At 64.8% G+C, this 57671-nt stretch carries 45 protein-coding genes, 1 pseudogene and 1 riboswitch (2 of these 47 running past the window's edge); of the genes and pseudogenes, 25 read left to right on the plus strand and 21 right to left on the minus strand.

Going from position 1 to position 57671, the window contains the following annotated elements; translation table 11 throughout:
• The 4 genes from ACVC7O_RS04470 to ACVC7O_RS04485 all read right to left on the minus strand — a co-directional run.
• Positions 1 to 1507 carry the 5' portion of a PAS-domain containing protein gene (locus tag ACVC7O_RS04470; RefSeq protein WP_458324884.1) on the minus strand. The gene continues 692 nt to the left of window position 1, outside the view, so 1507 of the gene's 2199 nt are visible here — the first part of the coding sequence; the start codon lies at positions 1505 to 1507; its stop codon lies off the left edge, out of view.
• A gap of 3 nt (positions 1508 to 1510) precedes the next feature.
• Positions 1511 to 2686, minus strand: a complete 1176-nt coding sequence (locus tag ACVC7O_RS04475; protein ID WP_458324885.1) for an FIST N-terminal domain-containing protein — start codon at positions 2684 to 2686, stop codon at positions 1511 to 1513.
• Between the two features lie 37 nt (positions 2687 to 2723).
• Positions 2724 to 3419 (minus strand): response regulator, encoded by a 696-nt coding sequence (locus tag ACVC7O_RS04480; RefSeq protein ID WP_458324886.1) that lies wholly within the window; start codon positions 3417 to 3419, stop codon positions 2724 to 2726.
• Positions 3420 to 3524: 105 nt separating this feature from the next.
• Positions 3525 to 5288 (minus strand): PQQ-dependent methanol/ethanol family dehydrogenase, encoded by a 1764-nt coding sequence (locus tag ACVC7O_RS04485; RefSeq protein WP_458324887.1) that lies wholly within the window; start codon positions 5286 to 5288, stop codon positions 3525 to 3527.
• 193 nt (positions 5289 to 5481) lie between these two features.
• Here ACVC7O_RS04485 and ACVC7O_RS04490 point away from each other — a divergent pair, with 193 nt between their 5' ends.
• Complete coding sequence (locus ACVC7O_RS04490; RefSeq protein WP_458324888.1) at positions 5482 to 5994, plus strand: hypothetical protein; 513 nt, start codon at positions 5482 to 5484, stop codon at positions 5992 to 5994.
• A 127-nt stretch (positions 5995 to 6121) separates the two neighbouring features.
• Here ACVC7O_RS04490 and ACVC7O_RS04495 read toward each other — a convergent pair whose 3' ends face one another.
• The 3 genes from ACVC7O_RS04495 to ACVC7O_RS04505 all read right to left on the minus strand — a co-directional run bounded on the left by ACVC7O_RS04495 (position 6122) and on the right by ACVC7O_RS04505 (position 9112).
• Positions 6122 to 6658 (minus strand): tetratricopeptide repeat protein, encoded by a 537-nt coding sequence (locus ACVC7O_RS04495; RefSeq protein WP_458324889.1) that lies wholly within the window; start codon positions 6656 to 6658, stop codon positions 6122 to 6124.
• Between the two features lie 239 nt (positions 6659 to 6897).
• Positions 6898 to 7866 (minus strand): YVTN family beta-propeller repeat protein, encoded by a 969-nt coding sequence (locus ACVC7O_RS04500; RefSeq protein WP_458324890.1) that lies wholly within the window; start codon positions 7864 to 7866, stop codon positions 6898 to 6900.
• Positions 7867 to 7945: 79 nt separating this feature from the next.
• A complete protein-coding gene (locus ACVC7O_RS04505) occupies positions 7946 to 9112 on the minus strand; it encodes an ABC transporter substrate-binding protein (protein ID WP_458324891.1) in 1167 nt (388 codons plus the stop codon).
• 172 nt (positions 9113 to 9284) lie between these two features.
• On the opposite strand from ACVC7O_RS04505, the gene pedF reads away from it, so the two are divergent.
• From pedF to ACVC7O_RS04535, 6 genes are all read left to right on the plus strand, one after another.
• A complete protein-coding gene (pedF, locus tag ACVC7O_RS04510) occupies positions 9285 to 9971 on the plus strand; it encodes a cytochrome c-550 PedF (protein WP_458324892.1) in 687 nt (228 codons plus the stop codon).
• 18 nt (positions 9972 to 9989) lie between these two features.
• Entirely contained in the window at positions 9990 to 10898 is a 909-nt protein-coding gene (locus ACVC7O_RS04515) for a substrate-binding periplasmic protein (protein ID WP_458324893.1), read from the plus strand.
• Between the two features lie 75 nt (positions 10899 to 10973).
• Entirely contained in the window at positions 10974 to 11492 is a 519-nt protein-coding gene (locus tag ACVC7O_RS04520; RefSeq protein ID WP_458324894.1) for a CoxG family protein, read from the plus strand.
• 26 nt (positions 11493 to 11518) lie between these two features.
• Positions 11519 to 12004 carry a (2Fe-2S)-binding protein gene (locus tag ACVC7O_RS04525; RefSeq protein ID WP_458324895.1) on the plus strand — a complete coding sequence of 162 codons (486 nt, stop codon included), beginning with the start codon at positions 11519 to 11521 and terminating at the stop codon, positions 12002 to 12004.
• Positions 12005 to 12158: 154 nt separating this feature from the next.
• A complete protein-coding gene (locus tag ACVC7O_RS04530) occupies positions 12159 to 14531 on the plus strand; it encodes a xanthine dehydrogenase family protein molybdopterin-binding subunit (protein ID WP_458324896.1) in 2373 nt (790 codons plus the stop codon).
• Positions 14532 to 14715: 184 nt separating this feature from the next.
• Positions 14716 to 15507 (plus strand): FAD binding domain-containing protein, encoded by a 792-nt coding sequence (locus ACVC7O_RS04535; RefSeq protein WP_458324897.1) that lies wholly within the window; start codon positions 14716 to 14718, stop codon positions 15505 to 15507.
• A 53-nt stretch (positions 15508 to 15560) separates the two neighbouring features.
• Here the strand turns inward: ACVC7O_RS04535 and ACVC7O_RS04540 are convergent, their stop codons facing one another.
• The 6 genes and pseudogenes from ACVC7O_RS04540 to ACVC7O_RS04565 form a co-directional block, all read right to left on the minus strand.
• Positions 15561 to 16442, minus strand: coding sequence for an FAD:protein FMN transferase (locus tag ACVC7O_RS04540; RefSeq protein WP_458324898.1), 882 nt, complete (start codon positions 16440 to 16442; stop codon positions 15561 to 15563).
• Complete coding sequence (locus ACVC7O_RS04545; protein WP_458324899.1) at positions 16439 to 18538, minus strand: 4Fe-4S binding protein; 2100 nt, start codon at positions 18536 to 18538, stop codon at positions 16439 to 16441. Before ACVC7O_RS04545 ends, ACVC7O_RS04540 begins: the two co-directional genes overlap by 4 nt.
• A gap of 151 nt (positions 18539 to 18689) precedes the next feature.
• Entirely contained in the window at positions 18690 to 19166 is a 477-nt protein-coding gene (locus tag ACVC7O_RS04550) for a pseudoazurin (protein ID WP_458324900.1), read from the minus strand.
• Positions 19150 to 19836 (minus strand): annotated as a pseudogene (locus ACVC7O_RS04555) (ABC transporter ATP-binding protein); the annotation flags it as partial. The pseudogene ACVC7O_RS04555 and the gene ACVC7O_RS04550, both read right to left, overlap by 17 nt.
• Positions 19837 to 19919: 83 nt before the next feature.
• Positions 19920 to 20996, minus strand: a complete 1077-nt coding sequence (locus ACVC7O_RS04560; protein WP_458324901.1) for a FecCD family ABC transporter permease — start codon at positions 20994 to 20996, stop codon at positions 19920 to 19922.
• Between the two features lie 55 nt (positions 20997 to 21051).
• On the minus strand, positions 21052 to 22200 hold the full coding sequence (locus tag ACVC7O_RS04565) for an ABC transporter substrate-binding protein (protein ID WP_458324902.1): 1149 nt from the start codon (positions 22198 to 22200) through the stop codon (positions 21052 to 21054).
• A gap of 230 nt (positions 22201 to 22430) precedes the next feature.
• On the opposite strand from ACVC7O_RS04565, the gene ACVC7O_RS04570 reads away from it, so the two are divergent.
• Positions 22431 to 23114, plus strand: a complete 684-nt coding sequence (locus ACVC7O_RS04570; RefSeq protein WP_458326038.1) for an endonuclease/exonuclease/phosphatase family protein — start codon at positions 22431 to 22433, stop codon at positions 23112 to 23114.
• Positions 23111 to 24544: a cardiolipin synthase gene (gene cls / locus ACVC7O_RS04575; protein WP_458324903.1), complete on the plus strand. Its 1434-nt coding sequence runs from the start codon at positions 23111 to 23113 to the stop codon at positions 24542 to 24544. Before ACVC7O_RS04570 ends, cls begins: the two co-directional genes overlap by 4 nt.
• On the opposite strand, the gene ACVC7O_RS04580 is transcribed toward cls, so the two are convergent.
• Positions 24541 to 25425, minus strand: a complete 885-nt coding sequence (locus tag ACVC7O_RS04580; protein ID WP_458324904.1) for a DMT family transporter — start codon at positions 25423 to 25425, stop codon at positions 24541 to 24543. The two genes, cls and ACVC7O_RS04580, sit on opposite strands and share 4 nt — an antisense overlap.
• 94 nt (positions 25426 to 25519) lie before the next feature.
• Between ACVC7O_RS04580 and ACVC7O_RS04585 the strand changes: the two genes are divergently transcribed.
• The 3 genes from ACVC7O_RS04585 to ACVC7O_RS04595 all read left to right on the plus strand — a co-directional run bounded on the left by ACVC7O_RS04585 (position 25520) and on the right by ACVC7O_RS04595 (position 27864).
• On the plus strand, positions 25520 to 26431 hold the full coding sequence (locus ACVC7O_RS04585; protein ID WP_458324905.1) for a LysR substrate-binding domain-containing protein: 912 nt from the start codon (positions 25520 to 25522) through the stop codon (positions 26429 to 26431).
• Between the two features lie 93 nt (positions 26432 to 26524).
• Positions 26525 to 26995 carry a hypothetical protein gene (locus ACVC7O_RS04590; RefSeq protein ID WP_458324906.1) on the plus strand — a complete coding sequence of 157 codons (471 nt, stop codon included), beginning with the start codon at positions 26525 to 26527 and terminating at the stop codon, positions 26993 to 26995.
• Between the two features lie 260 nt (positions 26996 to 27255).
• Positions 27256 to 27864, plus strand: coding sequence for a hypothetical protein (locus ACVC7O_RS04595; protein ID WP_458324907.1), 609 nt, complete (start codon positions 27256 to 27258; stop codon positions 27862 to 27864).
• Between the two features lie 4 nt (positions 27865 to 27868).
• Here ACVC7O_RS04595 and ACVC7O_RS04600 read toward each other — a convergent pair whose 3' ends face one another.
• Positions 27869 to 29374 carry a winged helix-turn-helix domain-containing tetratricopeptide repeat protein gene (locus ACVC7O_RS04600; RefSeq protein ID WP_458324908.1) on the minus strand — a complete coding sequence of 502 codons (1506 nt, stop codon included), beginning with the start codon at positions 29372 to 29374 and terminating at the stop codon, positions 27869 to 27871.
• A gap of 334 nt (positions 29375 to 29708) precedes the next feature.
• Here ACVC7O_RS04600 and ACVC7O_RS04605 point away from each other — a divergent pair, with 334 nt between their 5' ends.
• Positions 29709 to 31910, plus strand: coding sequence for a DUF6851 domain-containing protein (locus tag ACVC7O_RS04605; protein WP_458324909.1), 2202 nt, complete (start codon positions 29709 to 29711; stop codon positions 31908 to 31910).
• A 54-nt stretch (positions 31911 to 31964) separates the two neighbouring features.
• On the opposite strand, the gene ACVC7O_RS04610 is transcribed toward ACVC7O_RS04605, so the two are convergent.
• The 6 genes from ACVC7O_RS04610 to ACVC7O_RS04635 all read right to left on the minus strand — a co-directional run bounded on the left by ACVC7O_RS04610 (position 31965) and on the right by ACVC7O_RS04635 (position 42198).
• Complete coding sequence (locus tag ACVC7O_RS04610) at positions 31965 to 34067, minus strand: HEAT repeat domain-containing protein (RefSeq protein ID WP_458324910.1); 2103 nt, start codon at positions 34065 to 34067, stop codon at positions 31965 to 31967.
• A 58-nt stretch (positions 34068 to 34125) separates the two neighbouring features.
• Positions 34126 to 36801 (minus strand): arsenate reductase (azurin) large subunit, encoded by a 2676-nt coding sequence (locus ACVC7O_RS04615; protein ID WP_458324911.1) that lies wholly within the window; start codon positions 36799 to 36801, stop codon positions 34126 to 34128.
• Positions 36802 to 36813: 12 nt separating this feature from the next.
• Positions 36814 to 37401, minus strand: a complete 588-nt coding sequence (locus tag ACVC7O_RS04620) for an arsenate reductase (azurin) small subunit (RefSeq protein ID WP_458324912.1) — start codon at positions 37399 to 37401, stop codon at positions 36814 to 36816.
• Between the two features lie 11 nt (positions 37402 to 37412).
• Entirely contained in the window at positions 37413 to 38540 is a 1128-nt protein-coding gene (locus ACVC7O_RS04625) for a cytochrome-c peroxidase (protein WP_458324913.1), read from the minus strand.
• 11 nt (positions 38541 to 38551) lie between these two features.
• A complete protein-coding gene (locus ACVC7O_RS04630; RefSeq protein ID WP_458324914.1) occupies positions 38552 to 39628 on the minus strand; it encodes a cytochrome-c peroxidase in 1077 nt (358 codons plus the stop codon).
• A 380-nt stretch (positions 39629 to 40008) separates the two neighbouring features.
• Entirely contained in the window at positions 40009 to 42198 is a 2190-nt protein-coding gene (locus tag ACVC7O_RS04635; RefSeq protein ID WP_458324915.1) for a hybrid sensor histidine kinase/response regulator, read from the minus strand.
• Between the two features lie 84 nt (positions 42199 to 42282).
• On the opposite strand from ACVC7O_RS04635, the gene ACVC7O_RS04640 reads away from it, so the two are divergent.
• From ACVC7O_RS04640 to thiM, 12 genes are all read left to right on the plus strand, one after another.
• Positions 42283 to 42987 (plus strand): response regulator transcription factor, encoded by a 705-nt coding sequence (locus ACVC7O_RS04640; protein ID WP_458324916.1) that lies wholly within the window; start codon positions 42283 to 42285, stop codon positions 42985 to 42987.
• Between the two features lie 142 nt (positions 42988 to 43129).
• On the plus strand, positions 43130 to 45058 hold the full coding sequence (locus ACVC7O_RS04645) for a serine hydrolase (protein WP_458324917.1): 1929 nt from the start codon (positions 43130 to 43132) through the stop codon (positions 45056 to 45058).
• Between the two features lie 84 nt (positions 45059 to 45142).
• Positions 45143 to 46375, plus strand: a complete 1233-nt coding sequence (locus ACVC7O_RS04650) for a helix-turn-helix transcriptional regulator (RefSeq protein ID WP_458324918.1) — start codon at positions 45143 to 45145, stop codon at positions 46373 to 46375.
• Positions 46376 to 46535: 160 nt separating this feature from the next.
• A complete protein-coding gene (locus ACVC7O_RS04655; protein ID WP_458324919.1) occupies positions 46536 to 47837 on the plus strand; it encodes an amidohydrolase family protein in 1302 nt (433 codons plus the stop codon).
• A gap of 37 nt (positions 47838 to 47874) precedes the next feature.
• Positions 47875 to 48858, plus strand: a complete 984-nt coding sequence (locus tag ACVC7O_RS04660; RefSeq protein ID WP_458324920.1) for a BMP family protein — start codon at positions 47875 to 47877, stop codon at positions 48856 to 48858.
• A gap of 15 nt (positions 48859 to 48873) precedes the next feature.
• Positions 48874 to 50232, plus strand: coding sequence for an amidase (locus ACVC7O_RS04665; protein ID WP_458324921.1), 1359 nt, complete (start codon positions 48874 to 48876; stop codon positions 50230 to 50232).
• Positions 50229 to 51749, plus strand: a complete 1521-nt coding sequence (locus tag ACVC7O_RS04670) for an ABC transporter ATP-binding protein (protein WP_458324922.1) — start codon at positions 50229 to 50231, stop codon at positions 51747 to 51749. The genes ACVC7O_RS04665 and ACVC7O_RS04670 overlap by 4 nt, the downstream gene beginning before the upstream one ends.
• Positions 51739 to 52782, plus strand: a complete 1044-nt coding sequence (locus tag ACVC7O_RS04675) for an ABC transporter permease (RefSeq protein ID WP_458324923.1) — start codon at positions 51739 to 51741, stop codon at positions 52780 to 52782. Before ACVC7O_RS04670 ends, ACVC7O_RS04675 begins: the two co-directional genes overlap by 11 nt.
• Positions 52779 to 53720: an ABC transporter permease gene (locus ACVC7O_RS04680; protein WP_458324924.1), complete on the plus strand. Its 942-nt coding sequence runs from the start codon at positions 52779 to 52781 to the stop codon at positions 53718 to 53720. The genes ACVC7O_RS04675 and ACVC7O_RS04680 overlap by 4 nt, the downstream gene beginning before the upstream one ends.
• Before the next feature lie 355 nt (positions 53721 to 54075).
• Positions 54076 to 56025 carry a hypothetical protein gene (locus ACVC7O_RS04685; protein ID WP_458324925.1) on the plus strand — a complete coding sequence of 650 codons (1950 nt, stop codon included), beginning with the start codon at positions 54076 to 54078 and terminating at the stop codon, positions 56023 to 56025.
• On the plus strand, positions 56025 to 57191 hold the full coding sequence (locus ACVC7O_RS04690; protein WP_458324926.1) for a hypothetical protein: 1167 nt from the start codon (positions 56025 to 56027) through the stop codon (positions 57189 to 57191). Before ACVC7O_RS04685 ends, ACVC7O_RS04690 begins: the two co-directional genes overlap by 1 nt.
• A 111-nt stretch (positions 57192 to 57302) precedes the next feature.
• A riboswitch (TPP riboswitch) is annotated at positions 57303 to 57391 on the plus strand.
• Positions 57392 to 57432: 41 nt separating this feature from the next.
• On the plus strand, positions 57433 to 57671 hold the 5' portion of the coding sequence (thiM, locus tag ACVC7O_RS04695; RefSeq protein WP_458324927.1) for a hydroxyethylthiazole kinase. 547 nt of this gene lie beyond the right edge of the window; 239 of the gene's 786 nt are visible here — the first part of the coding sequence; the start codon lies at positions 57433 to 57435; its stop codon lies beyond the right edge, outside the window.

Below are 57671 nucleotides of genomic sequence, written 5' to 3' on the forward strand. Positions count from 1 at the left end.
CGGTGGTGTAGCGGATCGCGTTGCTGATGATGTTCTGCAGGATGCGGTAAAGGTAGGATTGGTCGCTGCGCACCTTCACCGAGGTTGGTATGATACGCAGGTCGAGCCCGCGGGCGGTCGCGAGCGGCGCGAACTCGTTGTAAAGCGTGGTGAACACGCAGTTCAGGTCCACAGATGTCAGATCATAGGTGGCGAGCCCGAGGTCGAGCTTCGAGATGTCGAGAAGCGCGGTGATGATCGATTCGGCACTTTCCAAAGCGGAGGTGGTCTTGCGCACCAACTCGCGGTCGGAGCCGCTGTCGACCCGGTCCTCCAGCACGGAGGTATAGAGCTTCGCCGCCGACATCGGTTGCAGCAGATCATGCGAGGCGGCGGCGACGAAACGGGTTTTCGAGGCATTAGCGCGGCGCGCGGCATCGAGCGCCTTGCCGAGCTCGATGGTGCGGTCGGCCACGCGTTTTTCCAGGGTCTCGTTGAGCTCGCGCAGCGCGCTGGAGGTCTGGCGTTCCTGCGTGATGTCGGTGAAGCTGATCACGAAGCCCCGGTCGGGCATCTCCTGCATAAAGACGTCGAAGATCGCCGCATCGTCGCGCACCACCTCGAAGCTGAGCGCATCGCGGCCCGCGCTCTTGCGGGCCCAGTCACGCAGGTCGGATTTCTGCATCCGCCCGGTGTAGGTGAAGAGATCCTCCAGCCGGTCGAGCAGCTCATCGAAGTTGCCGCCGCGAAAGGTGGGGCCGATGCGGCGGCGCAAGAGGTCCTCCATGCGCCGGTTCCAGCCCACGAGACGGCGATGGTGGTCGAAGATGCAGATGCCCTGCTTGATGTGGTCGAGCGTGGCGCGCAGCATCAGCGCCTGCTGGTGAACGAGCTTGTCGCGCTCCTGCCGTTCGAGGCGCATGATCTCGGTCACGTCGGTCTGCAGGATCACGGTGCCGCGGGTGTCAGTGCGGTGCTCGCTCACCTGCATCCAGCGGTTGCCGCTGAGCCGGATGTTGAAGACCACGTGATCCTTGCGGTGAAACTCCATCCGGGTCTCGCGCCACCCCTCCGGGCTTTCCTCGGCGCCCCAGTCCAGATCGGCGCTGGTGCTGATCAGGTTGATGTAGTCCTTGAAGGCCAGACCGGTCTTGAGTTTGCCGCGCATGTCGCTGAGCGCTTCGCAGAAGCGGCTGTTGAAAAGCACGAGCCGGTCGCTTTGATCGAAGAGCGCAAAGCCTTCGTCGATGGTCTCGATCGCGTCGGCGAGGTTGGCGCGGGCGTCTTCCGCCTCTTGCCGGGCCAGCGCAAAGCGGGCGTTTGATTCGTGCAGAAGGTCGAGGGTGCGTTCCAGATCAACGGTGCGCTGGCGTACCTGCTCTTCCAGCATCGCGGCGCGCTCGAACTGGGCGTAGGCAAGGCCGGTCTGGTCGGGGCTCTGTTCGACCTTGCGCATCAGCGCCTCGGCGATCTGCATCAGCTTCTCGTTCTGCCGCTCGAGGCTGTCGGAGGGGTTGACGAGATCCATGGATCAGCCGTCGGGATTGACCAGCATCACCCCGGTCATCGTATGGTTCACATGCAAAGGCCCGATCTGTTCGCCATAGGTCGAGAAGCCCACGACGCGGTTGCGCGCCATGATCTCCGAGAGATCGCGGGTGGCCTGGGTCTGCTCGGCCTCGATCCGGCGCAGCACGCAGTCGCAGGCGAAGATGTCCACATCCTCGCGCCCCGCCTTGATCTTGGAGAGCTCTTGATCAAGGTGGCTGGCGATCTCCTGAGGTTCTGCCACATTGAGCACCATGCCCTCGTCAATGGCGGCGAAGAACACCAGCTCGCCCGCCTCGTTCACACGCTGGATCGCGCGCACGTGGTGGGTATCGCCCAGGCGCACGACCACCGGGTTGGCGGAGAAGGTGAACTCATCCAGCTGGTCCGGGTCCTTGTTGACGATGCGGGCGTATTCGCGCGCGGCAGGCTCGGCGTTGATCTCCTTGACGATGCGCTGTTCGGGGTCCGCCTTGGTCACGATCATGCGGCGTCCGGTAGGCTCCAGATGGTTGAGACTGAAGACGCGCGTTTCGCAATCGGTGCGCACGAAGGTCACCAGTGCGCTTCCGGTTGTCAGCTTATCACCGTGGGCGAGCCAGGTTTCCTCGAACCGCGTGCCATCCCCCGACGAGCCGCCGAAGACCGGCCAGGAGCCCATCGCAGGTGCAATGGTGGCGGCCAGCACATCCTCGCGCAGCGACAGCCCATCGACCAGCAGGAAGCCGAACCCGTTGGGCTTGTCGCCATGGTCTTCGGCCAGCGCCGTGCGGGCCTGCACCAGCTGGTCAATCAGGCTCTGCGCGTCGAGGGTTTCGAGATCGGCGATCTGCACCGTTTCGGTCGCGAAATGCCGGGCGGGCAGCCCGATCACCACCGAGATGTCATCCTCGGCATAGCCGGTCCAGCCGATCTGTCCCGCGGTGGTGCAGCCGGTCACGGCTGTCTCCGGGAACGCGGCGACGGCGGCCGCGCAGATCCGCTGCAAATCCGGCTGGTTCGGGCTGAACACGAAGAACTGTGCCCAGACATCATGCCCCAGCTGATCTTTCAGAATAGCAGCGGGGTTGGTGTCCGCTGCCGCGATATGCACGGTTGCCAATAGTCGTTTCGCAACCGCGTCGGACGCGGTTATGCGTTGCGCACCTTCCATTTTCATCGGGTCTTGCCTCCCCCCACGGAGGATAGGCGCAACCCTAGCCTTCAGGCAAGATGGAGTTGAATTGTGCTTTCTGCGAGACGAGAACAGCCTGCGTGCGGCTTTGCACGCCGAGCTTGCGCATGATCGCGGTCACATGCGCCTTGACCGTGGTCTCGGCGATGGAGAGGTCGAAGGCGATTTGCTTGTTGAGCTTGCCTTCGCAGATGAGCTGCAGGATGCGGGACTGCTGGGCCGTGAGGTCCGAGAGCCGCGAGACCGCGTCGCTGACCGCATCAGCCTCGGGGTCGTTGAAGCTCTCGGGCTTGTAGGTCTGGCCGTCGGCAATGGCGTTGATCGCCTCTTCCAGCTTGGCGCGCGGGCTGTGTTTCGGCACGAACCCGGAGGCGCCTGCTGCCAGCACCGAGGAGACCATGCGCGCATCATCCATCGAGGAGACGACCAGCACCGGTGCGGCGCCCGCGGCCCGGCTGATCTCGATCACCCCATCGACGCCCGCCACATCCGGCAGGTTCAGATCGAGTGCGACGAGCCTCGGTTGCGGCTCATCCGCAAGCAGGCTGAGCGCGCGCTCCATCGTGTCGGCGGTTTTCACATTGATGCCAGGCATGACGCTGCGCAGCGTGAGCTCGAGCGCGTCGCAAAAGAGCGGGTGGTCATCCACCACCAGGATCCAGCCTTGCGGCGCCGTTTGCGCCCAGTCACGGGATGTCTTGAGAATATCTGTCGTCATACTGGTACCCTAACACCTTCCTTGCATCCGGAAACTATCCAAAAGTCTCATGTAAAAAGGGCGCCCCGCAAGGGACGCCCGATGTCGTTTGCGCTCATCCGCGCATCAGTTGGCGCTGGCCAGTTGTTCGGGCAGCCGGAAGGTCCAGAGCATGCCGCCCTGGTTAAGGTAGTTCACCTTCTTGGCCACTTCGCCGCCCCAGAGCGGAACCGCACCGCCCCAGCCGGAGATCACCGTCACATACTGCTCGCCGTCCTGCTCCCAGGTGATCGGCTGGCCGACGATGCCGGAGCCGGTCTGGAAGGACCACAGTTCTTCGCCGGTCTCGTCGTCAAAGGCAATGAGCTTGCCTTCAGGCGTGCCGGTGAAGACCAGACCACCGCCGGTGGTCATCACGCCACCCCAGAGCGGGGCGTCGTTCTTCCACTCCCACTTGATCTCGCCTGTATCGGGGTCGATCGCTTTCAGAGAGCCAATGTGGTCTTCGTAGTTGGGCTTGATGGTGAAGCCCGCGCCGAGATAGGCGGCACCTTTCTTGTAGGTGATGGGCTCGTTCCAGATGTCCATGCCCCACTCATTCGAGGGCACATAGAAGTTGCCGGTGCGTTGGCTGAACGCCATCGGCATCCAGTTCTTGCCGCCGAGGAAGGACGGGGAGGCAAAGATCACTTCACCTTTCTTGCCGTCGGCCGCGGCCGCCGGGTCGCCGGGCCGATTCTCTTCCACGAAGATCGGGCGGCCGTTTTCATCGAGGCCCTCAGCCCAGCTGATGTCCTTCACGAAAGGCACACCGCGGACGAAATCGCCGTCTTCGCGGTTCAGCACATAGAAGTAGCCGTTGCGGTCGGCGGTGGCCCAGCGTTTCTCGCCCGCACGGTTGGTGTAGGCCACGACCTCGTTCACACCGTCATAGTCCCAGCCTTCGCGCGGCGTGGTCTGGAAGTGCCACTTGATCTCGCCGTCTGCCGGGTTGATGCCGATACGGCTGGCGGCATAGAGGTTGTCACCTGTGCCGTCGTTGTTCTGGCCCGCATCGCGCAGCCAGCTGTTCCAGGGGGCGGGGTTGCCGGCGCCGAAGACCAGCGTATCGGTCTCGATGTCATAGGAGCCGCCGAGCCAGGTGGCGCCACCGCCGGTCTTCCACATATCGCCCGGCCAGGTGGCGTTGAGCTCACCGGTCATGGTGCTTTCTTCGCCGTTGAGCGTGCCCATGTGGCCTTCGATCACGGGGCGGGTCCAGACAGTTTCGCCCGTCATGGCGTCGCGGGCCTGCACTTCGCCGACGATGCCGAACTCACCGCCCGAGTTGCCGGTGATCACCAGCCCGTTCACGATCAGCGGGGCTGCGGTATAGCTGTAACCTGCCTTGTAGTCAGCGATTTTCTTGCGCCAAACCACATCTCCGGTGTCCTTGTTGAGCGCCACGATGCGCGCATCGAGCGTGCCGAAGATGACCATGTCGCCGTAGATCGCGGCACCGCGGTTCACCACGTCACAGCAGGGCAGGATGCCTTCCGGCAGGCGCGCGTCATACTGCCAGATCTCCTGGCCGGTCTTGACGTCGATGGCATACATCCGGCTGTAGGAGCCGGTGATGTACATCACACCCTCATGCACCAGCGGCTGGGTCTCCTGCCCGCGCTGTTTTTCACCACCGAGGGAGAAAGCCCAGGCGGGCACGAGGTTCTTGACGTTGTCCTTGTTGAGGATGTCCAGCGGCGAATAGCGCTGGAGGTGACGCCCCATGCCATTGGTCAGCACGTCGCCCGTGGACGCCTGATCATTGGCGAGCATCTCTTCTGTGACTTCTGCATGTGCCGCGGTGCCTGCCAACAGGCAGATGACGGCGGCTTTGATAAACCTGTTCATCGGTTTCCTCCCAATCGTCGGTATGAGGCTGCGCACCTTTCCTCATGGCACGGGACAACCCGGGAGCAGTATCGGAGGAACGGCAGACAATCTAAATTGGCCAAAGGTCGTATGCGGATCGGCTTGCCTGAATTGGGGGATGTGGCCCAGCATGCGCAGACGCGAGGGAGGGTGTGCGATGCGGGTGTGGGGGATGTTGGTCTTGGCGCTTTGTCCGGGGCTCTGTGGCGCGGCGGAGCTGGACGGGGCGACGGTCTATCTGGAAGAGGCGGATGGCACCCGGATCGAGATCGCGCGGCTTGTGGGGCCACGGGATGGGTACAGCGTGGTGCTGAATGACGCGGTGTTCTCCGATCACTTCCTGTCGATGCGGCCGTTCCGCTGTATCGAAGGGGCGGAGAAAACCTGGTGTCATGTGCCTTATCCTTATGAAATCAAAAGAAATATATCGGATAAGCTGACCGATCTGGAATATGATTTCCTCTTCGTCTGGAAGGGCAAGACGGACTACGGGATCGATATGTGGAACGGGGTCTACTACCGGCTGGAGGAGGACGGCGCGGGGTGGATTGGGCGCATGCATGAGATGAACATGGACGTGCTGGCGGTGCCGCCGGAGGCGGGCGAGTTGCGGCCCATCGGGGAGGTCGATCTGGAGGAGGCGGATCCGGACAGCCATTGGCTGCCGAGGATGGTTATTCACTGATGGCAGCCTGTGCTGCGCAGTGCGGAAACTGCGTACCGCCCTCTCCTACGGGGCCGCACGGCGGGAACCGCCGGGCAGCGCCCGCGCCCCCCTCGATGGGGGGACGGGCGCTCGTTTCCTCAGCGGGTCAGAAGACCGGTGCGTATTTCCAGTTGTCGGCGTCGGGCGTGACCTCGTCGAGATCGTAGCCCGCACCTTGCAGCCGTTTGGCGACGGCGAGCCCGTCGCGGGCGGCGTCATCCACGAACTGCCGCCCCAGCGCCTCGTCCTGGGCGATGCCATGGCCGCGCATCAGGTTGAGGCCGTGGTTGAACTTGCCCACCGGATCGCCGAGCTCGGCCGCCTTGCGGTCCCACTCGGCAGCGGCATCGGGGTCGTAGTCGCCGCCCAATCCGTTGTTGTCGAGCTGGCTCATCCAGGTCATCGCACCGGTGTAACCCGCTGCGGCGCAGCGCTCGAACAGCCGCCGCGCGGCCTCATGCGCGCCCTTCTTGGTGATGGCGTAGCCGGTGGAGCAGAGCACCATGCCCGTTTCGCCGCGTTCGGCACGCTCCAGCATCGATTCCCACGTCAATTCAGACGGGTTGAGCGTGCCGCCGGGGTCGGTGTCGTCGGCGGCGAGCGGGGAGGCGATGAGCAAAAGCGGGATCAGGAGATGTTTCATGAGATACAGTTTAGCACAGTGGCGGGGGTGTTGCTGTTGGCCTAAAGTCGCAGGTCTCTCGCGATGCTTTACATATGAAAATCATATACTTGCGTGGAGTAACGGTGATCTGTTCCCCGGTGGTGCCGCGCTGGACCGCCGGAAGGCGGCCCGAAAGCGGCGTCGGTGGGGTGTCGGTATCGCGTCGGTTTTACGTCGGTATCACGTCGGTGCGCGGCGCGCGGGGCGGTAGGGCGGCGTTAACCCCCCGTAGGCCGGAAGGCGGCGCCCCAGGGGAAGCGACCAACCTTGATCGACTTGATCGCCTCGCGGCTGGCCACGTCGATCACCGTCACATCGCCGGAGACGCCATTGGTGGTGAAGGCGAGCGACCGGTCGGCGTTGAAGTCCAGATGCCAGACCCGGCGGCCGACGAGGATGTAGTCCTCGACCTCATAGGTCTCGGCATTGACCACGGCCACGTGGTTCGAGGGGCCGAGGGCCACGTAGGCGTGGGTGTCGCCCGCGGTCATCTCAAAGCCCACCGGCTGCACGCGGTCGGGGTGCACGCCATCGACGGCGAAGTCGATCTTGGTGATCTCTTCCTGCGTTGCCACATCGAAGACCGAGATGGTGCCGCCGATCTCGGCGCTGACCCAAAGCTCGGTGCCCTCCTTGATGAACTCGGCGTGGCGCGGGCGGCTGTCGACCAGGGTGTTGGCGAAGAGTTCTTGGGTTTCTGTGTCGATCCAATGGGCCATGTTGGTGGTCTCAGACGTGGTGATGGCGATTTTGCCATCGGGGCTCACCGCCATGCCCTCGGGCTCGATGCCGACGCTGATCTGGGCGACCACGGTGCGGCTCTCGGTGTCGACCACGGTTGTGATCGCGTCGTCCTCATTGGCGATATAGAGGTGGCGGTTGTCCGGGTGCAGCACGAATTGTTCGGGGTCTTCACCCGAGGGCAGCTCGTGCAGGACCTCGCCGCTGTCGGGGTCGATCACCTGCACCGTGTCGCTGTCGGAGGCGCAAACGTAGAGCACCGAGTAGTCCTTGGAGAAGGTGATGCCGCGCGGGCGTTCGCCCACGTCGATGGTGCGCACGACCTCCAGCGTTTCGATGTCGATCACGCTGAGGGTGTCGTCCTTTTCATTGGAGATCCACATTTCATCCGCGAGTGCGGGTGTGGCGAGCAGGGTCGTGGCGAGGAGGATCGGTTTGCAGGTCATGGCGCGTCTCCTTTTTTGCTGTGGTCCGTGAGGGGCCAGCCCCTCACACTCCCCGGAGTATTTGGGGAAGGGTGAAGGGCTATTGGAAGGCGGTGCAAGTGGTCTCTGGCTGGTCGATGCCGAGCGTATCGAGCTCGGTGCGCTGGTGCAGGAAGCCCTCGAGCGGGGCCTGGGCCACGAGGGCGGCACGCGTTACCAGCGGGATCGGTTGGCGCATCTGGCCGTTCCACGTGCGGAAGGACAGGGGGCGGCCTTTGAAGCCTGCGAGTTCGAAACTGTCCGACAGCAGGTAGTCGCGGATGGTGGTGGGGTCGGCGGATTTGGTGCGGGTGACGGCCTCGCCCACGGCGCGTACGGCGGCCCAGGACGCGTAGTCGCGCGGGGTCATATCGCGGCGTGCGAGATCCTGGAAGCGGCTGTGCAGTTGCGCCGCCCCCCATTGTTCGACCACCGGGGCCCAGGAGACGGGCCGCAGCCCTTCGGCGCCCGCGATGGGGCGGGGCGCCCAGGTGTTATAGGCGATGTAGCGGGCGAAGTCGTTGGCCACATCGGCGATGAGCAGGAGGTCGTGATCGGCCAGGTCTTGGGTGAAGAGCGGCACTTCCTGGGCGGCGTTGCGGCGCATGTCGGCGTCGAAGATCCAGGGTTTGGTTTCGGCGATGGTGAGCCCGAATTTGGCAGCACTTGCTGTGAGGGCGGCGGCGTAGTCGGCGTCCTCGGGCGCGTTGCCGGTGATCAGCACCAGGCCTTCCCAGCGTTTGGCGCGGGCGAATTGCATGAGCGCGTCGGTCTGCATCGCGTAGCTGGTTTTCGTATGGAGTAGGTTGGCGCGGCAGTTTTCGCCGCGCAGGGACATATCCGAAGACGAGGTGTTGAAGAGCACCGCGCCTTGTGCTTCCGGCAGATCGGCGATGGCGAGCAGCGTCTCGGCGGGGGCGTCGAGCACCATGTAGGGGGAGCGCGCGAGGGCCGCGCGGGCCTCGGGCAGGGGGTCATCCTCGGAGGCGATCTCGATCACTTCGAGGCTGTAGTCCTGGCCGAGGAATTGGCCGGTGGTGAGGTTGTCCGACAGGCCCAGTTCGGCGCCCGCCTGCCCGCGGTCTTCGGGGATCGGGTCGAGGTTGGAGAGCACCGGGCGTTCCGGCTCGGCATGGCGCAGCCAGATCAGCGGCACCTGCAGCGTTTCGGCCAGGGCCGCGGTGCAGACACCAAGAGACAGCGCGGACGCGAGTAGATGTTTCAGCATGACTCCTCCCAGTCGGCGACAGGATGACGGAGCGGGCGCGCAGGGGCTATGCGACCAATGTCCAATGCCGAGCGGGGCCGTGAAGTGCTGCGTCACGACCAAGGTCGCATTGTTGGCGCGCGCGGCCTTGCGATAGATCAAGGTCAACTTCGAAAGAGGGAGGATTTTCGCAATGCTGAAAGCGGCAATGACGACCGGTGCACTGGTCTGTGCGGCCACGATGGTGTGGGCCCATGGCGATGTGGCGCCGCAGCCCGTGAACACGGATGCCCTGCCTGATGTGGGCGAGGAGTGGCTGATCGAGAACCCCTATCGCGCCGAGGCGGCGGGGGAAGAGGTGTGGCAGGCGGCGTTGGAGATCGGCGCCTCGGGCTACAACCAGAACTGTGCGCGCTGCCACGGGCTCGAGGTGATTTCGGGCGGGCTGGCCCCGGACCTGCGGTTCCTTGAGGCCGAGGAGTACGGCGATGAATGGTATGTGGAGCGCTTTGTCGAGGGCTATACGCAGAATGGCATCACCAAGATGCCAGCCTTTGGCGAGCTTCTGGGGCAGAAGGCGGCCTGGGCCATTCGCACTTACATCGAGACGCGGCCCGATCAGGACATGGTGGATGAGCGCTCGGACGAGCTGAAAGAGATGCGGGATCAGTTTGCGGCCTGGGCGGAGGACCCGGCGGGGGCGGACCCCGATGCGGCGAAGGCGCGGCTGAGCGAGATTGCGGCGGAGATCGAGACGCTGTCGGGGGCGCCGTTGGCCGACAGCATCGCCTTCCGGGCGAGCAATGTGATCGACGGGACGCCGGTGGCCTACAAGCGCGCGGCGGAGATCCTCACGATTGGCTTGTCAGCGGCGCATTGAGCGAACAGACTGGCGGGCATGAAGCTTTTCTCCCTTGTGATGGCTGTCAGTCTTGGGGTCGGTCTTTTGGCCGACCCTGCGCCCGTTTGGGCCAATGACCCCTGTGCCGATCATGTGCCCCAGGCCAAGCCGCAGAATGCGAGCCGCGATATCGTCGGCCAAGAGCTCGACCAGATCATCGAGCAGGGGCATATGCTCTTTGCGGTCTATGAGGATTATCCGCCCTATTCCTGGGAAGAGGGCGGCGCGGCACGGGGTGTCGATGTGGAGATCGCGCGGCTGATTGCGGAGTACATCGGGGTCGAGCCCCGGTTCAACTTCATCGCGGCGGCGGAGAACCTGGATGCGGATCTGCGCAACAACCTGTGGCGCGGGGCGCTCATCGGCGGGCGGATCGCCAATGTGATGATGCGGGTGCCTTACGATTCGGCCTTCAAGTGTCGGGTCGAGCAGGTGGTGTTTACCGGCCAGTATCAGAGCGAAACGATTGCGATTGCCTACAGCGCGGCGGCCTATCCGGAGGACAAGCCGGTGCCCGCCTATTTCCGCTTCGACACCGTGGCGGTGGAGAATGATTCCATTGCGGATTTCTACCTCTCGGGGCTCGCGGGCGGGCAGTTGAGCGCCAACATCCGGCGCTATCCGGATATGCAGGCGGCGATGGCGGCCTTGGCGGCGGGTGAGGTCAAGGCCGCGATGGGTCCGCGCGCGCAGCTGGAGCATGGGCTGGTCGAGGGGCTTGGCCTGCATCAGCCGCCACTGCCCGGCTTTGCGGTGGGGACCTGGACGCTGGGGGTGGGGATCAACTTCCGCTATCGCCCGCTGGCTTACGATGTGGATGATGCGATCCGCGCCGCGCTTGAGGATGGGCGCATCGCGGGGATTTACGAAGCCTATGGTCTGAGCTTCCTGCCGCCCGAGCGCTGAGGACCTATCCATTGGTCTTATATCGCGCGGCGGGGGCAAGACGTAACGTCGGGACCAAGACAGGAGGAGACCGTCATGGAAATGTCCGGATCGATCACGATTGACGCTGACCGCGAGACGGTCTGGGCGGCGCTCTTGAGCCCCGAGGTGCTTAAGGAGTGTGTGCCCGGCTGTCAGGAGATGACAGGCTCGCCTGAGGAGGGCTTTGCCGCTACGGTGGTGCAGAAGGTGGGGCCGGTGAAGGCGACCTTCAAAGGCGAGGTGCAGTTGCTGGACCGCGTCGCGCCGGAAAGCCTGCGGCTTCAGGGCGAGGGCAAGGGCGGGGCTGCGGGCTTTGCCAAGGGCGGTGCGGATGTGCGGCTGGTCGATGCGGAGGGCGGCACGCGGCTTGAGTATGAGGTCGAGGCCAAGGTGGGCGGCAAGCTGGCACAGCTTGGCAGCCGGATCATCGATGGCTTTGCTCGCAAGATGGCGGATCAGTTCTTCGAGCGGTTCCGGGCCGCGGTCGAAGGGCCGTCCGAGCAAGAGGATACGGCACAGGGTGATGCGGAGGCGCCGAAGAAAGGCTGGTTCCGATCGATGGTGTCTGGTTAGGTGGGGTTCAATCCAGGGAGGTATGAATGACCAAGATTGAAATGAATGTGAATGGGCGCGCAGCGTCCGGCGAAGTCGAGGGCCGGACGCTGCTGTCGTCTTTCCTGCGCGATGAGCTGAAGCTGACGGGCACGCATGTGGGCTGTGATACGAGCCAGTGCGGCGCCTGCGTGGTGCATGTGGATGGCGAGGCGGTGAAGGCCTGCACGATGCTGGCCGTTGAGGCGGCGGGCTCCGAGGTGACGACCGTCGAGGGCATGGCCAATGCGGATGGCTCGCTGAGCGTGATCCAGCAGGCGTTCCAGGATCACCACGGGTTACAGTGCGGGTTTTGTACTCCGGGGATGGTGATGTCGGCGGCCGCACTTCTGAAGGAGAACCCCAAGCCCAGCGAGGCCGAGGTGCGGGATTACCTGGAAGGCAACATCTGCCGCTGCACCGGGTACCACAACATCGTCAAGGCGATCATGGCGGCATCTGGCCAGGACGTGGCGCCGGTGGCGGCCGAATAGCATTATGGCGCGCCGGGGGAGGGTGGCCTGAAAGCCCACCCCACCTGTCAGTTGCGCGCTTGGCAAGACGCACGGACGTCGGCCCTTGGGGCGACCCCCGTGCAACCAACAGGTAAGGTGGGCTTTAGGCCACCGTTTGACAGGGAGGAAAGACATGCCGAAAGATGGAGGCATTGGCGCCAGTTCCAAACGGCGCGAGGACGTACGGTTCCTGACGGGATCGGGGAATTACACCGATGATATCAATATCCACGGGCAGGCGCATGTCTTCTTCCTGCGCTCCGACATCGCCCATGGCACGATCACATCCATCGACACATCTGCGGCGGAGGGCATGGACGGGGTCGTGAAGATTTTCACCGGTGCCGACTTCGAGGCGGTGGGTGGGATGCCTTGCGGCTGGCAGGTGACGGACAAGCACGGCCAGCCGATGCAGGAGCCCAAGCACCCGATCCTCGCCCATGGCAAGGTGCGGCATGTGGGCGAGCCCATGGCCGCCGTGGTCGCCGACACGCTGGAGCAGGCGCGCGATGCCGCCGAGGCGATTGCGGTCGAGATCGATGAATTGCCGGCGGTGGTCGACATGAAGGCGGCCGTGGCCAGTGATGACGTGAAGGTGCACGACGATCTGACCTCGAACCTCTGCTATGACTGGGGCTTTGTCGAAGAGAACAAGGAGGCCACCGACGCGGCCTTTGAGGCGGCGGCGCATGTCACAACGCTTGAGTTGGTGAACAACCGGCTGGTGGCCAATCCGATGGAGCCGCGCGTTGCCGTAGGCGATTATGCTCGCGGGACGGACGAGTCGACGCTTTATACGACCTCGCAGAACCCGCATGTGATCCGTCTGTTGATGGGCGCTTTCGTGCTGGGCATTCCGGAGCACAAGCTGCGGGTTGTGGCGCCAGATGTGGGCGGCGGTTTTGGCACGAAGATCTTCCACTATCAGGAAGAGGCCTTCTGCACCTTTGCGGCCAAGGCCTGCAACCGCGCGGTCAAGTGGACGTCGAGCCGCTCGGAGGCCTTCATGTCCGACGCCCATGGCCGGGACCATGTGACCAAGATCGAGCTGGCCTTGGACGGCGACAACAACTTCACCGCGGTGCGGACCGAGACCTACGCCAATATGGGGGCTTATCTCAGCACCTTTGCGCCGTCGATCCCGACCTGGCTGCATGGCACGCTGATGGCGGGGAATTACAAGACGCCGCTGATCTATGTGAACGTGAAGGCGGTGTTTACGAATACTGTACCGGTCGATGCTTATCGCGGGGCCGGACGGCCCGAGGCGACGTTCCAGTTGGAGCGGGTGATCGACAAGGCGGCGCGGGAGTTGAACGTGGATCCGGTGGAGCTGCGGCGGCAGAACTTTATCACCGAGTTCCCTTATGCCACGCCCGTGGCTGTCGAGTATGACACCGGCGATTACCACGCGACCATGGACAAGGTGCTGGAGATCTCGGATCGCGACGGCTTTGCTGCCCGGCGGGCCGAGAGTGAGGCGAAAGGCAAGCTGCGTGGCTTTGGCATCAACTGCTTCATCGAGGCTTGCGGTATTGCGCCCTCAAACCTGGTGGGTCAGCTTGGCGCGCGCGCGGGGCTCTATGAGAGTGCCACGGTGCGGGTCAATGCCACGGGCGGTCTGGTTGTGATGACCGGGTCGCACAGCCATGGGCAGGGGCATGAGACCTCATTTGCCCAAGTTGTGGCCGATATGATCGGCGTCGATGAGAGCATGGTTGAGATCGTGCATGGCGACACCGCTAACGCGCCGATGGGCATGGGCACTTACGGCTCGCGCTCGATCGCAGTGGGCGGCTCGGCCATGGTGCGGGCGACCGAGAAGATCATCGCCAAGGCGAAGAAGATCGCGAGCCACCTGCTGGAAGCCTCCGAGAGCGACATCGAGCTCAAGGACGGCGCGTTCAGCGTGGCCGGTACGGACAAATCCGTGGCCTGGGGCGATGTGACGCTGGCGGCTTACGTGCCGCATAACTATCCGCTCGAGGACATCGAACCGGGGCTGGAGGAGACCGCGTTTTACGATCCGTCGAACTTCACCTATCCGGCGGGCGCTTACACCTGTGAGGTGGAGGTGGACCCGGCGACGGGTGAGGTGACTATCGAGCGCTTTGCCTCTGCCGATGACTTTGGCAATGTGGTCAACCCGATGATCGTGGAAGGCCAGGTGCATGGCGGGATCGCGCAGGGCATCGGTCAGGCGCTGCTGGAGAACTGTTCTTATGACGAGAACGGCCAGCTTTTGACCGCTTCCTACATGGATTACTGCATGCCGCGGGCGGACAACCTGCCGGAGATGGATCACTATGTGGTCGATCACTCCTGCCAGACGCCTTGCACGCATAATCCCCTGGGCGTGAAGGGCTGTGGCGAGGCCGGGGCCATCGGCTCGCCGCCCACGGTGATCAACGCGATCATCGATGCGCTGCAATCGGGTGGGCATCAGGTCGATCATCTGGACATGCCAGCCACACCCGCGCGTGTCTGGGCGGCGATGCATGGGTAAGGCCCGGTCCGCATATGCGGCGATCTGTCCGGGGGACAGACCGAGGGCCGAACGGGCGGAGCCCCGGTAAGGTGAGCGGGGCGGGGGGCCAGCCCCCCGGCGGCCCTTCCGGGCCGCTCCCCCCGGAGTATTTTTCGAAGGGTGAAGCAGGCAGGGTCCTGCGGAGGCCGGAAAGGACAACGAGATGTATAACTTCGATGTAGAAACCCCGGGCACGGTCGCGGATGCGGTTGCTGCCATGGGCCGGGATGAGGCGCAGGCGCTGGGCGGCGGTCAGACGCTGATCCCGACGCTGAAGCAGCGGCTGGCGAGCCCGTCGGTGCTGGTGTGCCTGAGCGGTGTGGCCGAGATGAAGGGGGTCTGCACCGGTGAGGATGGCCGGCTGTGCATTGGCGGGGCGACAACCCATGCCACGGTGGCGCAGGAGGCGGCCGGGTCCTTCCCGGGGCTTGCGGGGATGGCCAGCCATATTGGCGATCCGGCGGTGCGCAACCGTGGCACCATTGGTGGGTCACTGGCGAACAATGACCCGTCGGCCTGCTATCCGGCGGGGGTGCTGGGGTCGGGTGCGACCGTGGTGACCAACACGCGCGAGATCGCGGCAGATGACTATTTCCAGGGCATGTTCGACACCGCTTTGGAAGAAGGCGAGATCATCACCGAGGTGCGCTTCCCCGTGCCGGAGGCGTCGAACTATCAGAAGTTCGTGCAGCCTGCGTCGCGCTTTGCTCTGGTTGGTGTTTTCGTGGCGAAATTCGCTGATGGGGTGCGCGTGGCGGTGACCGGCGCGTCCGAGGAGGGCGTGTTCCGCTGGTCGGAGGCCGAGGCGGCCTTGTCGTCGGATTTCTCGGCGGGGGCGCTCGACGGGCTGTCGCTCTCGGGTGACGGCATGATCAACGACCTGCACGGCACCGGCGCTTACCGGGCGCATCTCGTGGGTGTCATGGCCAAGCGTGCTGTGGAGGCTGCCGCCTGATACAGCCTGATCAGGTCTGTGGAGCGCCGCCCCTTGGGGCGGCGTTTTCGTTTCTAGAGGGTGATCAGATCGCCGTTGTGGGCCACCGCGACGATGCGCTGAACACCCGGGAGGGCGCGCAGGTCTTCCATCAGGGACAGCGGCGCGAGGCAGAGCGCGGTGGAGAGCGCATCGGCCTGGGTGGCCCGCGCTGCGGTGACCGAGACGGTTGACCATCGCGGTGCGCCACCCATCGGCGCGAAGATATGTGGAGCGCCGTTGATTTGCGTCGCGCCGGGGCTGGAGGTGGCAACGGCGCCGTCCTGCAGGGTCAGATGACCCAGATGCCCATGGGTGGGATCGGAGAGGCCGAGGCGGCGCGCAGGTCCGAAGGCCGCGTGTTCGCCGATGTTCACGTGGATGTTGCTGAGCCCCGCGGCGCGCAGGGCGTCGCTGACCAGATCGGTGGCGTAGCCTTGGGCGATGCCATTGAAGCTGAGCTGTTGGCCGGGGGCGAGTTGGATGCGCTCGGGCCTGAAGAGGACGCGAGACCAGCCGATGTGGGCGCGCGCCTCTTCCAGTGAACTGCCGGTGCTCAGAGCCTGCCAGAGCGCCTGGACGGTGGGGTCGAAGAGACCATCCGTCGCGACATGTATCTCTGTGCTGGCGTCAAAGAGCGCGAGCATATCGGGGGGCGGGGCCGCGAGTTCTCCGGTTTGGTTAAGCATGACCAGCAGGCTTTGGTGGTCGTAAAGGCTGAACAGGGTCTCGACGCGCGCGATCAGGTGTCGCGCCTCGGCGAGGGCCGGCTCGGCCACCTCGGCGGGGCCCCGGATCGCGACGCTGACATCCGCGCCCAACGCCCGCCCGTGCCAGCGGGTTGTGAAACCCGCTGCCATGGCGGGTGCCCCGAGGGCGGCGCAGCTGATCGTGAGGAAGCGGCGACGGGAGATCATTCGGCGGCCACCCGTCCCCGCGTGCCTGCGCGGTCGGCGAGGATCAGCGGCACGCATTGGGCACGGTCGTCGTGGATCGTCACGCAGTCGAGGCAGTGGAAGCATTCGTCGTAACGGATTTCGCCGGTCTGCTTGATGGCGCCATAGCGGCATTTGACCTTGCAGAGCTGGCAAGGGCTGCCGCAGGCCTCGCGGCGTGGAATCCACGCCCGACCCCGGACCAGCCCACCGATGGCGAGAAAGGCGCCCAAGGGGCAGACGTAGCGGCAGAAGCCTTTGAAGAGCACCATGGAGAGCAAGAGCCAGAAAACCGCGTAGGCGACGTAGTACCATTCGCGCACGAAGAATGTGGTGATGGCGGTCTTGAAGGGTTCGACCTCAGCCGCTTTGTCGGTGTAGCCGGGGGCGAGGATGACGACGCCCACGAGGGCGGCGAGCACGGCGTATTTGAGCCAGCTGAGGCGGGCGTCCCATTTGGCGTTGGGCTCGATTTGAGAGATGCGCAGGGCGCGGCCGATGTGATTGGCGAACTCCTGCAGCGCGCCGAAGGGGCAAAGCCAGCCGCAGAAGAGCCCGCGGCCCCAGAGCACGAGACCGACAATCGCGAAGCCCCAGATCACCAAGGAGAAGGCGTCGTAGATCAGGAAGGCGTAGGAGCCGCCCTCGAGCGCTGCGCGCAGGGTGGCGAGTGGCGTGACGATGGAGAGCTGGCCTTGTCCCCACCAGCCGATGAAGCCGGTGACCCCCGCGAGAATACCGAGGCGTATGGTGGTGTAGTGGCGCAGGGCGGCGAATTCGGTTTGTCGGAGCAACAGGATGGCACAGAGGGCGGTGAGCGCGACGGCGGCGATGGCGATATCCATGGCCCGCCCACGCAGCGCTTCGAGCCAGGGCGGGTTCGGGGCCTGCACCACCGGGCGCGAGAAGAAACGGGCATCGGTGCTGTGCGTCAGATCGAGGGAGACCGCGCCGATCTCGGGTTGGAAGATGCCGTGTTCGCGCACCGCCTTGACCTTGAAGGTCCAGTCGGAGGCGGGGTCGAACCCCAGCCGCCGGTCGGTGCGCAGGATCAGGCCTGCGCCGAAGTCCACGGCATCGTGCAGGGCGTCCGGGACATCGTTATTGAGCTCGATGATCAGGTCGGCATCGCGCAGGGCAATGGGAAAGCCGCTCTGCTCGGCGCTCAGCCAGTCGGGCGCGGTGTTGCGCACGAAGTCGTCCGAGACGAGGCCATGGCGGCCGGTCTCCACCACCAGCAGAGGCTCGTCACTGGTGGAGATGGACATGAAATCCTGCAAGGCGGCGAAGCCATCGTCCGACAGCACCGCGCGGGCGATGGACGGCGGGCCAAGGTCCACCAGCCAGAGGTCGAGATAGGTGCCGTCGGGGTCGTCGAGAGCCTCGGGATCGTCGCTCTCCCAGGTGGTGCCGTCGAAGAGCGCCTGGATCTCGGCGTTGGTGACCACCTTGCGGGCGACGAGGCCTTGCGCCACCAGGTCGTCCCAGGTGAGGTCTTCGGTGTGGTCGCGGTTGGGGTAGGCGGGCGGGCCGGCGGAGACGCCGCCCATCTTCTCGCGCGCGATCTGCAGGGCGGCGGCGAGGATGCTTTCATGGGCGATGCGCACGCTCGCGGTGCCCTTGGTCACCCCGTCAAGGTAGACGAGCGCCGAGCTGTCATCGCCCGAACCGTACGGTGAGCCCACCACGAGGCTGTCGGAGATCGAATGGCCGCGATACTGCTTGAAGAAGTCGAAGAAGAGCTTTTCAGGCAGGCCGGAAACGAAAATGGGTTCGTTGTGGGTGAGCAGCTGCACGTCGAGAAAGCGCCCGTCTAGGTCAAGCACCACGAGCGCATTGATCGGCGCGCCGGAAAAGCCGGGCAGGGGCGCCATGGGCTCGGTCTCGAAGACATAGCCTGCGTGGGCGCCGCCGGAGTTCAGAAGCTCGTAGACGCCCTGATCGTTGATCAATTCGCCCAAGGACATCGGCGGTACGATCAGCGGGGCGAGCACCTCGCGCGGTGACGGCTCCGCAGTCGCGGAGAGCGGTCCCAGGACCGCGAGGGTCCAGAGCAGAAGCGCGCGCACCAACATCATGGGCGCATGATTGCACGGGAGGGGCCAACGGGCGAAATGCGACTTTGGTCGGGTGCGGAGCGGGCGTGCCGGGCGGCGCGCGGCCAGCCGCGCGCCGCCCGGCACGCGCCAGCTTCACCGTCAGGTCCGTCGCTGAAAAGGCGTTCTGGCGTCAGGCCTCAAGCGCGGCAAGCAGGGTGCGAAAAGCGGTGCGCGCCGCACCCAGGTGGCGCACTTTCTTCGCGGCGGCGAGGTTCGAGAGGTCATCGCCCACGACAATCAGCCCGACCATGCCCATCTCGTAATGCGGCAGGCAGATATAGCCGTAGATGCCGGGGACGGTGAGGGTCAGCGTGAGCTCTTCGTCAATGGCGCCATTCCAGGGGGCAGCGCCCTCGGGGATCATGCCGCGTTTGGAGGCAGTGTTGTGGCTGGGATCGGTGGCGAGGAAGGTCACGCTGTCGCCCGGGGCGATCCGCAGGATTGCGGGCGCGAAGACATTGAGCGTGTTGCTGTCGCCACAGGCGGCGTTCAGCATCAGCACGCTGTGCTGGCCCTCGGGTGACGGTGCGGGCGCGGGACAGGCCCAGGCGGCGCTGGCAGCACCGAGGGCGGAGAGAGACAGGACGACCTCACGACGCGTAGGCATGGACAAGCAGATCCTTTCTGGGGCCGGTGCTGATCTCCACATCGACACCGTAGGTTTCGGAGATGGCGCGCGAGCGGAGAACCTCTTCCGGCGCGCCTTGTGCGAGGGTGCGGCCCTCGCCGAGCAGGATCAGGTGATCGGCAAAGCGCGCGGCGAGGTTGAGATCGTGCAGGGCGGCGATGCCGATGGCGCCGCGGGTTGTCATGGCGGATTTGATCCGGGAGAGCACCTCGAGCTGGTGGCGCAGGTCGAGCGCGGAGGTGGGCTCGTCAAAGAGGTAGACGTCGGAGCGGCGAATGAGCGCCTGGGCGACCGAGACCATCTGGGACTGACCGCCGGAGAGCTCGCTCACATAGGCTTCTGCGAGATGGCCGATGCCTGCCTGCTCCAGTGCCGCGCCCACCGCGCGCATATCGGCTTCCGAGACGCGCCAGCCGCGCAGCTGTTTGTGCGCCATCATCACCACGTCGAAGACCGTCAGGGCGGCGTTCGCAGCGAAGAACTGGGGCATGAAGCAGATGCGCTCAAGCCGGGTGCGGGTGGGCAGGGTGGCGAGATCGGTCTCGCCAAGCGTGATCTGGCCTGCCTGCGGTTTCACCAGCCCCGCGATCAGGCGGAAGAGGGTGGATTTGCCCGCCGCGTTCGGCCCGATGAGGGCGGTGAGTTGCCCGGGATGCAGCGGCTCGAAACCGGTGCCGTCCAGCACGCGGCGGGGGCCATAGGCGAAGCGGAGGTTCCGGGCGGTGAGCCCAGTCATTGCCAGTGCCTCTTGCGTTGGCCGAGGATCAGCAGGAGGAAAAACGGGATGCCGATCAGCGAGGTGATCATGCCGATCGGGTAGACGATGCCGGGGGTGATCGCCTTGGAGGCAATGGACGTGCCAGAGAGGATCAGTGCGCCGCACAAGGCGGAGAGCGGCAGGAAGCCGCGCTGGTCTTCGCCGACAACCATGCGCGCGATATGCGGGCCGACGAGGCCGACGAAGGCCACGGCGCCGACAAAGGACACGGCGACGGCCGCGAGCAGCGACACGCCCGCCAGCACCGACAGGCGCAGCAGCGAGACGTTTACGCCGAGCGCCGCGGCCTTTTCCTCGCCCATGCGTAGGGCGGTGAGCGCCCAGGCGCGGGACATGAAGTAGGGCAGCACCAGCGCGAGGATCACGAGGCACACGCCCACCTTCGTCCAGGAGGCGCGGGCGAGGGAGCCCAATTGCCAGAAGATGAGTTGCGCCAGTTGCAGCTCGGACGCGCCGTATTGCAGGAAGGCCAGGAGCGCGTTGAAGGTGAAGAGCATGGCGATGCCCACGAGGATCATCGCCTCGGGGCTGACGCCGCGCAGGCGGGTGAAGAGAAAGAGCATGAGTGAGGTCAGCATCGCCAGCACGAAGGCGTTCATGGTCACGAAGAGCGCGCCCACACCGGGGATCACGGACCAGCCAAGCACGATGGCGAGAGCCGCACCGAAGCTGGCCGCCGAGGACAGGCCGAGCGTGAAGGGGTCGGCCAGTGGATTGTTGAGGATGGTCTGCATCTCAGCGCCCGCGACACCCAGCATCGCGCCGACCGCGACGGCCATGAGGGCCACGGGCAGGCGCAGCTGCCAGATGATCACAGCCTCCTTGGGCGTGGCTTGGCCGGGGTCGAGGATGACCTCAACCGTACGCCAGAAGCTCAGGTTTGCGGGGCCGGTGATCACGTCGAGCACGATGAGCGCAGCGAGCGTGAGCGCAGCAGCGAGCACGAGGGTGACGCGGCGCAGGCTGCGACGCTTGTAGGCGGCGACCAGCATTGCGGCGGGCGGAGCGAGGCTCTGCGTTTGATCTGTCATCACGGAGTCCGGAGCTGGGGGTCGCCCGCTGCGCCGAGCAGCGGGCGCCTGTGCGTCAATTCAAAGTGGCCCAGAACTGACCGGAGGCGTCGAAGGGCAGGAACTTGTCGTGCAGCTCTTCGAAGGCGGCCTGCGGGTCGAGATCCGCGAAGTCCTCGGGGTGCAGCCATTTGGCGATCTGCTGCACCGCGACGAAGTGGTAGGGCGAGTTGTAGAACTGGTGATAGATCGAGTGCAGGTGGCCTTCCTGCACCGCGCGCAGCTCGGAAAAGCCGGTGCGGTCGGCAAGCGCCTGCAGCTTCTCGGCGTTCACCGCCGGATCGCCCTCATAGCCGAGCAGGGTCGAGGTGACCTCGGGCTTGGCCTCGGCCCAGTTGGCACCTGTGCCGATGATATGGTCCGGGTCGGCCTCGAGGATGCCTTCGAGGGAGATGTCCACGGAGTAGGCATTGGCGAGCGTCGAGGCGTAGTTCACGCCGCCCGCCAGCTCGACAAAGCGCCCGTAGTTGTAAGGACCGAAGGACCAGCAGCAGAAATCGGGCTGCCACCCGGCGGCGTTCTCGATCACCACCAGCGGGCGTTCCTCAGCGGGGATCGCGTCGACCACATTGGTCACCTTACGCATCTGAGCGATGTAGAAGTCGATGAATTCAGCGGCGCGTTTTTCTTCGCCGAGGATGCGGCCCATGAGCAGCAGGGAGGGCACGGTGTTCTCGGTCGAGTTGCGGCGGAAATCGACGAAGGCCACGTTTACATCCGCCGCCTCCAGCTTCTCGATCAGGCCCGTTTCTTCGGCCTTGAAGAGGTTGCCCACGTCGAGCAGCACCAGATCGGTCTCAGCCTCAAGCACCGCTTCAACGCTGAAATCGCCCGCGTAAGGATTGCCGAAGTTGATCAGCCGCGCGGTGTCTTCGGGGAAGGCGGCCTTGTATTTGCGGAAGGCGTCGGGGTCATAGAGGATGAGGTCATCCTTCCAGCCGACGATCTTCTCGAACGGGTTGCCGTCGACCAGCGGGGCGATGGAATACATCATCCGCCCTTCGCCGAGGACGATCTTGTCGGGCAGTTCGGTGAAGGTGACTTGCCGTCCGGCAATGTCGGTGACAGTGAGGGCTTCGGCTTGAGCTTCACTGGCTTGCGCGATCATGAGCGCGCTGGCTGTAACAGCAGCAAGGAAGCCACGGGATGGCGTGTGAAACGACATGGCGGTCTCCGATGTGTTAAGCAGTGTGTGGCCCTCTTAGCGCGTTCTCTCCAGATACCCAAGTGTTTTTATCAAGTAAGGGGCGCGCGGCGCTGCGCGTGGCGGTGATCTGGACGCCAGCCCTTGTCAAAGCGGGCGCGGGATATGAGATTGTGCCGCACGCGCTGTGATGAAGGAGGGGCGATGAGCACGCCACGCGGGATGAGAGCGACAGGGGCGACCGCCGCGTGATGCGCATTGCCAGCTACAACATTCGCAAGGCCGTTGGCCTCGATTGGCGGCGCGACCCGGATCGGATTGCCGATGTGCTGGCCGAGATCGATGCGGATGTGGTGGTGTTGCAGGAGGCCGACAAGCGCACCGGGCCGCGCGAGGGGGTCTTGCCGCTGGAGCGGCTGGAGGCGGAGCTGGGCTATGTGCTGGCGGATGTCTCAGCGCGCCCGCTGAGCCATGGCTGGCATGGCAATGCAATCCTGATGCGGGAGCGCTTTGCGGTGCGGGAGACGTCGCGGATCGATATCCCCTCGCTGGAGCCGCGCGGGGCGGTGGCGGTGCGCGTGGGGCCGCCGGATGTGGAGGTGGTGGGGGTGCATCTGGGGCTGACCCGCGCGATCCGGCGCAAGCAGATGACGGCGTTGCAGGGGTATCTGAACGGCTGCGATCACCCGGTGATCATCGCGGGCGATTTCAACGAGTGGAACCGGGAGAAGATGTGTTTTGACGCGGGCGCGCAGGTGGTCTCGCCCGGGCCGAGCTTTCATGCAGCGCGGCCCGTGACGGCGCTCGACCGCTTCGTGCTGGCCGGGGCGGTGGAGGCGGTCACGGCCCGTGTGCACCGCTCGGAGCTTGCCCGCCGCGCCTCGGATCACCTGCCCATCGTGATGGATGTGGCCTTTCCGGAGGGCGCCCGATGATCTGGCTGGCGGTGGCGGCGCATGTCTTCGTGGTGATCGGTTTCACCACGCGCATCCTGCTGCGCGATGACCTGTCGCCGCCGGCGCGGATGGCGTGGTTTGTGGTGCTGAACCTGCTGCCCTATTTCGGCAGTGCGGTCTATTTCCTCTTTGGCGAGGTCGATCTGGGGCACCGGGCGAACAAGCGGCATCAGGCGGTCTTTGATGCGCTGCGGGCCAAGGCGCAGGCCTTCATGGGCGTGCCCGGCGCGGCGGATGAGCTGATCGCGCCGCTCTATCGCCCAGCGTTTCACTATGCCGCCTCGATCAACGGGTTTCACCCGGTGCCGGGCAACCGCGCCGAGCTGCTGGCCGATGAGGCCGCCACCACGGTGCGGCTGGTGCAGGACATTGATGCGGCGACCGAGCGGGTGAGCGTGCTCTATTACATCTGGCTGACCGATGAGACGGGCACGGCGATTGCCGAGGCGCTGATCCGTGCGGCGGGGCGCGGGGTGGTCTGCCGGGCGATGGCCGACGGGCTGGGCTCGCGCCGGTTGGTGCGCTCGGAGCTGTGGCGGCGGATGGGGGAGGCGGGCGTGCGCCTGGCCGTGACGCTGCCGCTGAAAAAGCCGGTGCGCACGGTGCTGACCAGCCGTCTGGACCTGCGCAACCACCGCAAGATCACGGTGATCGACGGGCAGATCACCTATTGCGGCAGCCAGAACGCGGCGGACCCGGAGTTCCGCATCAAGGCGAAATATGCGCCCTGGGTTGACGTGATGCTGCGCTTCGAAGGGCCGGTTGTGGCGCAGAACGAGGTGCTTTTCTTAAGCGACTGGCTGCAGGCGACGGGTGAGCCGTTCGAAAGCTTTCCGCTGCGGGCGGTCCCGCTGGAGGGCGGGTTTCCCGCGCAGGTCATGGGCGACGGGCCGACCGAGCGGCGGGGGGCGACGCCGCAGCTCTTCTCGGGGCTCTTTGCCTGCGCGCAGGAGGAGTTGATCCTCTCGACGCCCTATTTCGTGCCGGATGCCACGGTGCTGGAAGCGCTCTGTGCCGCCGCACACCGGGGCGTGGCGGTGAGCCTGATCTTCCCCAAACGCAACGACAGCTGGGTCGTGGCGGCGGCGAGCCGGAGTTACTATCGCAAGCTGCTGTCCGCGGGCTGCCGCATTTACGAGTTCAAGGGCGGGTTGCTGCACGCAAAGACGCTGACCGTGGATGGCTGTGTGAGCGTGATTGGCTCGTCGAACCTCGACCAGCGCAGCTTTGATCTCAATTACGAGAACAACATCCTGCTGCAGGACACGGGCGTGACCTGTGATTTGCGCGCGCGCCAGCAGAGCTATATCGCGCGGTCCGAGGTTGTGCGGCATGCGGAGGTGCTGGCCTGGCCGCGGCACGAGCGGATCTGGCACAATGTCATCGCGACCATCGGGCCGGTGCTCTAGCCCCGCCGCGGCAGGGCAAGCAGTCCGGCGGCGAAGATGGTGAGGATGCCGAGCAAGGCGATGTGGCCGGGGCTTTCGGCAAAGAGCACAGCGCCCCAGAGCAGGCTGAACACGAGATAGCTGTAGTCGAAGACCGCGATGGTGGCGGGCGGGCCGTTCTGATAGGCGAAGGCGGCGCCGACGCTGCCGATGAGCAGGCAGGCGGCAAGTGCTGCGATGGTGATCATAAGGTGGCTGTCGAGCGGCTGCCAGGGGCCCAGCATGAACGAGCCGTCGCGCCCCGCGGCGAGGCCGAGGCCCACCCCCGCGATCACGAAGCCGATGTTCAGGGCGAGGGCGAGGACCAGCGGGCTTTCGCCCTGGCACTTCGCCGCCGTCAGGAGCATTGCGCAGGCGTAGAGCACGGCGGCGAAGACGGGCAGCAGGGCGATGACCTGAAACCCCGCCGTTTCGGGCCGCAGGATCAGGACGACCCCCAGAAAGCCGCCCGCAATCGCGATGAGCGCGCGTGGTGTCGGCCAGCACCGCGCGAGGGCGGCGGCAAAGGCCACGATGAAAAGCGGCCCGGTGTAGTAGGCGGCGGCGGCGAGCGAGAGTGGCATATGGGGCAGGGCGAGGTAATAGCTCAGCCACATGGTGATCAGCAGCAGGCTGCGCAGCCCGACCCACGCGGGCGCTGCGGGCCAGAGCGGGCCCTGCCTGCGCGCGAGTGCCCAGAGCACCGGCACCACGAGGGCCGAGCGCAGGATGTACATCTGCCACAGAGGCAGCGCGATGCCGGTCTGCTTGATCACGGCATCGCCGAGCGACAGAGCGAACACGGAGGCGATGATTGCCAGAATAGCCCAGAGGGTGCGGCGGCGATCCAGCCTTGGTGTCATGCGCGGTCTCCTTCGGCTTCTCTCGACGGGCAGAAAATCATATAAGAAACGCCAGAAAAAATTAGTTTTTGGCTTTTACCCATGAGGTGAGGTTATGGAGAACCTGAGCAAAGCCTTGCCTCCGCTGTCGCGGTTGCGACCCTTCGAGGCGGCGGCACGGGTCGAGAGCTTTTCGCGGGCGGCGGCGGAATTGGGCATGACGCAGACCGCCGTCAGCAAGCAGATCGCGCAGCTGGAGCGTGAGCTTGGCGTGGCGCTCTTCGAGCGGCGAAACCGGGCGGTGTTCCTGACGGATGCGGGGCGGCGGCTGGGGCGCGTGGTGAGCGCGGCGCTTGCGGATATCGCCGCCGAGATGAACGCCCTGCGTGGCGCGCGGCTGGGCGGCGAGCTGGTGCTGCACTGCCAGCTCTGCGAGGCGTTCTATTGGCTGATGCCGCGGTTGGCGCGGTTTCACGCGCGGTATCCGGATACCGAGTTGCGGGTGGTCAGCGCCCTGCGGCCGATCACCGAAGCCACGGAGGTGTTCGACGTGGCGATGCAGACCACGGGCCGGCCCTCCGGCGCGCATCGGCTGGCCTTCACCGCGCCGGACGAGATCTTTCCGGTCTGCGCGCCGGAGCTGGTGGCGGAGGAAACCCTGCCGTTGGCGCCCGCCGCGCTGGTCCGGTTTCCGCTGCTGGTGCACCGGGTGGTGCCGCAGGAGTGGGTCGAGTGGGCCGCGTGGTTCGACAGCGTGGGCGCGGTGCTGCCGGAGCGGCCCCGGTTCGTGCCGTTTGACAGCTATCCGCTGGCGCTGCAGGCGGCAGCGTCGGGGCGCGGGGTTGCGCTGGGCTGGCGGCGCACCACCGAAGCGATGCTGGCCGATGGCAAGCTGGTGCGCCCGTGCGCCGAGACGGTGCCCCGCCCGGCGGAGCTTTCGGTGTTTCGCAGTGCCGGGCGCGCGGGGCATGCGGACGCGGACAAGCTGATCGCCTGGCTGGCGGAGGAGCTGTCCGAACCGGGCTGAGCGATGCGGCTTGTCCGGGGATGATGCGGGCGGTATCAGGGCGAGGGTCCCGCCCTCTGCCGGACCGTCGCGTGATCCAGGAGGACCGGTGCGATGTCTGCCCCGCATATTGAACGCCATCAGCCCCGGGAGGTGACCGATGAGGGCGAGGCCGAGGTCGGCACGCTGCGCGTCAAGCTCTACGGGCTGCTGGCGCCGGGTCAGGAAATCACCCCTGAGATGCGGGACCGAACCGCGCGGTTTCTGGCCGAGGAGGTGCGGGCCAAGGTCACCGAGATGGGCGACAGCAACGATCTGGGCTTCGTGATCATTCACCCCGGCGCATGGGGCCTCACGATCGCGGCGCAGTGGTGGGTGCAGGGCTCGGTGCTCTGCCAGCACATCCACCGCCAGCTCTATGGGGCAGCGGCGCCGATGGACACGGTGACCCGCCCGGTGGTGGCCTGTGTCTGGGAGCTGGCGATCATCGAGGCTGAGCAGACGGCCTGGCGCGAAACCATGATGCAGGATGACCCGGACCCGGCCCGCTATCTGGCTGCGCGCCTCTCCAATCGCTTCGTCTGAGCCCAAGAGGCGCGCTCTAAGTCACTGATTTTGTGGTTAACCTGCGGAATCAACAAAGACTCATCGAAACCCGTCTCGGCTGCGGCGCTAGGCTTGGCCCATGCGCTGGTGCACCCCGTGCGTTGCGCATTTTTTCAGTAAGTTATTTGGAGGGTAGAGCCTTGTGCAGCAACGCGGAAAAACCATCATTTGGCCGGAGTGCGACAGCGGAACCCGCCGCTGTCAGGCGGGTCTCACCGGCTGTGGGCCGGGCGGGGTGGATGCGATCACCGGGGCCCGGGGCGCTTTACAACATCGGCAATGTGCTGGCGCTGGCCGCCGGTGTGACCACGCAGCTTGTGTATCTGCGCGCCGACACCGGCGTTGCGGCGGCGCTTGCGGCCTATTTTGTCGGGAGCCCCGGCGCGCTCTGGCTGACCGGGTCGATGATCGTCTTCATTCTTGCGGGTGTGCTTTATGAGCGGGCGTGGGGTGATCCGGCCCGTCCGCAACCGCGGCTGGTGCAGCTGGGCGATCTGCTCGCGGGGCTGGCGGCGATCATGCTGACGATTGCGTTGGTCTGGCTGGGAGACACGACGCTGGCACTCCTGGCAGGCGTGCTTTTGGCCGGGGGCAAGCTGGGCACGGCGGTGTTGCCGACCTTGGTGGTGCCCGGGCGGGCGTGGCTCGATGCCGGGTTCCGGCTGGCGGTGATCGTGAGCCGCGCGCCGTCGATTGCGGCCCTCGCGGTTGCGATCTTCGGCAGCGACGGATCGCTGGCGCAGGTCGCGCTGCCCGCGATGATGATCCTGTGTTTCCTGCTGTGGTTCTGGGCCGACCTGCTGTTGTTGCGGGCCGGGCCGGTGCCGTTGATCGAGACGGAGGGCTAGGCGCTCAGTCGACGCCGAGCCGCGCGACCGCCTCGTTGTAGGTTGCCAGCGTGGCCTCGGCCACCATGCCCATGTTCTTGGGGTAGGTCTCGAAACTGAAATGCGGGTATTTGGCGCGCAGCACCTGAAGCGTCTCTTGCGCGGCCTCGGCCTTGTTCTGCAGGGCCTGCGACAGCAGCCGGATGACGTAGGTGGATTCGTAGTCCGGGCCGGTCTCTGCGACCTCTTCCGCCTCGGCATAGCGGCCCGAGAAGAGCAGATTGCGCCCGCGCGCAAAGGCGTAGAAGGCGGGCGGGGCGGGACAGAGCGAGAAGGCGGCATCGAGCATCTGGTCGGCCAGCGCGAACTCTCCGGCGACCAGGGTGAGCGACGAGGCGGTGTTGAGGGCAGCGAGCGAGTCGTTCTGCGCAAAGTCGGCGGCACGCACGGCGGCGTTGCGGGCCAGGGCCGGGCGCCCCGTATTGGCGAAGGCGCGAGCGCATTCTGACAGGATCAGCGGGTCGCGCCCGTCGATGCTCAGCGCTTTTTCGGCGGAGAGGGCGGTTTCCTGGATCCATTCCGTCTGGCTGCGGGTGTTCGAGATGGCTTCGCCCCGGTCGCAGAACATGGCGCGCACGAGGTGCCCGCGGGCAAACTCCGGGTCCATTTCGATGACCTTTTCCGCATGCTCCAGCCCGCGCTGCATCGAGGCCTGATCGTAGTGTTCCTCCAGATGGCAGGCCATGACGTAGTGCTCATAGGCGTTCAGTTCCGACAGCGGGCGGCGCACTGCATAGCGCTGCTCGGCCCGGACGATGGCGCCCGCAGGGCCGCCAAGGTGGTTCGCCACGGTCAGCGCGATGTCGCCCGAGAGCTTGGGCATGGAAGTGATCGGGCGTTCGATGCTTTCGGCCCAGGCGTGCAGCCCGTTGCGCCCGTCGATGAGCTGGAATTGCGCCTTGAGGTGATCGGACCAGGCCGAGAGGCTGCTTTCGACCACGTAGTCGGCATCGAGCTGGTCCACCACATCGAGGATCGACTTCGACTTGTCGGCGGCAAAGGAGGAGACCCGGGCGATCACCGCCAGATCGCTGAACCGCGCCAGATCGGTGATCAACTCGTCGGCCATGCCGTCGGCAAAGCGCTGCCAGCGCGGGCCGCCTTCGAGGCAATCGGGCCGCAGCACGGCGATGCGCGGGCGGCGGATGCCCGCCTCCTCTCCGTTTCGGCTGCGCTGGACCTCGACCCCGCCGAGCAGCCGGAACCCCTTGCCGCGGATGGTCTCGATATACATCGGATTGCTCGCGTCATCGCCGAGCGCCTGGCGGATGTCGAAGATGTATTCGCGCACCAGGTCCGGCGTGACGTGCACATCCTGCCAGATCGCTTTGAGGATTTCGTCACGCGAGACCACGGCGCCCTGGTTCTGCAGCAGGTAGCGCAGCACGGAGGTGGCCTTGCCGGTCAGATGGGCGACTTCCTCGTCGGTCTCAAGGCGGTTTTCCGACGGAACGAACGACCATGTGCGCATCTGATGCCCCCCAGGCAAAGTGCCATCACCATTGGAATCAACATTGAATCAACACTCAGGGTAGTGCGGATCGGGATATCGTCCAAGTCGGGCCGCAGGGTCCGTGTCTGACGATGAGCTTTGGGGGTTTGGGGTGATCAAGCGACCGGATGCGGGTGGGGATGTCATTCGATCGCCGCCCGTGACCAGGCATATGCCAGCCTTATGGGCGCTGTTTCTATCTATGGTTGAGGCAAGCGCTTGATTTCAAAGATAACTCTTTGAGTTGTGTGCGGTGTCACGTAGCATTGTTTCATTATTTAAACCAAAGCACTTTTTATCGGAGTTTTTGATTATGACTGTTCAACAGCAATCTATTGTTGCGCAATGGAACGAGGTGATGCTCGAGGCCATTCGCGAAGGCGGCGCCAAGCCCACGGCGACAACCTATCAGCTGCATGTGGTGAGTGCCGCCGTCTATGACGCCTGGGCGGCCTTTGATCCGGATGCTTATGGCCACTATTCCGAGATCGGCACGGGGCTGAGCAACACCGAGGCCAACAAGGCCGAAGCGGTGAGCTTTGCCGCCTATGTGACCTTGAGCGCGCTCTTCCCTTCTGAGGCCGATAAGTTCGATGATTTCATGGCCGATCTGGGGTATGACCCCGCCGACGCGGTTGCGGGCACGGGCTCGGCCGCGGGGGTCGGCGCTCTGGCTGCCGAGAATGTCTTTGCCGCGCGGGCTGCGGATGGATCCAACGCCCAAAGCGATTTTGCCGATACCACCGGCTATGCGCCGGTAAACTCTGCCGATCCGGACAGTGGCCGCGCCCCGGGTGGGGATGATTTCGACCCCAATCACTGGCAGCCCCTGCGGGTGCCGACCGGCACGGTGACCGACGCCAATGGCGTGCCGATCATCGATAACAACGATCCCTCGAGCTATGTGGACCAGGTGGCGCTGACGCCGCATTGGGGATCGGTCGACAGTTTTGCGCTGGCGTCGGGCGATCAGTTCCGGCCTGATGCCCCGCCGCAGCTTGGTGATTTCTCGGCTTACGTGGATGGCACCGGCAAGGTGACCACGAATGACCAGGCCTATCGCGATCAGATTGCCGAGGTGATCGATTTCTCGGCCAACCTGACCAATGAGCAGAAGGTGGTTGCGGAGTTCTGGGCTGACGGGCCGCGCACCGAGTCGCCTCCCGGTCACTGGAACCAGATTGCACAGGACATTGCGCTGCGCGAGGGGCATGGGATCGACGAAGATGCCAAGATGTTCTTTGCGCTGAACGCGGCGGTCTTTGATGCGGGGATTGCCACGTGGGAGGCGAAATATGCCTATGATTACGTGCGCCCGCAGTCGGCGATCCGCGATCTGTTCTTTGATCAGGAGATCGAGGCCTGGGGCGGGGTCAACCAGGGCACGCAGACGATCCTTGGGCAGGAGTGGCAGCCCTATCAGAACGTGACTTTCGTGACGCCGCCCTTCCCGGAGTACGTCTCGGGGCATTCGACCTTTTCGATGGCGGCGGCCAAGACCATCGCCAGCTTTGTCGGCTCGGACGTCTATTACGATGGCACATCGCTCAGCAATTATGACCTCGATGGTGTGGCGGGCATCGATCTCTTGGGCCGTTATGAGACCAGTGAGCTGGTGTTTGAGGATTTCGGCGCCGGGCCGCCCGTTGTGTTGCAGTGGGACACCCTGACCGAAGCGGCGGAGGAGGCGGGGATTTCGCGTCTCTACGGTGGCATCCACATTCAGGACGGCAATCTCAACGGTCTGGAGGTGGGCAGGCAGGTCGCGGCCAATGCCGAGATCCGATGGGAGGCGCTCTTTACCCGCGGTGGTGATGATGTGATCGACACGGACCCCGAGGGTGGGCTGACCATTGCAGGCGCGGGCGACGACATCGTGAATGGCCGACGCGGTGATGACACCGTGGAAGGTGGATCGGGCGAGGACATGCTGGATGGTGCCGATGGCGAAGATGATCTCTCGGGCGATATGGATGCGGATACGCTGAGCGGCGGGCGCGGCGATGACACGCTCAACGGCGGTGACGGTGATGACCTGCTGCGCGGCAGCACCGGTGCTGACCTGATGATCGGCGGGCTGGGCGACGACACGCTCTTTGGCAGCAAGGGGTTCGATACGCTGGACGGTGGTAACGACAACGATCTGCTGAAAGGCGGGCGTGGCAATGACGTGGTGCTGGGCGGCGACGGTGACGACGATCTCGGCGGTGATCGCGGCAATGACGTGATCTCGGGTGGTGACGGGTTCGATACGCTGCGCGGCGGCAGCGGCAGCGATGACTTCGTCTTCCGTTTTGGCGAGACCGGGTTCGATGAGATCGCGGATTTTGTTGCCGGAGAAGACCAGTTGCAGCTGGTCGGCTTCGGGCGCAGCGCCACAGCGTCCTTCAGTGATGTGGGGGGGGCTGTGATGGTGCTGGTCGATGGGGTCGAGATTGCCCTTCTGGACGGGGTGACGCCCGCTGACTTGAGCGCGGTCGACACCGTTGTCTTTGTCGACGAGTTTTGGGCGTAGGACCCCCGCGTGGGGCGGCGGGGCCAGCCCCGCCGCCCCACGCGGGGGCTGCCCTCAGCTTATCTGTCCCGCCAGCGCGCGCAGCAGCACATAGGCCCGCTGTGCCGTGATGTCCGGCCCATTTAGAGCGGCGATGGCCATTTCTCGGACAGCGCGCTCTGCGCCGGTCAGCGTGGCCAGAGTATCGATCTGTTGGCCCTGTTCGAGGGCCTCGAAAGCCTTTTGCAGCACCGCGGGCTCCGGCGCGTTCAGAAGCGCCTTGATTGCAGCGGCGCGCACAGTTGCAGCGGGGTCGGTCACGTAGCGGAGCGCCTCTTGATCATCCATGCGCGCCACGGCTTCCGCGCGGATCAGCGGGTCGGCATCCGCCAGAGCTTGTGCCCGGATCCTGTCATCTCCGGCGCCAAAATCGCGCAGCTTGAAGGCATGGAAGCGCGTCTGCGGGTCCCCATCTGCGAGGGCCGCATCGATGACCGGTTTTGCAGCGTCGGAGTCGATCGTACGGCTCGCACTCAAGGCGATTGTCGCTGTGCGGCGTATTTCGGTGTCGGCGCTTTCGACCCGCGCGAGCAGAGCGGTTTCGATGTCATCGCCGGGGCAGCCGCCGCAGAGCCGAATGGCATCGAGGGCGAGGGTGCGGGCGATCTCTAACGGGCCCTCCACCGGACGCCGCTTTTTGCGCTTGGGCGCGCTTTCTTCGGGGGTGTCTTCCGCGAGGGCGGAGGTGGGGGCTTCCGTGGTCTCTGTTAGGATCGCCGCGAGGGTCGAGCCCTCGCCGGGGTCGTCCGCGTCCGCTGTCACGATGTCGCCCGTGCGCGTGATCCGCACGCGAGAGGCCCCGGCGCCTTCACCTTTTGGAGCGCCAAGCTCTTGCGCCGCCTCGCTGTCAGGCGGGGGCCGCGTCGCCTCGTCGTCGGACAGCAGCGTTTCAGAGATTGCTGCGACAAGGCAGGCGCGGGCATCAGGCTCGGCGGACCGGTCCTTGAGCGCAACCAGAGCCGCGATGCGCACCTGTTGCGCGGGATTCGCCAGCAACAGCCCGAAGACCGAGGTCTGCAAAGGCGGTGCAAGCTCTGACAAGGCGCGGACAGCTGTCACTGCGGCGTCGAGGCCGTGGGTCTGGTTCTGGGCCAGAGCAATGAGCAAAGGCTCTGCCCGCTCGGGTGCGAGGCGCGGCAGGTTGCGCGCCGCCGCCGCGGCGAGCTTTGACGGACCGACTGTGACCCAGGCGCAGAGGTTGTCTTTCACCGCCTCCTGGTCTTTTGGAGAGTGCGGCGGGGCCAGCAGATCGAGTGCCGTTGCCTGAACCGAAGCATCCGGATCGCGCAAGGCGTTCAGGGCCAACTCTGGCGAGACTTTCGCGGCCTTCTGCAAGGCGACGCGGCGCACCTCTGGCGCGGGGTCGTATTGGGCAAGCCCGGCGAGCGTCTCTGACGACGCGTCCAGCGCGGCAACCGCGTGCAGCCTCAGGTTTGGATTGGACTGCGCAAGCAGCGTGTCGATGTGGTCGATCAGCATCTCCGGTGCAAGCTTGGAGAGGGCGTCGAGCGCGCGTTTGGCGCCGAGCCCGGGGTCGGTTTGTACTACGGCCAGCAGCCAGGAGAGACCTTCCGAGCCCATTTGACCAAGCGCGTCGAACACGACCGTGTCGAGGGTCTGGCCTTGCGGGTCGTCACGGGCGGTGAAGAGATTCTCGATGCAGTCGGTTGCGCCAAGCTGGCCGAGGGCGGCGATGGCGGCGACCTGGATGTCGAGCCAGTCTTCCCAGTCGCTCAGATCGTCCTCCCAGGCGACGCGATCCTCGCAGCGCGACAGCACCAGCGCGCGCATGAGGTCGATGTCCTCCGCCTCGCCCAGACGGCCAAGCGCGCGCAGGGCGGCGAGCTTCACCTCGCGCACCGGATCGCCCGTCAGCGAGCGGCGGATCGCGGGCAGATCGGCGGGTGTGGCGATCTCGGCCAGCGCCTCCATCGCGTCGCTGCGCAGGTCGGGGTCCGGGTCCGTCAGCGCCTCGCGGAGCAGGGCGCGACACGCCTCCGGGTCGGGGAGCTGCGCCAGATAAGCCTGAAGCGCGGCGCAGCGGATCACCTCGTTCTCGGAGGTGAGATAGCCACGGATCACTTCGGTTGTGTTGGTTAGATGGACTTCGTCGCGCATGGGTGCAGTCCTTCTTGGGAAGGGACACCCGGCGCCCAGGGTGGGCGCCGGGCAGAGATCAGGCGATGTCGCGCCGGGCGAAGGACATGGAGCGGAACTGGGGCTTGTAGGGGCTTTCGCCCATCTTGCGGACCTTACCCACACCCATCTTGTAGTTGTAGTTTCCGCTGATCCAGTCCACGACCCGGCCGGAGAGCGCGTTCGCAGGCTGGGCGGTGTGCAGGAAGTCCATGTAGCCGAGGTTCTCCTTCACCGCCGGGGTCACGATGGCGACGGCGGTCACGAAGGCGCTGGTGAGCTCGATATGCCCGTTCTTCAGCAGGCTGTCGAAGTCGAAATCCGAGCCCTCCACGCCGATGATCGTGTTGGTCTGCACCGGGATGCGGTCGGAATAGACCTGAACGTAGTCACCGTTCTCGATACCGCGCGCTTCGGCCACCGAGGGGTGCAGCTCGATCCAGTTCTCGGGCCAGCGCTGCACGATGTAGGGGCGGCGCCGGTCGTCATAGCCCGATTGCCAGCGTTCGTTGATGCGGCCGGAGGTGATCCAGATCTCATCCTCGCGGGGCTTCAGCCACTCCCAGTAGCTGGAGAAGAGATCCCACGGCGCTTTCTGGATGTTGCACTTGCCGGTCTGGCTGTTGAAATGGGTGAGCTTCTTGTTGAAGACGGTCGCTCCCACCGGGCCTTCCTCGGGCAGGACGCGGTTGACGTCGTGCAGGCGCTTGGTCTCGACCAGAGTGCCGTCCTTGTCCATCAGCACGGGGCCCTGGATGCCGTTGGTGCCGAATTCGCCGAGCTTCTGGTGCAGGGTCTTACCTTCACGCTGCGCCGCGACCTTGACCATGTTGAAGTCCTTGCGGGAGCCGCGCGAATGCCGCGCGCCTTCCTCCAACACGTCGTTGGAGTTCTGCCAGTCGAAGCCTTCGAAGCCCATCTTCCTGGCGAGGTTGGCGATGATCCACCAGTCGGACTTGGCATCCCCGGGTGCGTCGTAGAACTTTGGATAGAGCCGGATGCGGCGCTCGCCATTGGCGCGGGTGAAGGTGTCCTCGCCCCATCCGGAGGCGGGGAAGATGATGTCCGCATAGCGCGCGCCGATGGGATCGACCAGGTAGATATCCTGGTTCCAGACCACCATGCCGCCCGAGTCCACACGGCGTTTCAGCGTGTCGATGATGTCGGCCTTCTCGAAGCTCGTGACCTGATGCGGGTTGCGGGTGGTCAGCTCGTCGAACTTGGCCTGCAGCGATTGGCTGCCGCACATGGCCTGCACCCAGGTGGTGCCGATCACATGGGCGAGCCGGGTGTGCCCGCTCATGAGATACCGGTCGGTGTCCATGGCGCGCCGCCGCCGTCCGGGCAGCTTTTCCGGCGATTTGTTCCGAGGGTAGCCGCCGCCGCGCAATCCACCGCGCTGGTGCCCGCCCGCGCGCCCGATGACCTGACCCGGGCGTCCGCCCGCGCCGACGACGATGCCAAGCGCCGAGATGGCCTGCGTGTTGCCGGTGTTGTTGGACCAGTAGAAGCCTTTCTCGATCATGATCGAGGTCTTCGGGCGCGTGCCGTCCTCTTTCGGTTTCGCCATCCATTCGGCGGCGGTGTAGATTTTCTGCACGTCGATCTGGGCGATTTCAGCGGCTTTTTCGGGCTCGGAGTAGTCTTGGGCGAGCAGCCACTCTTTCCAGTCCTCAAAGCCTGCGGTCTGGAACTTGCCCCAGGTTGTGCGCCACTGCCAGGGCGTGTTGCGAGTGCCTTGGCCGAAGCCGGAGGAGCTTTCCCATTTGTTGTTGACCCACTCCTTGATCCACTCGGCATCCTCCCAGCCGTTCTCGACAATCACGCGCGCGATGGCGAGCACCACGGGCAGGTCGGTTCCGGGTTGGATGTCGATGACCATGCCGCCGTTCTTCTCGGCAAAGGCGGTGCCTGCGGTGCGGCGGGGCAGCAGGAAGATCGCCTTCTGGCCGCCCTGGATGGCGGGCATGATGTAGTCGGTGAAGAGGATGGTCTTCGACTCGTAAGGATCGGTGCCACACATGAGGAGACAATCGGCTTCGGCCCAGTCGTCATAGGACGGCCCGAAATTGTCGAAGCCCGCATCGCGGAACCCTGGAGTCGAGGTCACATCCGAGGGCGTGTCGTGGAAGGTGAAATTCGCGGTGCGGACGTGGCGCAGGGCGTACTTGGTGATGGCGTAGGTGTTCTCCATGTAGCCGTAGGAGAAGGTTTTCACGCCATAGGCATTGGTGCCGTGCTTTTCGAGCACGTAGTTGCCCACCTCGGCGGCGATGTCGAGCGCGAAGTCCCAGGTGACGGGCATCAGCACGCCGAACATGCGCACCATCGGGCTGGTCAACCGGTCGCGTGTGGGCGTCTGCGGGTTGTAGACCTTCTGCGCCAGCGCACCGCCGCGGATCGAGGAGTTGCCGGAGTAGTTGACGAATTCCGCGTCCTTGTCGGGGATGATCACGATGTGATGCGGCTCGCCATTGTGCAGCACGATGTTGTGCATGTTGGGCGCGATCCAGGCGCCCAGGGGGGCCACGGGGAAGTCCTCGCCAAAGGCGTTGTCTTCGGCCATGGGGCCGCCGACTTTCCCGCCCGCGACGGGCCAGCGGTAGACCTTGTAGCCGCAGGCCACGATGCAATAGTCGCAGGCGGTGGAGATCACATCCGCATCGGGCGGCGGCAGCGGGACGGAGGTTTCGGGGACATAGTATGGTGTGGACATATTGGGGTCTCCTCAGCCCTGCAGATTGTCGAAACGGCCATAAATCAGGCCGAACATGCCAACGGCGTAGATGTCATCGCCGTCGAGCTCCAAGAGCACCTGGGGCAGCGATTGATACGCTTGCCCGGAGATGAAGATGCCGTGGCGGGTGAGGTCGAAGGTGGTCAGGTGCAGGGGGCAGGGGCCAAGCGCCTTGTCGGCGGCCTGGTAGGTGCCCTGCAGCGGGCCGCCCTGATGGGTGCAGGTGTAGTTGAAAGCGACCACGTCCTTTTCTGGGCCCAATCCGCCGCCCGCTTCGGTGCCGAGCTTGACGAGGATGGATTCTGAGTATTGGCCCTCGTCCGGGTAGGTGAAGTCCAAGGGCTCATCGACTTGCAGCTCGCTCAGCTTGGCGATGAGCTTGCGCGGATAGGTCGAGACGGCAGCGGGCGTCTGCGCCTCGGGCATGCCGGGGATGCCGACCATGACCACCGTGGTGGCGATGCCACCCGTGAGCAGCATCTGGCGGCGGGTCATCAGGCAGCCGCTGGTGCCCGCCGCTTGACTCTCGCCGTTCTCGCCGTAGATCGCGCGTCTGATTTTCGGATCAATCCTGGTCATTGTCCTGCTCCTTAGTTCTGTGCCGCGGGCAGCGGTTCCATCTCGGGGATTTCCGGCTCTTCGATCAGGAGCTCCGGGCCCGAGAGGCTTTCGAGGAAGGCCACGAGCGCGTCGATTTCGCTGTCATTGAGGCCCAGCGGCTGGATCAGGTCGGTCTTGTTGGCCGAGAATTCATTCTCGCCGCCGCCCTCGTTGTAGAAGACCACCACATCGCGCAGCGTCTCGATCATGCCGTTGTGCATGTAGGGGTAGGTGTAGGCGGTGTAGCGCAGGGACGGCACGCGGAACTTGCCCTTGTCGGACTTTTGCTTGGTGCGGAAGTACAGGCCCGGGTCATCCTTGGTGGTGCGGTACATCTCTTCGGTCGAGCCTTTGGCGTAGAGCTCGAAGCGGAAGGTGATCTGCGCCAACTCGTCGTCTTCCCAGCCCGCATACGGGGGCACGCCGATGTTGTAATAGGCTTCGTCCGAGAGAAGCGCGCCGTTGTGACAGGTCACGCAATTGGCCTTGCCGGTGAAGAGGTCGAGCCCTTCTTTCTGCTGGTCGGTGAGGGCGGCGTCATCGCCATTCATGTATTGATCGAAGGGCGTGTCGGGCTGCACGATGGTGCGCTGGAAGGCGGCGATAGCCATGTAAGCGTGGCGGACCGAGGGCCAGTCATCGCCAAAAACCTCGCGGAAGGCGGCGCGGTATTCCGGCACGAAGGCGAGGCGGGCTTCCATCATGTCGTCCTCGCCATTGCCCGCGACGCCACCGCGGGCGGCGGAGCGGGCCTGATGCTCAAGGCTGCCGCTGGCCCCGGCCCAGAAAAGCTTGCTGTAATAGGCCGAGTTCACGATGGTCTGGCTGTTGCGCCAATGGGTGGTGCCGGGGTAGCCGAAGCTGATCCGGTCCTGCACGGCCCAGCCTGCGTCGGGCAGGTGGCAGGCGGAACAGGGCATACCGTAGTTGCCTGAAAGGATCGGGTCGAAGAAGAGCTTTTTGCCCAGCTCGACCTTGGCGTCACTCATCGGGTTGTCCGCCGGGATGGGCACGGGGCCGAGGGCGGAGAGCTCTGCAGGGCGCGGGGGTTCCTGCGCTCCAACCACGCCGGCCAATGTGAGCGTGCTGAGGGCGAGGAGTGTGGTTCGGATGGTCATCATGATCTCCCTCAGTTGTTCACGTTGCGCCAGTTTTCGATGAGCACGTAGTCGTAGTCATCGGCGCTCCAGACGTAGGCGTCGGTCTCGAAACTCTCGCCTGAGAGGCTCTGCAGGAAGGCGACGAGGTCGGCTTTCTCGGATGGGACGAGGCCCAGGGGCTTCAGGCGCGCGTCCTTCAACGGGTCGTCCCCGCCGCCTGCGTCGTAGAAGTCCACCACCTCCTTGAGCGTGTCGAAAATGCCATTGTGCATATACGGGGCCGTGTAGGTGAGCTCGCGCAGGGTGGGCGTGAGGAAGCTGCGGCGGGTGTCATCCTGGTGGGTGCGGATATAGGCACCGATGTCCTCGCGCAGGCTCATGTAGGCGGGCACCCCCATAAATTTGGCGTAGGTCACAAAGGCGGAGTGCCGTTCGGGATCGGCCCAGATGTCGGGGTTGGTGGGCACGCCGGTGTTGTGGGGCTGATCATCGGTGAAGCGGGTGCCGGCATGGCAGGCGGTGCAATTGCCCTTGCCTTCGAAGATCACCTGACCGCGCTGGGCAGCGGGGGAAAGCTTGCCGGTGTCATAGGGCGCATTGCGCGACTGGATGGTTTTCATGAAATCCATCAGCGCATTGCGCGCGCCGCCGTTCGAGGGCTCGGACATGCCCGCGGCGGCGAACATCTCCACATAGACCGGGTCCTGCTTCAGCCGCTCCTGCATGATGCGCATGTCCATGTTCATCAGGTAGGTCTCGGTGATCATCTCGCGGGCGACGTCGTTGAGGTTGGTGCCGAGGCGCCCGTCGTGCAGCCAGGCGTCGCGGAAGCCCACATTGGCGAGCGTGGGCGTGTTGCGGAAGTGCCCCGCGCCGGTGTAGGCGGCGGAGAGCGCTTCGCCATCGGTGAAGGCCTTGTCGGGCTGGTGGCAACTGGCGCAGGAGAGCGTGGCGTCGCCGGAGAGCCGGACGTCATAGAAGAGCCGCTTGCCCAGCTCGGCGCGGGCGGCATCGACCTCGAGCGCGGGGTCCGGCGTGACCGCCTCTTGCGCGGCGACGGCGGTGCCGGTCATCAGCAGCCCCGTCAACAGGATGGTTCGGATCATCTGCGCACTCCTTTCCTGGCAGCTTTGCCGTTGCGAATGGTCGGATGGGTCAGCGCGGCGCCCCGGCGTGCGCGCGGCGCCGACATGCGGCGTGTGGCGGCTCGGTCAGGCACAGCCGGTTGGGTCTTTTTCGGATGCGAGCAGGCAATAGGTCTTTGTGCCGAAAAATCGGGCATGGCTTCCTCGGAAAAGGGGTTTCGGACCTCTGGTAAAGCCGTCTGATCAAGGTTGATCAGAGCCGCTTGGCCGGGTGCGAAATTTGGCTAACCCAATGCTAACACGCATTTTTGTGACGTGTGTGACGTTTGGGTTAAATGATGTGACGGGATGTGACGGCCTGTGACGCTGTTGCGTTAACCACCTGTTAACACCCGTCGAAGTTATGACAGCCGGTCGATCGCTGCGCGCACGTGTCGCGCAAAAACCACCGGATCGATAGGTTTGTGCAGCAAGAGAGGGGCATCGCCCTCCAGAACGACGCCTTCGGGGCGGTATCCGCTGCAAATCATGACCGGCAGATCCATCCGTTCGATTCGGATTGCACTGGCGAGCTCCTGCCCATTCATCTCGGGCATGACCATGTCGGTGATCACGAGATCATAGTCGCCCGGCCTGCGGCGGAAGTGTTCCAAGGCCAGCCCCGGGGCCTTGAAGGCGTCGACCTGATAGCCCAGACGCATGAGCTGTCGGCGGAAGGTGCTGGCGACCTCGGCCTCGTCATCGACCAGCAGGATGCGCTCGGTCCCGCGCGGGAGCGGGTCCTCGGTCTGGCCGGTCTCACCCTGATCAGCGGTTGTTGCGGGCAGGATGACCGAGAAGGTGCTGCCCACGCCCAGCGTGCTGTCGACATCAATGTGCCCGCCCATATCCTCGACAAGCCCATGCACCACCGCGAGCCCGAGGCCGGAGCCCTTGCCGAGCGGTTTGGTGGTGAAGAAGGGCTCGAAGAGATGCGCGAGCGTCTGGGCGCTCATGCCCGGCCCGTCATCGGAGACATCGAGCCGAACCCACCCGTCGGGCGCGTCGCGCCCACCGTCGGGGGTTTGGGTCGTGGTGATCCGGATTGTGATGGTGCCGGGCGCGCCGGACATGGCCTCAGCGGCGTTGCGGCAGAGGTTCATGACGATCTGATGCAAGTGAGTTGCATCGCCCATGACCGCGAGCGGTGTTTCGGGCGGCGTGAGGGTGATTGTGGTGGTCGGCGGGATCGAGGCGCGGAGCAGGTGCACGACCTCGTCCACCACATCGGCCAAAACAACGGGCTGGGGCACCGCCGGCTCGCGCCGCGCGAAGGTCAGAAGCTCGCGCACCAGATGCTGGGCGCGGCGCGCGGCGATGCCGATCTGGTCGATCTCATTGGCCAGATCGCTGCCCTCGGGCGCGTCCATCGCGGCGAGATGACTGGCGCCGACGATGGTGGTCAGGATGTTGTTGAAATCATGCGCCACACCGCCCGCGAGCTGGCCCACCGCTTCGAGCTTTTGCGCGCGCACGACCTGATCGCGCGCCTTGCGCGCCTCGGTGATGTCCTCGCCGATGCCCACATAGTTCTGCACCGTTCCCTCCGCATCACGCAGCGGCAGGATCGTGGTTTCAGCCCAATAGCTCGTGCCGTCCTTGCGCAGGTTGCGGAAGATGCCTTGCCAGGGCGCGCCTGCTTCGAGGCGTGCGCGCACCTCGGCATAATCGCCCGGCGCCGTGGCGCCCGATTGCAGAAAAGCAGGCGTCTGGCCAATGATCTCGGCATCGTCCCAGCCGGTCAGCGCCTTGAACTTGCGGTTCACGTATTGGATGCGGGCGTCAGTGTCGGTCAGGATGATTGTCGCCGGGCTCTGCTCGACGATGGTGGCGAGCCGCGCCTGGGACTGTTGCAGCCGCTGGCGCTGGCGCAGCTCGGATTGCAGATCGCGCACAAGAAGGTAGAGCAGCACGCCGATCGCCATGGCCGTGCAAAACAGCGCAAGGATCGACCAATAGCCGATCCAGATCAGGTTGCGCCCTTCGGTGACGGCGGCAAAGAGGCGGGCGGTGCTGAGATCCTGCAACGCGCGCCACTCCGCTTCGAGCCGGGCGAGGGCCTGCACGGCGGGGCCATCGTCGATCCGCACCAGCGTGTCGGTGCGCGAGACGGGCCAGCCGTCTTGCGCGCCCTGCTCCGCGATGGCGAGGTTGGTTTCATACTCGGCGACGGTGCGGCTGATGATCGCGATGGCGCCGCGTTCGGTCTCGGAGAGTTGCAGTCCTTCGAAGGCCGAGACAACCTGTTGGAAGCGTTCGAGTTGCAGCCGCGTCTCGTCGAGATAGACGGGGTCCTGGCGCAGCACGTAGTTCTTGAAGTTGTGGATGATGCCGCCATAGCCCAGAAAGCCACGCAGTTCGCTGATCAGTGCGCCCTTGCGTTCGGGACCGCCCGAGTAGGAAGTCCAGCTGGTCTCGACCTCGGAGAACTGGGCCTGGGTCAGCACGCCGAGCGTGGTGCCCAGCACCATGGTGATCGACAAAAGGACCGCCGCCGCCGCAGCGAGGGTCAGCGCGCGTCGCCGTGGGGTTTTGGACGCTTGAGCATTCACAGGATCGATTTGGCCCAGTCTTGCGGGACTTGGCAAGCCTGCGCTACGGTGGCCCAAGCCACCCCGGGACCTTGGAAGCCGCGCATGCAGGAACACATTCTGATCGTCGATGACGACCGGCAGGAAACGAGTTTCCTGGAACGTTTCTTCAGCAAGAACGGCTATCGCTCGACCGGTGTGTTCACGGCGCACGATATGTTCACCGCGCTCGATCGCGAGAAGACCGATCTGATCGTGCTGGATCTGATCCTGCCCGATCAGGACGGGTTCGAGGCGGCCAAGCGGCTGCAGCGCGAGACCGATGTTCCAATCATCATGCTGTCGGCGCGCAACGAGGTTTATGACCGGGTTGTGGGGCTGGAACTGGGTGCGGATGACTATGTGACCAAACCCTATGAGCCGCGCGAGTTGCTGGCGCGCGTCCGGTCGGTTTTGCGGCGGAGCAAGCGCAGCAAGGCGGCCTCGGTGCCGCGGGGCGTGCAGCGGATGGGGGATCTGGAGCTGGATTTTGACCGGCGCGTGGCCCGGCGGGTCAGTGACGATCATGACCTTGGCTTGACCCATCTGGAGTTCAGCTTCCTGGAAGCGATCTTTGCGCGCGGCGGCGATGTGGTGTCACGCGCGGTGCTGGTTGAGGAGCTCTATGGAGCGGATGCGACCGTGTCGGACCGCGCCATTGATGCCCATGTGGCGCGGTTGCGGCGCAAGCTGGGCGCCCTGCGCAGTGGCGGCGCGCTGATCGCGACGGCGCATGGCGAAGGCTACCGCTTTGTCGGTGCGCTGAGCTAGGGCGCCTCAGCGCCTGCTGTTTCCAAAAAAGCCGTCTCAATCTGTCCTGACCGATCCAACCGGACGCCTGCGCGCTGCGGTTCAGGCAGACGCGTTGCCGGGCAATCCGCCCGTTCTTCAAGCAACGATCAAGGACCATATCATGTCTGTTTTCGACCCCTCCGCCCTGCAAGCCGGACCGCGCACCGCGATGGACAGTTTCAAGGATGTTACCCCCGCGCCTGCTGTGCTGATGGAGATTTACCGCGACGGGCTCTCTGTCTCGCAGTCCCGCGGCGTCGCGGATACCGAGACCGGAGAGGCCGCAACCACCGACAATCAGTTCCAGATCGGATCGCAGACCAAGATGATGACGGGCGTGGTCGTCCTGAACCTGGTTGCCGAAGGCAAGATCGATTTTGATGCGCCACTCAGCGCGCAGCTCGACCTGACGGGTCTTGAGGGGATCGCGAATATTGAGACCGTCACTGTGCGTCAATTGCTTGCAAACCGTTCAGGTATTCCGGACTACGACACGGTGCCGGGCGACGCTGGGATGCCCGCGTTTATCGAGGCCATCATGGCAGATCCGACCCGCCCAATCGGCACCGATGAGATGCTGGCCATCGCCTCGGGCGAGCCTGCGAATTTTGCGCCCGGCACGGGTTATGAGTATTCCAACACCAACTTCCTGCTTCTGGAGAAACTGGTGGAGCAGGTGACAGGGCAGACGTTCGGCGCGGTGCTGGACGCGCAGATCTTCACCCCCGCCGGCATGACCAACACCAGCTATGGGCCGCACAGCGGATCGGCCGCGATGCTGCAGTCGTTCGCTGAGATCGTGCCCGGCCAGCTCCTTGATGTGACCGATGTGCCGTTCCATTTCGGCGCGGCCGGCGGTGTGGTCTCAAGCACGGCGGACATGATCCGCTTCATGGATGCGTTGTTGCTGTCCGAAACCTTGCTGCCGCCTGAGCAACTTGCAGAGATACTTGATTTTCGCGCGGAAGACGGCACGCCGGACCCGAATGGCGAAAGCCTTGGTCTGTCCTCCGGGATCGTATTTGGCCAGCAATTGATCGGCTTTCAAGGCGGCACACTGGGCACGAAAACGGCGACCTTCGTGCATGTGGAGAGCGGTACAATCGTGACCATCGCCGCGTCGCATTCCAATGCGGACCCGGTTGAGCTTCTGGTCTCGGCCTTTGCGGCGATCTTCGATGATGACAGCTGGGCCAGTTTTGACCCTGGTGCGGAGAGCTTCGAGATCGCGGCCACCGCAGCCGAGATCACCCTGAGCGAAGAGGCTGGCATGGATGGCGAGGCCGAGACGGTTCTGAGCCTCGATGGTGTGAGCCTGAGGTTTGACGAGGCGCTGCGCGCGTTTGATACCGGCAGGCTCAGCTTTGAGGACGGGTCGGAGCTGAGGATCGGCTCTGACGATGCGGACCATGTGGACATTCTGCGCGGGCCCTCCGAGGCATGGACCGCGAACAACCAGCTCATCGGGCTGGACGGGGCCGACCATCTGCGCGGTGGTTTTGGTGATGACAAGATCATCGGCGGAGACGGGCGCGATGAGCTCTTCGGGCGCGCCGGAGATGACCTGTTGGACGGCGGCGAGGGCGATGACCGGATGTTCAGCGACCGGGGGAACGACACGCTCGAGGGCGGCGCCGGATCGGACGTGATGCGCGGCGGCGGCGGCAGCGACACGCTCGACGGTGGCACCGGGCGCGATCACCTCAACGGGGACCGCGGCGATGACCATCTCTCTGGCGGAGCCGGGGATGACAGGTTGTCCGGCGGCCGAGGTGACGACACGCTGGACGGCGGCAGCGGCAATGACAGGATGTGGGGTGGACAGGGGGCCGATGTCTTTGTGTTCCAGCTGGATGCGGGCCACGACCGGATCTATGGGTTCGACGCCGAGACCGACAGGCTTGATTTCTCGGCCACGGGTCTTGCGTTCGAGGATTTGAGGATCGAAAGCACCGGACAGGGGCGCGTGCAGATCTCCTATGGCGAGAATGAGATTGATCTGCTGGGTGTATCGCCTACAGAGCTCAGCGAGGATGTGTTCATTTTCTGATCCACCTCGTGCGACGATCTTGATGCTTTGGGGCTTGGGCACGGGTGTGTCCAGGCCCCGGGCGCCTGAAGGGCCGGGTTTGACATGGATGGTATGACGGGACTTTCGACCCTTGAGCTGTGGCGGCTGGCGCTGGCCGTCGGCGTGTTTATGGTCTCTGCCTTTTGCACGCATCTGCTGCTGCTGCCGGGCCCGAACCGGCAGGTCCGCCTGCCGTTGGGGCTGTTCTTCCTTGCCAATACGCTGAGGCTGGTGGCCCTGCCGGTCGAACACATGACGGGTGCGGCCTCTGCGTCGCTGCTGAACGTCGCGCTTGAGCTGGCAGAAGTGCCGCTGAGCATGGTCCAGCCGGTCCTCTTGTGGCTCTACGTGCGCCGCCTGACCGCGGATCCGACGCGCCCGGACAGGCCCGTCCGGCGATGGGCGCACGGCGCGCCGATTGTCGCCTCCTGTGCAATCTATGGATTTGTCGTGGCGCAGCAGGGCTGGCTGATTGCAGGGGCTGTGCTGGCTGAAACGCTGCAACCCGTGAGCATCGCCCTGCTTTGGGCCGTGACCGTCATCTTCTATACTCTCGTGCCGATCTACGCCGTCCTCACCATCGGGCGGCTGCTGTCCTACAAGACGCAGCTCAAAGACCTCTATGCCAGCACCGAAGGCCGCGAGTTGCGCTGGATCTGGGGCATTATGGCGGCGGTGTCGTTCTTCTGGCTGTTCAATCTTATCAGCATCCTGTTTGACGCTGCGGGTGCTGGTGACGAGGTGCTGACCCCAGCCGTGTCATTTTACGCGGGTGCTTCGGCTCAGATCGCCCTTCTGTGGATCATCGCCATATGGGGGGTGCGTCAGCAACCCGGCATGACGCCGCCGGCGACCGTGCCCGAGGACGACAGCCCACCGCCGGCGCCGACCCGAAAGTATGGCCATTCGGCGCAGGATGGGGCCCATCTTGCGCGGATCGCGGCCAAGATCGAGCGGGTGATGTCGGAGGAGAAGCTCTATCAGGAACCCGATCTGTCCTTGTGGGACCTTGCGGACCGGGTGGGTGCCAAGCGGCACTATGTTTCGCAGGCGCTGAATGAGCGGCTGGGACAGAGCTTTTTCGACTATGTGAACGGTTTGCGGATCGAGGATGCGAAACGGCAGCTGGCGGACACCGATGGGTCCATTCTGACCATCACCTACGACGTGGGTTTCAACTCCCGCTCGGTCTTTTACCGCGCGTTCAAGCAGAATGTCGGCGTGACGCCCTCGGCCTACCGGCAGGGGGTAGGTCTGGCGATGCCGCCCGGCGGTTTGCCTGAAGAGAGCGCGTAGGCCGGGTGTGGCGTCGAGTTGACGCCAAGTCTGATCACTGTGCCGCAGCCCAGAAAACGGCCAAACCCACCAATGCGCGCGGTTTTCTGCAAGCCTGACGACGAAAGAATTGGCGGTTTCCCGAAATCTGCTTATCGTGGCGTCAAAAGGGTGTCGGGGGATGCTGGATCTCATAATCAGGAATGCGCGCCTGCCGGATGGGCGCGGACCACTTGATGTCGCCATCAAGGGGGCAGAGGTGGTGGATATGGCGCCGTCCATCGCCGCCGAGGCGCATGACGAGATCGACGGCACGGACCGGCTGCTGTCGCCGCCGTTCGTGGACCCGCATTTCCACATGGACGCGACCCTCAGCCTCGGCTTGCCGCGCCTGAACGTCTCCGGAACGCTGCTTGAGGGCATCGCACTTTGGGGCGAGTTGAAACCACTACTGACGGTGGACGCGGTCGTGGAGCGGGCGCTGCGGTACTGCGATCTCGCCGTGTCGCAGGGGCTTCTGGCGATCCGGTCGCATGTGGATGTATCAACCGCGCCTCTGGTCGGTGTGGAGGCCTTGCTGGAGGTGCGCCGACAGGTGGCGCCTTACATCGATCTGCAACTGGTCGCCTTCCCGCAGGATGGGCTCTACCGCGCTGAGAACGCAGAGGAAAACCTCATTCGTGCGCTCGATATGGGGGTCGATGTGGTCGGCGGCATTCCGCATTTTGAGCGCACGATGGCCGAGGGTGCGCGGTCGGTCACGCGGCTGGCCGAGATCGCCGCCGAGCGCGGCTTGAGGCTCGATTTGCACTGCGACGAAAGTGACGACCCGATGTCACGCCATGTGGAGACGCTGGCCCATGAGACCACGCGGCTGGGGCTGGGCGGTCGGGTGGTGGCGAGCCATGTGACGGCGATGCATTCCTATGACAACTACTATGCGACCAAGCTCATCCCGCTGATCGCCGAAGCGGGCATGAACGTTGTGCCCAACCCGCTGATCAATATCACGCTGCAGGGGCGGTCCGACACATACCCGCGCCGCCGGGGGCTGACGCGGGTGGCCGAGCTGCGCGCCGCCGGGGTGAATGTGGCCTTCGGGCAGGATTGCACCATGGATCCGTGGTATCCGCTGGGCTCGGCTGACATGTTGGAGGTCGCGCATATGGGCGTGCACGCGGTGCCGATGACCTCGCGCGAGGCGATGGCCTGGGCCTTTACCTCCGTGACGCTGAACGGCGCCAAGGCCATGGGGCTGCCCGACCCGACACTCCGAAAGGGCGGCCCGGCAAACATGGTTCTGCTGCAGGCGCGCGACCCGATCGAGGCGGTGCGGATGAAAGCCACGCGCCTCGCGGTGATCCGCAACGGTAAAGTCATCGCGCGCACCGCTCCGCGGCTGGCCGCACTTGACCTGCCCGGACGCCCGGACACGCTTGATCCGGCCGCTTACGCGCCAGCCGCCGAGGACCGTTCGGAATAACCAAAAGACCACATGACCAATCAGGAAGGACTTTCACATGAAACTCACACCCAATCGCCGCCAGTTGATCATCGGCGCGGGCGCCACGCTGGCGCTGCCCGCCTACATCCGCCGCGCCCAGGCGCAATCGGTGATCAAGGTGGCCGCCGTGCACAATTCCCCGGTGGAGAACGCCTGGAACAGCCGAATTCACCTTGCCTTCCAGGAAGCGGCGGCAGCGGGCACCATCGAGTATGAGTTCTCCGAAGGCGTGGCGCCGACGGACTACCCGCGCGCCATGGCGGAGTATGCCGAAGGCGGCGCGCAGCTTGTCTGGGGCGAGGCCTATGCAGTGGAGCGCGAAGCGCGCGAAGTGGCGGCCGACTATCCCGAGACCGCCTTCCTCATGGGCTCATCCGGCGGGCCGCAGGGCGACAACTTCGGCGTCTTCGGCACCCGCAATCACGAGGCTGCTTATCTCGCGGGCATGCTGGCCGGGAAGATGTCGGAGAGCAATGTCTTCGGCTCGGTTGGCGGCTACCCGATCCCCGAGGTCAACCTGCTGATCAACGCCTTCCGCGCGGGCGTCAGCGAGGTGAACCCGGAGGCGAGTTTCCTCAACGGGTTCATCGGCGCGTGGTTCGACCCGGCCCGCGCCAAGGAGGCGGCGATTGCGCAGATCGACGCGGGCGCCGATATCCTCTTTGGCGAACGCATCGGCACCGCAGATGCGGCAGAAGAGCGTGGGATCAAGGCGATCGGATCGCTGATCGACTATACGCCGCGGTATCCTGGCACCGTCTTTGCCAATGCGATCTGGAACTACGGCCCGACCATCGCGGCCATCATCGGGGACATTGAAGCGGCCAAGCCGGTGGGTCGGGACTACACCCAGTATTCCTTCATGTCCTATGGCGGTAACGAGCTGATCTATGTCGCCGACGATGTGCCTGCCGACGCGATCCCGCCGATGGAGGCCAAACAGGCGGCGATCTCCTCGGGGGAATGGACCCTGCCGATTGACGAGAGTGAGCCGGCCTGATCCGCGGCGCAGGTCGTGAGGGATGCGACGGCGCTCGCTGCCGCCATTCGTGAGGGGCAGACAACCGCGGTTGAGGTGATGGAGCAGACACTCGCCGCCTGCACCGAGCAGGCGGCACTGGGGGCTGTGGTGCATCTGGACTCGGACATGGCGCGGGTGAAGGCGGCGGCTGCGGATGCGGCGCCGCGGGACCCGCGTGGAGCGTTTCACGGCGTGCCGTTTCTGATCAAGGATCTGGGGAGTTTGGCCGCGGGACTGCCGTCGGTGGCTGGATCCGCAGCGTTGCGCGCGCGGTCCGTGGCGCCGGAGGCGGACAGCGACTTGGTTGCCGCCTTTCGGCGGGCGGGGCTGATCCCCTTTGGGGTCACCGCGACGCCGCCCTTTGGGTCGTCGCTGAGCTGTGAACCCGAGGGGCTGCCGCCCGCGCGCAACCCATGGCAGCCCGATCTGACACCCGGAGGATCGTCGGGCGGGGCTGCGGCGGCGGTCGCGGCGGGTCTGGTCGCGATAGCCCATGCGACGGATGCGGCGGGCTCGATCCGAGTGCCCGCCGCCTGCTGCGGTTTGACCGGCCTCAAACCGTCGCGCGGCGCGGTGCCGGGTGGGCCGGACTACAACAATCACCTGATGGGGATCGCGTCTGAGCTGGTGCTCGCCCGATCCGTGCGCGATGTCGAAACCGCTTTTCACGCCGTCAGAACACCCGATGCGCCTGTCGTTTCCACCGAGCGGCGACGGATCGGGCTGGTCCTGCCAGACCGCTGCGGCCCTGATCAGCGCCATGCGGCCGAGAATGCCGCGGATGCTCTGCGAGATGCGGGGCATGACATCCGCGAGGTTTCTGCCCCTGACCGGATGGGGGCGGAGGCGCGTGACATTGCCTGGGCGATCCTCGCTGTGTCGCTGGCGGAGTGGCTGATCGCGCTGGAGATTTCAGACGCCGAGGTCCCGCCCCTTGCCGCGGCCATGGCTGCCGAAGGGCGGGGGATGTCTGCGCCCGATCTCTTTGCGACCGCGCGGGCCCTGGCGCGGCTGTCGGCCGAGGCAACGCGGCTCTTCGCCGATGTTGATGCGCTGCTGATGCCGACCCTCGCCACACCCCCGCCGCCGGTTGGGGCGTTTGACCTCTCCGGCTCCGATCCGGCGGCGCATATGGCCCGACTGGACGCTTTTGCGCCCAATGCAGCGCTCGCGAATGTTGCGGGGTTGCCCGCTCTGGCGTTGCCGTTTGGCATGGCCGATGGGGTGCCGCTTGGCGTACAGGTGCTCGGCCCACGCGGTTCCGATCTGAGACTTCTGCACCTCGGGGCTGAGATCGAAGCGCGGGCTCCAGCTCTGTCTTTTCCGCACCCCATCGCCGGGCTGCCCACATGACCAAGGTTCTCGAACTTGACGGCATCACCAAGACCTTTGGCGCGCTGACTGCGAATGATGACGTCACGCTTTCGCTTCATCAGGGCGAGATCCTCGCGCTGTTGGGGGAAAACGGGGCGGGGAAGACGACGCTGATGAACATCCTCTTTGGCCATTATGCGGCAGATGCCGGGGTGGTCCGGGTGTTTGGACAAGAGTTGCCCGCTGGCACGCCGCGCGCTGCGATCGAAGCAGGGGTGGGCATGGTGCATCAGCATTTCACGCTGGCTGGAAACCTCACCGTGCTGGACAATGTCCTGCTCGGGTCCGAGCCGCTGACCCGCCTCCGGTCGGCTCGCAGCACGGCGCGCAAGAAACTGCTGCGGATTGCCGAGCGGTTTGGCCTCCCCGTTGATCCTGAAGCGAAGGTCGGCAGGCTGTCGGTCGGCGAACGACAGCGCGTGGAGATCCTCAAGGCACTTTACCGCGATGCGCGCGTCCTTATCCTCGATGAGCCGACGGCGGTGCTGGCGCGTCCGGAAGCGCAGCGCCTGTTTGAGACCCTACGGGACATGACACGCGAGGGGCTGTCGCTCATCTTCATCAGTCACAAGTTGCACGAGGTCATGTCGGCCTCGGATCGCGTGGCTGTCCTGCGCGGGGGCAGGCTCGTGGCCGAGCGCACAACCGCCGAGACCAATCCGGCGGAACTGGCCGAGCTGATGGTAGGGCGCCGGGTGGAGCGCCCCGTGCGGGATCGCCATCAGATCGGGGCGCCAGTGCTCGCGGCTGAAAACGTCTCACTTGGGCCGGAGACCGCACGGACGCTCGACGCGGTGTCCTTCACCGTGCATGCGGGCGAGATCCTCGGGATTGTGGGTGTGTCGGGAAACGGGCAGGCTGCTCTTGGGGCACTGTTGTCCGGGCTGGCGCAGCCAAGCGCAGGTCGTTTGGTGCTGGCTGGCGAGGATGTCGGCGCTCTGGGGCCGCGCGGTATGATCCGGGCGGGGGCAGGGCGGGTGCCTGAAGACCGCCATGCCGAAGGCGCGGTGGGCGAGCTCAGCCTCTGGGAGAACGCGGTGTTGGAGCGGCTGCGTACGCCTGCGTTCTCGCGTCGAGGGTTTGTGCGGCGGGCCGCCTGCAAGGCCCATACTGCCGATCTGATTGCGCGCTTCGACATTCGCGGCGCCACGCCGGAGACACGCACGCGGCTGCTGTCAGGCGGCAATATGCAAAAACTCATTCTGGGGCGGGTCCTGTCGAACGATCCCCGCTTTCTTCTGGCCAATCAACCGACCCGGGGGCTGGACGAAGGGGCGATCGCCGCCGTGCACGCCGAGTTGCTGGCTGCGCGCAAGGCCGGTGCCGCGATCTTGCTGATATCGGAAGAGCTGGAGGAGGCCGTCGCCCTGTCGGACCGCATTCAGGCGATTGTGAAAGGCCGGCTGTCACGCCCGATTTCTGCCGAGGAGGCCGATCCGCAGCGGCTTGGCCTGATGATGGCGGGCGTTTGGGAGGACGAGACACATGCGTCTTGAAAGACGGGCCAGCACACCGATGCATCTGGCACTGCTGGCCCCGCTCGCCGCGGTGGTGGCGGCGCTGCTGCTTGCGGCCGGTCTGATCGCGGCGGCCGGGGTCAACCCGCTGGCGGCCTATGCCGAGATGCTGCGCGGCGCCCTCGGCTCGCGCCTGTCGGTGACCGAGATGCTGACACGTGCGACCCCGCTGATGTTCACCGGCCTGGCCGCTGCCGTTGCCTTCCGCGCCAAGCTCTGGAACATCGGCGGCGAGGGGCAATTCTTCATCGGCGCGCTGGTGACGGCCTCGATTGGGCATTCTCTGGCCCTGCCGGGGTGGCTGGGTGTGCCCGTCCTCATGACGGCGGGCATGGTGGCGGGCGCGCTTCTTCTGGCGGGGCCCGCCTATCTGCGCCTCCGGTTCGGCGTCGATGAGGTGGTGACCACGCTGTTGCTGAACTTCATTATGGTGCTTGTCGTGGGGCTGATGATCGAAGGGCCGCTGCGGGATCCGCTGGCTTTTGGGTGGCCGCAGTCGGTGCCCGTCGATGGCGCCTTTCGGCTGCCCGATCTGATCCCGCGCACCCGGCTTCATGTCGGGCTTCTGGTGGCCATCGTCGCGGCGGGCCTCGTGTGGCTGGTGCTGGCGCGTACGGTTTTCGGGGCCGAGACGCGCGCCGCCGGGTTGAACCCCAGTGCGGCGGCCTTTGCGGGGGTGTCGCTGCCAAAGACGATCATGGGGGTCGCCCTCTTGTCCGGGGCGCTCGCGGGGCTGGCGGGCTCGGTTGAGGTCCTGGGGGTGACAGCTGGGGTCACCACGACCATGAGCCCGGGGTTCGGATACGCGGGGATCGTCGTGGCCATGCTCGCAGCGCTGCACCCTGCCGGCGTCGTGGCCGCGGCGGTCTTCGTTGCCACCGTCTTCGTGGGCGCCGATGCGATGAGCCGCGCGACCGGTGTGCCCAGCTTCATCGCCGATGTCATTGTCGCCCTGTGCCTGCTGACAATGATCGTTGCGCTGCTCTTCACAACATACCGGGTGCGCCGATGACCGAAGCGATTGACCTGTTGCTGAACACCAGCCTGTGGGCCGCCGTGCTGCGCATCGCGACGCCGCTCATCTTCGGAGTGCTCGGAGCGCTGCTCTGTGAGCGGGCTGGGGTGTTGAACCTCGGCATTGAGGGGATCATGACCATGGGAGCCATGACCGGCTGGCTGGCGGTCTTTATGGGCGCGCCGCTTTGGGTGGGCTTGCTGGTTGCAGCCTTCTGCGGGTCGCTGATGGGGCTGCTGCATGCGATGCTGACGGTCCCGCTTGGGCTATCGCAGCATGTCTCGGGCCTTGGCATCACGCTCTTTGCCTCGGCGCTGGCCTACTACCTCTACCGGCTGATCGTGGAGGTGGGGGACCTGCCGCCGACAATCGAGCCGTTTCGTGCGCTCGACATTCCGGGGTTGTCCGACATCCCTATTCTGGGTCCTGTTCTCTTCTCTCAGGCGATGCCGACTTACCTCGCGCTCGCCGCGGTTGCGATCATGGCCTATGTGCTCACCCGGACACCGCTGGGCCTGGCCATCCGCATGACGGGTGAGAACCCGCATGCGGTCGAAGCGCAAGGCCTCAACCCGATCCGCATCCGGATCGGAGCGGTGGTGGCAGGTTCAGCGCTGATGGCGGTCGGGGGCAGCTTTCTGACCATGGCCGCTTTCGACAGTTTCTTTCCCGGTATGGTCCAGGGCCGGGGGTGGATCTGCATTGCGCTGGTCGTCTTCGCCTCATGGCGCCCGGGCAAGGCGCTGGTCGGCGCGTTGCTCTTTGCCTTCTTCGATGCCTATCAGCTGCGCCTGCAGACCGTGGTCGAGGGCGTGCCCTATCAGCTCTTCCTCATGGCGCCCTATGTGCTGTCGATTGTGGCGCTGATCCTGGTAGCACGGCGCGCCGAGGTTCCGGCGGCCTTGATGACCCCCTATCGCCGAGGCGAACGCTAGGTCGACCTTGGCCAGAGTGGCCCGGGACCGAGGCTGCGTGACCATCGGGGTTGCCCTCGATGGGGCCCGACCTCGGGTCGAGGAATGCATCACGCGCGTTTCCAAAAATCCGACAAAAATCCGGGCCCAAGACAAGTGTCTTGAAAAATTACAACCTGAACGATACAATTCCCGCATAGATTGGGGGACGTTTTATGCTCCGTTATAGTTTTTTTCTTATCGCGACCGCGTTTTTTGTAAGCGGCATCACGCTCTCTCTCGGACCGTCTGGCGGTGCGGCATTGGCTGCGGGGCCGTGCAATCCCGCTGTGCAGACTTGCTGGTAGGCCGCGCGCCCGCCACCTGAGCCGAAGCCATGAACTGGTTGATATATACGGGCGTCGTCTTGTTCGGCGCCACGGCACTGCTGATTGAAGCGCGTCGCAATTATCGCGAATCGCTTGCGCAGACCCCGTTTCAGCGACACCCGATTTTGCAATCGGCACAGGTGTCCGATCTCTGCACGGACCGGGACGGGTTCATCGGTTTCCTCGTCTATTCGATGCTGTACCTCGTATCTTACGGGGTGATCTTGTCGTCGGCGGAGCTCTACGAGCTGGTCCGCAACGCCAATCTCGCCAAGCTGGAAGTTGGCGCGACGGGGTCCTTCGACCCCTTCGGCAATGACATCCTGAACCTCGAAGGCACGGCCTATGCCAAGCCGATTTTCGTCTCGGCGTTTTTGATCGCCATCATGTCCGTCGGCGTCATGCGCCCGATCGAAAACATGGTGCGCTCGGCTGCCCACCGGATCGCGGGTATTCCCCGCGGGGTCTACCGCGTGATCGATGCGCTGCAGACACCCGACGCCGTTCGGATCTGTCACAATCACCGGGCGGGTCCGCTGACGCGGCACTACCGGATGAAGCTGGACCAGACCAAGCCGGAGGACCTCGTGGTCGATCTGTCCGGTCGCCGGGAGGAGGTGGACAAGGCGCTGTCGGTCATTGATGCGCTGTCTTCGGCGGTGATGCCAGGCCGTCGCGCCCAGTATTTTCCGGTGGCTGAGCTCGAAGAGCTGACCAAGATGTCGAAACAGCTCGAAGGCGAGTTGGGGCAGATGACGCGCGTCCTGCTCAACTTCGATCCGACGTCCGGGGATGAGCTGGTCGAGCTGCATAGCCACGCGATGCAGGTGGCCGAGAACACCAAGGCGCTCTTTGCGGTGCATTACATCCGCAACAACCAATCGGTGAAGAACCTCGACCACGGCACGCCGCTGGCGCGGATCGTCGATGTAATCGACCGCAATTATGTGCCCGAGAAGAACTCTTTTGCGCTGGCGGCCTTCGTGTCGAGCGTGATCAGCGTGCTGACGATCTTCACGATCTACTCCACGTGGTGGTCATGGAGCGTCGAGACCTATCCGTTGATTGCGTCCGAGCAGATCGAAATGCTGATCGAGTCCCTGAACGCCTCGCAGGCCGGTCGCGGCGCGTTGGGCGATCAATCGGTCACGCTGGAGCAGTGTCTCGACGGTGCCTTGTCTCAGACCTGTGGCCAGCTGATCGCGCAGGGGCAACGCGACTTCATCTATGAAATCCGGCCCGATCTTGTGGCCCAGTCGATCTGGGACACGCTGCAGATGGCGCTTGTGACTTTTGCCGCGGCGGGCGCCGTGATCTTTGGCCGGGATGTGCGGCTGGAGCAGGAGAGCTGGAAGCCGGGCTGGTCGATGCACCGCATCCCCTTCGTCCGGCTTTTGGGCCTCTGCGTTGTGCCTGCGATTTTCGCCTTTTTCTTTGCCATCGCGGGCCAGCTTCTGGAACTGGCCTTCGATACCGGTTTCGAGGTGACGCAATCGCAGGTGATCCAGCAGGTCAATGACAACATCGTCTATTTCGCGATGATGCCGCTCACCGGGCTGTCGGTCGGGTTTGGTATTCTGGTGATCATGGACAAGCATGATGACTTCAGCCGCCTCCGGACCGTCACGCTTCTGGCGCTCCCCTGCGCCATCATCGTAGGGCTGATTATCGCTGCCAATATCTTCGTGAGCTACAATTTCCCGGATCGCGCGCCGTTTGACGGATACCCCTGGATCACTGGGAAGGCGCGCGATTGGATGATCATGTCGGTTCTGCCGATGATGTTCCTGTTGCTCTTTGCGTGGTTCATTGAGCTGACGGAAGAGCCCATCGAAGTAGAAGAGGCCGAGGACCTCGGCGCCTTGCCGGCAGCATCGGTGCAGTTCCGCGCGTTGATGAGCCGTCGCCGGAAAGCTGGCGAGGCGGTTGACGCACCATCGCCGAAGGATGTGGCCTGATGGGTCTCGGTACGTTGACACGTTGGTTCTTGGGACCGGTACTCGCGGCGCTGATGATGGCGCCTGTGCAGGCCCAACAAACCAAGGCGGACAGCAGCCAGAGCTCTGACACTGCGCCGCAGCTGCGCATCGGCGTCCGCTCTTCCGCGCGCCCGTTTGCCTATCGCTCGGACACGATGGTCGATGTGCTGACGGCGGTTACGCCCGGCCCGCTCGCCAAGCAGCGGTACACGGGATACATGGTGCGCATCTGCGATTCCGTGCTGACCGAGATGATGCTCGACCAGTTTGGTGCGGGATCGCTGAAAGCCGATGGGGTCAAGGTCGTCGACATTGATCGCCTGATGGCCGAAATGGCAGAAGATCAGCCCGAGAGCCGCTTTTCGCTGTTGCAGCGGCCCGAGGACCGCAGTCAGCCGTTTGAACCGCAGGTCGATATCCTGTGTGACCCGGCCACCATCACCAATGCCCGCAGGGATGGGTTGATCATCTCGCCGCCAGTGTATCTGACCGGTGTGTCATATGTCAGCCAGCTGAACTTTGCGCGACAGATTGGCGCTGTGGATCAGGGGAACTGCCCGCGCTTTCTCGGCAATTCCGCAGATACTGTCCGCTTCCACTTTGGGCTGGTCGGGCACACCACGTCCGTGCGTTCCGGCGTGCAGGCGTTTTTGACGGCCAACGAGATGCCACAGTATCGCGAAGCCCTGATCGCATTCCTGCGAGGCGAAGGGGATTGTCGGCTGGAAGACAGCCAGGAAGCGCTGCTGGAGGAGTACGAGAGCACGCGCAATGTCCGCCGCGAGGGCTCCGTCCTGCTCTTTGGCACGCACCAGGCGGCTGCAGAAGCCTTCTGTCGCGGCGAAATCGTGCATTACATCGGGGATCGGGAGATCATCCTGCAAAATGTCTCGAACATCCCCGGCTGCACATTTACGAACGGTGATCGTACATTCACCGCCGACCGCTATGCCATCTTCGGGCGGTTGGATTACGACAGTGACCCTGAGCGGGCGCTGCGGGTGGCACGGTTCTTCGAAATCCTGTCTCAAAAAATCGTCTCTCACCCCTCGATCATTGACCAGGCGTTTTACGACACGTTCCATCCGACATCGCCCACGCGCACGCTGGATATCTTCTTCCGCTCCGTTCGTGGTGCGCCTTAACTCGCCCGGTTGATGATCGCAGCGTGATGGTGCGCTGGAGCGATAACGGCTGCAGCAGCATGCCAGCAGCCCAACAACCTGTTTGACAATCGCACGTGCGCAGATCAGCCTAGGCACAGCCAGGGGCGCCGCAAGGCTGAGATGTACCCTTCGAACCTGAACCAGATAATGCTGGCGGAGGGAGGCAAGGTCTGAAGCCCCGTGCACTGCCTTGTTTGTCCTCGCCCTTGACGAGGACGATATGACCGATCCGAACAGATTGCTTGAAAAACTGCGCGCTGAGGCGCCGCTCGTGCATTGCATCACCAACTACGTGGCGATGAACGTCGCCGCCAACGTAGTGCTGGCGGCGGGGGCCTCCCCCGCGATGCTGCACGCCACTGAGGAGGTGGAAGATTTCGTGCCGTTGGCTGGCGCGCTGACCATCAACATCGGTACGCTCTCGCCCTCTTGGGTGGACGGCATGCGACAGGCAGCCGC

This window comes from Roseobacter cerffii (assembly GCF_054226325.1).

Bases quoted from the DNA above. Each gene is read 5' to 3' on its own strand.
- ACVC7O_RS04475 (WP_458324885.1), bottom strand. From the start codon at position 2,686: ATGAAAATGGAAGGTGCGCAACGCATAACCGCGTCCGACGCGGTTGCG.
- ACVC7O_RS04480 (WP_458324886.1), bottom strand. From the start codon at position 3,419: ATGACGACAGATATTCTCAAGACATCCCGTGACTGGGCGCAAACGGCG.
- ACVC7O_RS04485 (WP_458324887.1), bottom strand. From the start codon at position 5,288: ATGAACAGGTTTATCAAAGCCGCCGTCATCTGCCTGTTGGCAGGCACC.
- ACVC7O_RS04490 (WP_458324888.1), top strand. From the start codon at position 5,482: ATGTTGGTCTTGGCGCTTTGTCCGGGGCTCTGTGGCGCGGCGGAGCTG.
- ACVC7O_RS04495 (WP_458324889.1), bottom strand. From the start codon at position 6,658: ATGAAACATCTCCTGATCCCGCTTTTGCTCATCGCCTCCCCGCTCGCC.
- ACVC7O_RS04500 (WP_458324890.1), bottom strand. From the start codon at position 7,866: ATGACCTGCAAACCGATCCTCCTCGCCACGACCCTGCTCGCCACACCC.
- ACVC7O_RS04505 (WP_458324891.1), bottom strand. From the start codon at position 9,112: ATGCTGAAACATCTACTCGCGTCCGCGCTGTCTCTTGGTGTCTGCACC.
- pedF (WP_458324892.1), top strand. From the start codon at position 9,285: ATGCTGAAAGCGGCAATGACGACCGGTGCACTGGTCTGTGCGGCCACG.
- ACVC7O_RS04515 (WP_458324893.1), top strand. From the start codon at position 9,990: ATGAAGCTTTTCTCCCTTGTGATGGCTGTCAGTCTTGGGGTCGGTCTT.
- ACVC7O_RS04520 (WP_458324894.1), top strand. From the start codon at position 10,974: ATGGAAATGTCCGGATCGATCACGATTGACGCTGACCGCGAGACGGTC.
- ACVC7O_RS04525 (WP_458324895.1), top strand. From the start codon at position 11,519: ATGACCAAGATTGAAATGAATGTGAATGGGCGCGCAGCGTCCGGCGAA.
- ACVC7O_RS04530 (WP_458324896.1), top strand. From the start codon at position 12,159: ATGCCGAAAGATGGAGGCATTGGCGCCAGTTCCAAACGGCGCGAGGAC.
- ACVC7O_RS04535 (WP_458324897.1), top strand. From the start codon at position 14,716: ATGTATAACTTCGATGTAGAAACCCCGGGCACGGTCGCGGATGCGGTT.
- ACVC7O_RS04540 (WP_458324898.1), bottom strand. From the start codon at position 16,442: ATGATCTCCCGTCGCCGCTTCCTCACGATCAGCTGCGCCGCCCTCGGG.
- ACVC7O_RS04545 (WP_458324899.1), bottom strand. From the start codon at position 18,538: ATGATGTTGGTGCGCGCGCTTCTGCTCTGGACCCTCGCGGTCCTGGGA.
- ACVC7O_RS04550 (WP_458324900.1), bottom strand. From the start codon at position 19,166: ATGCCTACGCGTCGTGAGGTCGTCCTGTCTCTCTCCGCCCTCGGTGCT.
- ACVC7O_RS04560 (WP_458324901.1), bottom strand. From the start codon at position 20,996: ATGACAGATCAAACGCAGAGCCTCGCTCCGCCCGCCGCAATGCTGGTC.
- ACVC7O_RS04565 (WP_458324902.1), bottom strand. From the start codon at position 22,200: ATGTCGTTTCACACGCCATCCCGTGGCTTCCTTGCTGCTGTTACAGCC.
- ACVC7O_RS04570 (WP_458326038.1), top strand. From the start codon at position 22,431: ATGCGCATTGCCAGCTACAACATTCGCAAGGCCGTTGGCCTCGATTGG.
- cls (WP_458324903.1), top strand. From the start codon at position 23,111: ATGATCTGGCTGGCGGTGGCGGCGCATGTCTTCGTGGTGATCGGTTTC.
- ACVC7O_RS04580 (WP_458324904.1), bottom strand. From the start codon at position 25,425: ATGACACCAAGGCTGGATCGCCGCCGCACCCTCTGGGCTATTCTGGCA.
- ACVC7O_RS04585 (WP_458324905.1), top strand. From the start codon at position 25,520: ATGGAGAACCTGAGCAAAGCCTTGCCTCCGCTGTCGCGGTTGCGACCC.
- ACVC7O_RS04590 (WP_458324906.1), top strand. From the start codon at position 26,525: ATGTCTGCCCCGCATATTGAACGCCATCAGCCCCGGGAGGTGACCGAT.
- ACVC7O_RS04595 (WP_458324907.1), top strand. From the start codon at position 27,256: ATGCGATCACCGGGGCCCGGGGCGCTTTACAACATCGGCAATGTGCTG.
- ACVC7O_RS04600 (WP_458324908.1), bottom strand. From the start codon at position 29,374: ATGCGCACATGGTCGTTCGTTCCGTCGGAAAACCGCCTTGAGACCGAC.
- ACVC7O_RS04605 (WP_458324909.1), top strand. From the start codon at position 29,709: ATGACTGTTCAACAGCAATCTATTGTTGCGCAATGGAACGAGGTGATG.
- ACVC7O_RS04610 (WP_458324910.1), bottom strand. From the start codon at position 34,067: ATGCGCGACGAAGTCCATCTAACCAACACAACCGAAGTGATCCGTGGC.
- ACVC7O_RS04615 (WP_458324911.1), bottom strand. From the start codon at position 36,801: ATGTCCACACCATACTATGTCCCCGAAACCTCCGTCCCGCTGCCGCCG.
- ACVC7O_RS04620 (WP_458324912.1), bottom strand. From the start codon at position 37,401: ATGACCAGGATTGATCCGAAAATCAGACGCGCGATCTACGGCGAGAAC.
- ACVC7O_RS04625 (WP_458324913.1), bottom strand. From the start codon at position 38,540: ATGACCATCCGAACCACACTCCTCGCCCTCAGCACGCTCACATTGGCC.
- ACVC7O_RS04630 (WP_458324914.1), bottom strand. From the start codon at position 39,628: ATGATCCGAACCATCCTGTTGACGGGGCTGCTGATGACCGGCACCGCC.
- ACVC7O_RS04640 (WP_458324916.1), top strand. From the start codon at position 42,283: ATGCAGGAACACATTCTGATCGTCGATGACGACCGGCAGGAAACGAGT.
- ACVC7O_RS04645 (WP_458324917.1), top strand. From the start codon at position 43,130: ATGTCTGTTTTCGACCCCTCCGCCCTGCAAGCCGGACCGCGCACCGCG.
- ACVC7O_RS04650 (WP_458324918.1), top strand. From the start codon at position 45,143: ATGGATGGTATGACGGGACTTTCGACCCTTGAGCTGTGGCGGCTGGCG.
- ACVC7O_RS04655 (WP_458324919.1), top strand. From the start codon at position 46,536: ATGCTGGATCTCATAATCAGGAATGCGCGCCTGCCGGATGGGCGCGGA.
- ACVC7O_RS04660 (WP_458324920.1), top strand. From the start codon at position 47,875: ATGAAACTCACACCCAATCGCCGCCAGTTGATCATCGGCGCGGGCGCC.
- ACVC7O_RS04670 (WP_458324922.1), top strand. From the start codon at position 50,229: ATGACCAAGGTTCTCGAACTTGACGGCATCACCAAGACCTTTGGCGCG.
- ACVC7O_RS04675 (WP_458324923.1), top strand. From the start codon at position 51,739: ATGCGTCTTGAAAGACGGGCCAGCACACCGATGCATCTGGCACTGCTG.
- ACVC7O_RS04680 (WP_458324924.1), top strand. From the start codon at position 52,779: ATGACCGAAGCGATTGACCTGTTGCTGAACACCAGCCTGTGGGCCGCC.
- ACVC7O_RS04685 (WP_458324925.1), top strand. From the start codon at position 54,076: ATGAACTGGTTGATATATACGGGCGTCGTCTTGTTCGGCGCCACGGCA.
- ACVC7O_RS04690 (WP_458324926.1), top strand. From the start codon at position 56,025: ATGGGTCTCGGTACGTTGACACGTTGGTTCTTGGGACCGGTACTCGCG.